The sequence below is a fragment of the Prescottella sp. GW823-FHT02E09 genome (assembly GCF_058797375.1).
Window position 1 is genome coordinate 51864 of the sequence record NZ_JBXAJP010000001.1, and the last position, 57671, is coordinate 109534.

At 69.0% G+C, this 57671-nt stretch carries 54 protein-coding genes and 2 pseudogenes (1 of these 56 only partly in view); 23 read left to right on the forward strand and 33 right to left on the reverse strand.

Features of this window, described 5'->3' with window-relative positions; genetic code table 11:
* Nucleotides 1-69: 69 nt before the first annotated feature.
* From tatB to sigE, 4 genes are all read right to left on the reverse strand, one after another.
* Entirely contained in the window at nt 70-468 is a 399-nt protein-coding gene (gene tatB / locus AC1RIF_RS00220; RefSeq protein ID WP_492599374.1) for a Sec-independent protein translocase protein TatB, read from the reverse strand.
* Nucleotides 469-550: 82 nt separating this feature from the next.
* Nucleotides 551-2068, reverse strand: coding sequence for a S1C family serine protease (locus tag AC1RIF_RS00225; protein ID WP_492599375.1), 1518 nt, complete (start codon nt 2066-2068; stop codon nt 551-553).
* Nucleotides 2069-2147: 79 nt separating this feature from the next.
* On the reverse strand, nt 2148-2507 hold the full coding sequence (locus tag AC1RIF_RS00230; RefSeq protein WP_492599376.1) for an RNA polymerase subunit sigma-70: 360 nt from the start codon (nt 2505-2507) through the stop codon (nt 2148-2150).
* 17 nt (nt 2508-2524) lie between these two features.
* Complete coding sequence (gene sigE, locus AC1RIF_RS00235) at nt 2525-3196, reverse strand: RNA polymerase sigma factor SigE (protein ID WP_492599377.1); 672 nt, start codon at nt 3194-3196, stop codon at nt 2525-2527.
* 282 nt (nt 3197-3478) lie between these two features.
* Between sigE and AC1RIF_RS00240 the strand changes: the two genes are divergently transcribed.
* Entirely contained in the window at nt 3479-4111 is a 633-nt protein-coding gene (locus AC1RIF_RS00240; RefSeq protein WP_492599378.1) for an O-methyltransferase, read from the forward strand.
* Between the two features lie 40 nt (nt 4112-4151).
* Here AC1RIF_RS00240 and glgC read toward each other — a convergent pair whose 3' ends face one another.
* Entirely contained in the window at nt 4152-5366 is a 1215-nt protein-coding gene (glgC, locus tag AC1RIF_RS00245) for a glucose-1-phosphate adenylyltransferase (RefSeq protein ID WP_114718447.1), read from the reverse strand.
* A gap of 98 nt (nt 5367-5464) precedes the next feature.
* Between glgC and glgA the strand changes: the two genes are divergently transcribed.
* The gene (gene glgA, locus AC1RIF_RS00250) at nt 5465-6637 is read left to right on the forward strand and encodes a glycogen synthase (RefSeq protein ID WP_492599379.1); all 1173 of its coding nucleotides are present in this window, start codon (nt 5465-5467) and stop codon (nt 6635-6637) included.
* Here glgA and AC1RIF_RS00255 read toward each other — a convergent pair.
* The 10 genes from AC1RIF_RS00255 to dapE form a co-directional block, all read right to left on the reverse strand.
* A complete protein-coding gene (locus tag AC1RIF_RS00255; protein WP_492600098.1) occupies nt 6610-7464 on the reverse strand; it encodes a putative RNA methyltransferase in 855 nt (284 codons plus the stop codon). The genes glgA and AC1RIF_RS00255 overlap by 28 nt on opposite strands.
* Before the next feature lie 110 nt (nt 7465-7574).
* The gene (locus tag AC1RIF_RS00260) at nt 7575-7742 is read right to left on the reverse strand and encodes a DUF3117 domain-containing protein (RefSeq protein ID WP_003931055.1); all 168 of its coding nucleotides are present in this window, start codon (nt 7740-7742) and stop codon (nt 7575-7577) included.
* A gap of 151 nt (nt 7743-7893) precedes the next feature.
* Nucleotides 7894-8493: a DNA-3-methyladenine glycosylase I gene (locus tag AC1RIF_RS00265; protein ID WP_492599380.1), complete on the reverse strand. Its 600-nt coding sequence runs from the start codon at nt 8491-8493 to the stop codon at nt 7894-7896.
* Nucleotides 8490-8834 carry a DivIVA domain-containing protein gene (locus tag AC1RIF_RS00270; RefSeq protein ID WP_492599381.1) on the reverse strand — a complete coding sequence of 115 codons (345 nt, stop codon included), beginning with the start codon at nt 8832-8834 and terminating at the stop codon, nt 8490-8492. The genes AC1RIF_RS00265 and AC1RIF_RS00270 overlap by 4 nt, the downstream gene beginning before the upstream one ends.
* Nucleotides 8835-8884: 50 nt before the next feature.
* On the reverse strand, nt 8885-9808 hold the full coding sequence (locus AC1RIF_RS00275) for a glucosyl-3-phosphoglycerate synthase (RefSeq protein WP_492599382.1): 924 nt from the start codon (nt 9806-9808) through the stop codon (nt 8885-8887).
* Nucleotides 9805-10713: a dihydropteroate synthase gene (gene folP / locus AC1RIF_RS00280; RefSeq protein WP_492599383.1), complete on the reverse strand. Its 909-nt coding sequence runs from the start codon at nt 10711-10713 to the stop codon at nt 9805-9807. Before folP ends, AC1RIF_RS00275 begins: the two co-directional genes overlap by 4 nt.
* A gap of 29 nt (nt 10714-10742) precedes the next feature.
* Entirely contained in the window at nt 10743-12518 is a 1776-nt protein-coding gene (locus AC1RIF_RS00285) for a long-chain-acyl-CoA synthetase (RefSeq protein ID WP_492599384.1), read from the reverse strand.
* A 102-nt stretch (nt 12519-12620) separates the two neighbouring features.
* On the reverse strand, nt 12621-13175 hold the full coding sequence (log, locus tag AC1RIF_RS00290; RefSeq protein ID WP_492599385.1) for a cytokinin riboside 5'-monophosphate phosphoribohydrolase: 555 nt from the start codon (nt 13173-13175) through the stop codon (nt 12621-12623).
* On the reverse strand, nt 13169-13975 hold the full coding sequence (locus AC1RIF_RS00295) for an LOG family protein (protein WP_492599386.1): 807 nt from the start codon (nt 13973-13975) through the stop codon (nt 13169-13171). Before AC1RIF_RS00295 ends, log begins: the two co-directional genes overlap by 7 nt.
* Nucleotides 13976-14010: 35 nt before the next feature.
* Nucleotides 14011-15108 carry a succinyl-diaminopimelate desuccinylase gene (gene dapE, locus AC1RIF_RS00300; RefSeq protein WP_492599387.1) on the reverse strand — a complete coding sequence of 366 codons (1098 nt, stop codon included), beginning with the start codon at nt 15106-15108 and terminating at the stop codon, nt 14011-14013.
* 119 nt (nt 15109-15227) lie between these two features.
* Here dapE and dapD point away from each other — a divergent pair, with 119 nt between their 5' ends.
* The 8 genes and pseudogenes from dapD to AC1RIF_RS00340 all read left to right on the forward strand — a co-directional run bounded on the left by dapD (nt 15228) and on the right by AC1RIF_RS00340 (nt 21535).
* Nucleotides 15228-16190 carry a 2,3,4,5-tetrahydropyridine-2,6-dicarboxylate N-succinyltransferase gene (gene dapD, locus AC1RIF_RS00305; protein ID WP_492599388.1) on the forward strand — a complete coding sequence of 321 codons (963 nt, stop codon included), beginning with the start codon at nt 15228-15230 and terminating at the stop codon, nt 16188-16190.
* Between the two features lie 71 nt (nt 16191-16261).
* The gene (locus tag AC1RIF_RS00310; protein WP_492600099.1) at nt 16262-17590 is read left to right on the forward strand and encodes an amino acid permease; all 1329 of its coding nucleotides are present in this window, start codon (nt 16262-16264) and stop codon (nt 17588-17590) included.
* A gap of 103 nt (nt 17591-17693) precedes the next feature.
* Nucleotides 17694-18503 carry an enoyl-CoA hydratase gene (locus AC1RIF_RS00315; protein ID WP_492599389.1) on the forward strand — a complete coding sequence of 270 codons (810 nt, stop codon included), beginning with the start codon at nt 17694-17696 and terminating at the stop codon, nt 18501-18503.
* 162 nt (nt 18504-18665) lie between these two features.
* Nucleotides 18666-19259 (forward strand): annotated as a pseudogene (locus AC1RIF_RS00320) (3-hydroxyacyl-CoA dehydrogenase NAD-binding domain-containing protein); the annotation flags it as partial.
* A gap of 207 nt (nt 19260-19466) precedes the next feature.
* Complete coding sequence (locus AC1RIF_RS00325; RefSeq protein ID WP_492599390.1) at nt 19467-19658, forward strand: oleate hydratase; 192 nt, start codon at nt 19467-19469, stop codon at nt 19656-19658.
* Nucleotides 19613-19798 (forward strand): annotated as a pseudogene (locus tag AC1RIF_RS00330) (oleate hydratase); the annotation flags it as partial. The gene AC1RIF_RS00325 and the pseudogene AC1RIF_RS00330, both read left to right, overlap by 46 nt.
* A 106-nt stretch (nt 19799-19904) precedes the next feature.
* Nucleotides 19905-20552, forward strand: coding sequence for a TetR/AcrR family transcriptional regulator (locus tag AC1RIF_RS00335; RefSeq protein WP_492599391.1), 648 nt, complete (start codon nt 19905-19907; stop codon nt 20550-20552).
* 11 nt (nt 20553-20563) lie between these two features.
* Complete coding sequence (locus tag AC1RIF_RS00340; RefSeq protein WP_492599392.1) at nt 20564-21535, forward strand: TauD/TfdA dioxygenase family protein; 972 nt, start codon at nt 20564-20566, stop codon at nt 21533-21535.
* A gap of 3 nt (nt 21536-21538) precedes the next feature.
* Here the strand turns inward: AC1RIF_RS00340 and curA are convergent, their stop codons facing one another.
* On the reverse strand, nt 21539-22573 hold the full coding sequence (curA, locus tag AC1RIF_RS00345; protein WP_492599393.1) for an NADPH-dependent curcumin/dihydrocurcumin reductase: 1035 nt from the start codon (nt 22571-22573) through the stop codon (nt 21539-21541).
* Nucleotides 22574-22609: 36 nt separating this feature from the next.
* On the reverse strand, nt 22610-24733 hold the full coding sequence (locus AC1RIF_RS00350; protein WP_492599394.1) for an ABC transporter permease: 2124 nt from the start codon (nt 24731-24733) through the stop codon (nt 22610-22612).
* Between the two features lie 177 nt (nt 24734-24910).
* On the opposite strand from AC1RIF_RS00350, the gene AC1RIF_RS00355 reads away from it, so the two are divergent.
* The gene (locus AC1RIF_RS00355) at nt 24911-25573 is read left to right on the forward strand and encodes a TetR/AcrR family transcriptional regulator (protein WP_492599395.1); all 663 of its coding nucleotides are present in this window, start codon (nt 24911-24913) and stop codon (nt 25571-25573) included.
* Between the two features lie 18 nt (nt 25574-25591).
* On the opposite strand, the gene AC1RIF_RS00360 is transcribed toward AC1RIF_RS00355, so the two are convergent.
* The 8 genes from AC1RIF_RS00360 to AC1RIF_RS00395 all read right to left on the reverse strand — a co-directional run bounded on the left by AC1RIF_RS00360 (nt 25592) and on the right by AC1RIF_RS00395 (nt 35104).
* Nucleotides 25592-26998 carry an acyl-CoA synthetase gene (locus AC1RIF_RS00360; protein ID WP_492599396.1) on the reverse strand — a complete coding sequence of 469 codons (1407 nt, stop codon included), beginning with the start codon at nt 26996-26998 and terminating at the stop codon, nt 25592-25594.
* Nucleotides 26999-27041: 43 nt separating this feature from the next.
* Nucleotides 27042-28010, reverse strand: a complete 969-nt coding sequence (locus AC1RIF_RS00365; RefSeq protein ID WP_492599397.1) for a proline dehydrogenase family protein — start codon at nt 28008-28010, stop codon at nt 27042-27044.
* Nucleotides 28007-29656 (reverse strand): L-glutamate gamma-semialdehyde dehydrogenase, encoded by a 1650-nt coding sequence (gene pruA, locus AC1RIF_RS00370; protein ID WP_492599398.1) that lies wholly within the window; start codon nt 29654-29656, stop codon nt 28007-28009. Before pruA ends, AC1RIF_RS00365 begins: the two co-directional genes overlap by 4 nt.
* A 197-nt stretch (nt 29657-29853) precedes the next feature.
* A complete protein-coding gene (gene dapC, locus AC1RIF_RS00375) occupies nt 29854-30954 on the reverse strand; it encodes a succinyldiaminopimelate transaminase (protein ID WP_492599399.1) in 1101 nt (366 codons plus the stop codon).
* Between the two features lie 14 nt (nt 30955-30968).
* Entirely contained in the window at nt 30969-31292 is a 324-nt protein-coding gene (fdxA, locus tag AC1RIF_RS00380) for a ferredoxin (protein WP_492599400.1), read from the reverse strand.
* A 134-nt stretch (nt 31293-31426) separates the two neighbouring features.
* Nucleotides 31427-32194: a hypothetical protein gene (locus AC1RIF_RS00385; protein WP_492599401.1), complete on the reverse strand. Its 768-nt coding sequence runs from the start codon at nt 32192-32194 to the stop codon at nt 31427-31429.
* A gap of 8 nt (nt 32195-32202) precedes the next feature.
* The gene (locus AC1RIF_RS00390) at nt 32203-34827 is read right to left on the reverse strand and encodes a bifunctional FO biosynthesis protein CofGH (RefSeq protein WP_492599402.1); all 2625 of its coding nucleotides are present in this window, start codon (nt 34825-34827) and stop codon (nt 32203-32205) included.
* A 40-nt stretch (nt 34828-34867) separates the two neighbouring features.
* Nucleotides 34868-35104: an Rv3202a family protein gene (locus AC1RIF_RS00395; RefSeq protein WP_492599403.1), complete on the reverse strand. Its 237-nt coding sequence runs from the start codon at nt 35102-35104 to the stop codon at nt 34868-34870.
* A 127-nt stretch (nt 35105-35231) separates the two neighbouring features.
* Between AC1RIF_RS00395 and AC1RIF_RS00400 the strand changes: the two genes are divergently transcribed.
* Both AC1RIF_RS00400 and AC1RIF_RS00405 read left to right on the forward strand, forming a co-directional pair.
* Nucleotides 35232-35711, forward strand: a complete 480-nt coding sequence (locus AC1RIF_RS00400) for a PH domain-containing protein (protein WP_492600100.1) — start codon at nt 35232-35234, stop codon at nt 35709-35711.
* Nucleotides 35708-37252 carry a PH domain-containing protein gene (locus tag AC1RIF_RS00405; RefSeq protein ID WP_492599404.1) on the forward strand — a complete coding sequence of 515 codons (1545 nt, stop codon included), beginning with the start codon at nt 35708-35710 and terminating at the stop codon, nt 37250-37252. The genes AC1RIF_RS00400 and AC1RIF_RS00405 overlap by 4 nt, the downstream gene beginning before the upstream one ends.
* On the opposite strand, the gene catC is transcribed toward AC1RIF_RS00405, so the two are convergent.
* The 3 genes from catC to catA are packed head-to-tail and all read right to left on the reverse strand — an operon-like array spanning nt 37249 to nt 39554.
* On the reverse strand, nt 37249-37530 hold the full coding sequence (catC, locus tag AC1RIF_RS00410) for a muconolactone Delta-isomerase (RefSeq protein ID WP_492599405.1): 282 nt from the start codon (nt 37528-37530) through the stop codon (nt 37249-37251). The two genes, AC1RIF_RS00405 and catC, sit on opposite strands and share 4 nt — an antisense overlap.
* 31 nt (nt 37531-37561) lie before the next feature.
* Nucleotides 37562-38683 carry a muconate/chloromuconate family cycloisomerase gene (locus tag AC1RIF_RS00415; RefSeq protein ID WP_492599406.1) on the reverse strand — a complete coding sequence of 374 codons (1122 nt, stop codon included), beginning with the start codon at nt 38681-38683 and terminating at the stop codon, nt 37562-37564.
* Between the two features lie 25 nt (nt 38684-38708).
* Entirely contained in the window at nt 38709-39554 is an 846-nt protein-coding gene (gene catA, locus AC1RIF_RS00420) for a catechol 1,2-dioxygenase (RefSeq protein WP_492599407.1), read from the reverse strand.
* A 214-nt stretch (nt 39555-39768) separates the two neighbouring features.
* Between catA and AC1RIF_RS00425 the strand changes: the two genes are divergently transcribed.
* The 10 genes from AC1RIF_RS00425 to AC1RIF_RS00470 all read left to right on the forward strand — a co-directional run bounded on the left by AC1RIF_RS00425 (nt 39769) and on the right by AC1RIF_RS00470 (nt 53109).
* The gene (locus tag AC1RIF_RS00425; protein WP_492599408.1) at nt 39769-40542 is read left to right on the forward strand and encodes an IclR family transcriptional regulator domain-containing protein; all 774 of its coding nucleotides are present in this window, start codon (nt 39769-39771) and stop codon (nt 40540-40542) included.
* 109 nt (nt 40543-40651) lie between these two features.
* Complete coding sequence (locus AC1RIF_RS00430) at nt 40652-41614, forward strand: AraC-like ligand-binding domain-containing protein (RefSeq protein WP_492599409.1); 963 nt, start codon at nt 40652-40654, stop codon at nt 41612-41614.
* Nucleotides 41615-41707: 93 nt separating this feature from the next.
* On the forward strand, nt 41708-43171 hold the full coding sequence (locus tag AC1RIF_RS00435; RefSeq protein ID WP_492599410.1) for a benzaldehyde dehydrogenase: 1464 nt from the start codon (nt 41708-41710) through the stop codon (nt 43169-43171).
* Nucleotides 43172-43351: 180 nt separating this feature from the next.
* Nucleotides 43352-44731, forward strand: coding sequence for a benzoate 1,2-dioxygenase large subunit (gene benA, locus AC1RIF_RS00440; RefSeq protein WP_492599411.1), 1380 nt, complete (start codon nt 43352-43354; stop codon nt 44729-44731).
* 14 nt (nt 44732-44745) lie between these two features.
* Nucleotides 44746-45249, forward strand: coding sequence for a benzoate 1,2-dioxygenase small subunit (benB, locus tag AC1RIF_RS00445; RefSeq protein WP_492599412.1), 504 nt, complete (start codon nt 44746-44748; stop codon nt 45247-45249).
* A gap of 33 nt (nt 45250-45282) precedes the next feature.
* Nucleotides 45283-46851, forward strand: a complete 1569-nt coding sequence (benC, locus tag AC1RIF_RS00450; protein WP_492599413.1) for a benzoate 1,2-dioxygenase electron transfer component BenC — start codon at nt 45283-45285, stop codon at nt 46849-46851.
* Nucleotides 46848-47642: a 1,6-dihydroxycyclohexa-2,4-diene-1-carboxylate dehydrogenase gene (locus tag AC1RIF_RS00455; protein ID WP_492599414.1), complete on the forward strand. Its 795-nt coding sequence runs from the start codon at nt 46848-46850 to the stop codon at nt 47640-47642. The genes benC and AC1RIF_RS00455 overlap by 4 nt, the downstream gene beginning before the upstream one ends.
* A 144-nt stretch (nt 47643-47786) precedes the next feature.
* The gene (locus AC1RIF_RS00460; RefSeq protein ID WP_492599415.1) at nt 47787-49148 is read left to right on the forward strand and encodes an MFS transporter; all 1362 of its coding nucleotides are present in this window, start codon (nt 47787-47789) and stop codon (nt 49146-49148) included.
* Nucleotides 49145-51847, forward strand: coding sequence for a helix-turn-helix transcriptional regulator (locus AC1RIF_RS00465; protein WP_492599416.1), 2703 nt, complete (start codon nt 49145-49147; stop codon nt 51845-51847). Before AC1RIF_RS00460 ends, AC1RIF_RS00465 begins: the two co-directional genes overlap by 4 nt.
* Nucleotides 51844-53109: a benzoate/H(+) symporter BenE family transporter gene (locus AC1RIF_RS00470; RefSeq protein WP_492599417.1), complete on the forward strand. Its 1266-nt coding sequence runs from the start codon at nt 51844-51846 to the stop codon at nt 53107-53109. Before AC1RIF_RS00465 ends, AC1RIF_RS00470 begins: the two co-directional genes overlap by 4 nt.
* A gap of 53 nt (nt 53110-53162) precedes the next feature.
* Here AC1RIF_RS00470 and AC1RIF_RS00475 read toward each other — a convergent pair whose 3' ends face one another.
* From AC1RIF_RS00475 to typA, 5 genes are all read right to left on the reverse strand, one after another.
* Entirely contained in the window at nt 53163-53579 is a 417-nt protein-coding gene (locus AC1RIF_RS00475) for a hypothetical protein (protein ID WP_492599418.1), read from the reverse strand.
* Between the two features lie 49 nt (nt 53580-53628).
* Complete coding sequence (locus AC1RIF_RS00480) at nt 53629-53787, reverse strand: hypothetical protein (protein ID WP_492599419.1); 159 nt, start codon at nt 53785-53787, stop codon at nt 53629-53631.
* Between the two features lie 295 nt (nt 53788-54082).
* Nucleotides 54083-54961, reverse strand: a complete 879-nt coding sequence (mshB, locus tag AC1RIF_RS00485) for an N-acetyl-1-D-myo-inositol-2-amino-2-deoxy-alpha-D-glucopyranoside deacetylase (RefSeq protein ID WP_492599420.1) — start codon at nt 54959-54961, stop codon at nt 54083-54085.
* An 18-nt stretch (nt 54962-54979) separates the two neighbouring features.
* Complete coding sequence (locus AC1RIF_RS00490; RefSeq protein ID WP_492599421.1) at nt 54980-56818, reverse strand: ABC transporter family substrate-binding protein; 1839 nt, start codon at nt 56816-56818, stop codon at nt 54980-54982.
* A gap of 92 nt (nt 56819-56910) precedes the next feature.
* Nucleotides 56911-57671: the 3' portion of a translational GTPase TypA gene (gene typA / locus AC1RIF_RS00495; protein WP_492599422.1), read on the reverse strand. It continues 1135 nt past the right edge of the window; 761 of the gene's 1896 nt are visible here — the last part of the coding sequence; its start codon lies beyond the right edge, outside the window — the gene reads right to left on this strand; it ends in the stop codon at nt 56911-56913.

The following is a 57671-nucleotide window of genomic DNA, read 5'->3' on the forward strand; positions in this document are numbered from 1 at the left end:
CACCCCCCCCCCCCCCCCCCCCCCCCCCCCCCCCCCCCGTTTTCGTGAGAAGTCGCGGTGTGTGCCGGGCTACGTGGCGTCGGGATCGACCGGGGGACGCTCCCCGGCGGCGAGCGGCTTGGAGGTCGGCCCCGTCACGGACGGTCCACTCGACGAACCGTTGCCGCCGGCCTTGTCGAAGTTGCCGGTGAGGATCGAGTCGTCACCGTCGAGCAGGTGCTTGGTGATGACCGCCCGCGGCGTCATCCCCCGCAGCTCGTTGAGATCCGACAGCGGCTTGCGGAGGTCGTCGAACTCCGGGCCCAGCTCGTCCTTGAGTTGCTGGCTGGCGCCGCTCGCGTAGTCCCGGACCTGACGCATCGTCTTGGTGACCCAGCTGACGGCGCCAGGAAGCCGCTCGGGTCCGAGGATCACGAGCGCTGCGATGAGGAGCACCATGAACTCGCCCCAGCCGATGTTGCCAAACACGGGTTCAGAGTACGTGCCCGAGGCCGGAATCGCTCGCACGATCCGCAAATATCACATGCTTGTCACGAACTGGACACCCGAGTCAGTCCGATGTGGGCGTCACCTGGAGGTCCACGAGCCGCCCGGAGCGGACCAGCTGCACCGGAACCTGCTGTCCCACCGTCTGGTCGTGCACGGCAACGACCAGCTCGTCGGCACTCGACACGGTCCGATCACCGACCTTGACGATCACGTCGCCCTCGACGATGCCGGCCTGCTCCGCCGGACTGCCGGACTGCACATTGGCCACCTGGGCACCGCTGGTCGCGTCGTTGATGACGGTGCGGGCGTTGACACCGATTTCCGGATGATGCATGACGCCGTTGCGGATCAGTTCCTGCGCGACCGCGGTGACGTCGTCGATCGGGATGGCGAAGCCCAGACCCACCGAGCCGCCGCTCTCGGATCGGATCGCCGAGTTGATGCCGATCACGCGGCCCTCCATGTCGACCAGAGGGCCGCCCGAGTTGCCGGGGTTGATCGCGGCGTCGGTCTGGACGGCATCGATCACGGCGTCGGTGTCGGTGCCTTCACCGCTGAGCCGCACCGGACGCTGCAGGGCGCTCACGATGCCGCGGGTCACGGTCTTGTTCAGGCCGAGCGGCGAGCCGACCGCCACGACGTCCTGCCCGACGCGCACGTCTTCCGACCGGCCGAGGTCGGCGACGGTGAGGTTCTCCGCCTCGGTCTTGAGGACCGCGAGGTCGGTCTTGATGTCGCGGCCGACGATCTGCGCCGGCACCTTGGTGCCGTCGGAGAACGTGACGCGGATGGTCGAGTTCCCCGGATCGGCCGCGGCCATCGAGATGACGTGATTGTTGGTGACGACGTAGCCGGCGCCGTCGACGACGACGCCCGAACCGGTTCCGGACTGCTCGCCCTGCGACACCTGGATCGACACCACCGACGGCAGGACCGCGTCGGCGACCGTGGCGATCTGCCCCTGTGGGGCGTCGTCGTCGCTGTCGGATTGTGACAGGGTCACCCGATCGCTCGTGAGTGCTCCGCGGTCGGAGGTGACCGCGGTGGCGATGAGGCCGCCCACCAGGCCGATCGCGAGGGCCGTGGCGGCGAGGGCCGCGAGCGCCTTCCGTTCGATGCGATCGCCCAGCAGGATGTCCCGGACGCCGAGCTTGGGGGCGGGAGGCAGCGGTTCGGGGCCGACGGTGGCCTCGGCGGGAGGGCCGAGCCGGACAGCGGCCTCGGGGTCGCGCCACGGGTCTCCGGTCGGGGCGTCCGAGGGGAGTTCGGCCACACCCTCGGGACCGCGTTGGATCGAATCCGGCTCGCCCGCGGGACGACCGAATGCCTCGGCCATGACCGCGTCGGGCGCACCGAGGCGGATCGTGGGCGCGCCGGAGGCGCGGTGTGCGGACTCCGGCACGAAGGAGCCGTTCACGTCCGCCGGGCGACCGAACGCGTGCTGTGCCGTGGGGTCGACGTGGGGGCGATACACCGGCCGGGGCGCCAGCCGCGGCCCGTCCTGACGGTCGGAACCCGCGCCGCCGGTGTCGGGGGTGTCGCCGTCCGCCGTCCCCGGCGTCCTCGAATCAGCGGTCACGCGCGCATGTCCCCCTCGTGTGCGTCAGTCACGCATGCCAGTATCACCGATCAGGACGGTGATGTGCCGGGAGGCACCGTCAGCGGCGCCGACGGAACGGCCAGCGACGGGAAAGATCGCTGCTCGGGTCGAACGAGATGATGCCCGGTGCGGAATCCCGCGGGGGCGTGTTCTCGGGGTCGGACACATGACAGCGCGGAATCTGGCTCAGCAGGCCCAGCAGGGAACTCGGCATGGCGACCTCACCGGCATGGCGCAGTGCAATCCGTGCCTGCTGCTGCGCGTCGACCTCCGCGGCGCACTCGGGGCACAGGGCCAGGTGCTGGGAGGCGCGCAGGTACGCGTTCATGCGGAGTTCGCCGTCCACGTACGAGGCGATCGCCTCGCTCGCCAGATGCTCGGTGGAGCCGAACTGACGAGGTCTGCGCGCCTGCGTCATCAAACCCTCCTGCACCACTACCCGACACCGATCTGCTCGGAGTCAACCTTTCCATTCGCGGCCAGATGGTCACGTAGTGCCTGCCGTCCGCGGTGGATCCTGCTGCGAACAGTACCCAGCTTCACACCGAGTGTCGCACCGATCTCCTCGTACGACAGCCCCTCGATGTCACACAGGACCACCGCGGCGCGGAACTCCGGTGCCAGCGAGTCCAGCGCCGACTGCAGGTCGGGGGCCAGACGCGCGTCGTGGTAGATCTGCTCGGGGTTCGGCGAATCCGACGGGACCCGGTCGTAGTCCTCGGGCAGCGCCTCCATCCGGATGCGGTTGCGACGACGCACCATGTCCAGGAAGAGGTTGGTGGTGATCCGGTGCAGCCAACCCTCGAACGTGCCGGGCTGGTAGTTCTGCAGCGACCGGAAGACACGGATGAACGTGTCCTGCGTCAGGTCCTCGGCGTCCTGGGCGTTGCCCGACAGCCGGTAGGCCAGCCGGTAGACGCGGTCGCCGTGCTCGCGGACCAATTCGTCCCACGACGGCATCGCGGCCCGGTCACCCGTAGCGTCGAACGCGGCCGTGCCGGTCGGTTCGGAGCATTCGACGTCGATGCCTTCAGCGGACACACCTGAAACTGTGCCCGCCGTGATGTCGTCGGCGGTGGGTGTGGGTGTGCGTTCGGCATTGATCATCAGGATGGGTGGATCCTCCTACTCAGGACCGCTGATCTCGAGACACGGGATTGTGGAGGTTCAACTCCCGGGAACCCGGAATTGTTCCCACCATCCGATGGTCGCGATCTTCACGCCGTGCGGTCTAGTCGTCCGACGTTGCACTCACCCTGTCGCACCCCGATATGTGCGCACTATGAACAAGCTGAGCGGGGCCTGAGAATCTGACCGAGGCGGGCGCCGAATTGTCCGGACGAGCGTGCCTCGAGGAATCGCGAACGCGGCGCGGCTAGCCTCTATTGCGTGCACACGAACGCCGAACGGATTCTCACCCATACCGAGGACTCGATCCTCGAGGACGAGATGCTGACCGCCGCACGGGACCGGGCCTCGGAACTCGGCGCCGCGCCGGTGCCCCCGCCGGTCGGTGCCGCACTCGCGCTCTTCACCAGGATGCTCGACGCGAAGACCGTTGTCGAGGTCGGCACCGGCGCGGGCGTCAGCGGTTTGTGGCTGCTCCGCGGCATGCGCGAGGACGGCGTCCTCACCACGATCGACAGCGAACCCGAGCACCAGCGTGCCGCGAAGCAGGCGTTCCGGGTGGCAGGCATCGCACCGTCCCGGACCCGGCTGATCAACGGCCGCGCCCTCGATGTCCTGCCGCGCCTCGCCGATTCGGCATACGACCTGGTGTTCGTCGACAACGCGCCCGCCGATCACCCGCACTTCGTGCGGGAGGGTGTGCGATTGCTGCGTCCGGGCGGGGTGATCGTGCTCCACAACGCGCTGCTGGGCGGCCGGGTGGCCGATCCCGGCCAGCGTGATGCCACGACGGTCGCGGTCCGGGAGGCCGCACGGACCATCGCCGAGGACGACCGCCTCACTCGCGTGCTGTTCCCGGTGGGCGACGGTCTTCTCTGCGCCGCCCGGCACTGACCCGGCCGGCAGGGGATGCCCGGGGACGGGGCTACCGGCCCTAGATCCAGACGCCCTTGCCGATCGTGACGACGCCGCCATTACTGACGGCGAACCGCTGGCGGTCCCGTTCGAGGTCGACGCCGATGATCTCGCCCTCCCCGACCACGACGTTCTTGTCGAGGATCGCGCGGCGCACCACGGCGCCCTTGCCGACGCGGACGCCGGGCATCAGGACGCTGCCCTCGACGGTGGCGCCGTCCTCGACCATCACGTTGGAACTGAGCACCGAGTTGCGGACGGTGGCCGCGGACAGGATCGATCCGGCGCCGACGACGGACTCCTGTGCCAGCCCGCCCTTGACGAACTTCGCCGGTGCCAGGTTCTCGGCGCCGCCGCGGATCGGCCAGCGCCGGTTGTAGAGGTTGAACACCGGGTGGACGGACACGAGATCCATGTGCGCGTCGTAGAACGCATCGATGGTGCCCACGTCCCGCCAGTAGCCGCGGTCACGGTCCGTCGCGCCGGGGACCACGTTGTTCTTGAAGTCGTAGACCGACGCGAGACCGGCGTCGACGAGTGCCGGAATGATGTCTCCGCCCATGTCGTGGTCGGAGTCGGAGTTCTCGGAGTCGGCGCGGATCGCGTCGACGAGCACCTTCGTGGTGAAGACGTAGTTACCCATCGAGGCGAACGTCACATTGGGGTCGTCGGGTGTTCCCGGCGGGTGGGCGGGCTTCTCGAGGAACTGGGTGATCCGGCCGGTCTCGTCACTGTCGATGCACCCGAATGCGAACGCTTCGCTGCGCGGCACCCGGATCCCGGCGACGGTCACCCCCGCTCCCGAGTCGATGTGGTGCTGCACCATCTGCTCGGGATCCATCCGGTACACGTGGTCGGCGCCGAAGACGACGATGTACTCGGGATCCTCGTCGTAGACGAGGTTGAGGGACTGGAAGATCGCATCGGCACTGCCCGTGTACCAGCGCGGACCCAACCGCTGCTGCGCAGGTACCGGGGTGATGTATTCGCCCGCGAATCCCGACAGCCGCCACGTCTGCGAGATGTGCCGGTCGAGCGAATGCGACTTGTACTGGGTGAGCACGCAGATCCGGAGATACCCCGCGTTCACCAGATTGCTGAGCACGAAGTCGATGAGGCGGTAGGCGCCACCGAAGGGAACTGCGGGCTTGGCGCGGTCAGCGGTGAGCGGGTACAAGCGCTTACCCTCGCCACCGGCGAGCACGATCCCGAGCACATGGGGCTGACTCCTCACACCGTCAACCTATCGGCCTGCCCCCACTGCCGCCAGCATTGCCCCGAACGGGCGGGGTCGTGCTGGCCGGAACGGGTTCCGGCGGTTACGTTTAGCCGGTGCGGGTCGCGATGATGACGAAGGAGTACCCCCCGGAGATCTACGGTGGCGCCGGTGTCCATGTCACCGAGCTGGTCGCCCACCTGCAGCGGCTGTGCGACGTCGACGTGCACTGCATGGGCGTGCCCCGCGACGGCGTGTTCGTCCACGGCCCCGATCCCCTCCTCGCCGGCGCCAATCCGGCCCTGAGCACCCTGTCGGCCGAACTGCGGATGGCGTACGCCGCGGGCGGGGCCGACGTCGCGCACTCCCACACCTGGTACACCGGCCTGGCCGGGCATCTGGCGGGCGAACTGTACGACGTCCCGCACATCATCACCGCGCACTCCCTCGAGCCGCGGCGGCCGTGGAAGGCCGAGCAGCTCGGTGGCGGCTACCGAGTGTCGTCGTGGTCCGAGCGCAACGCGATGGAGCACGCCGACGCGGTGATCGCGGTCAGCGCCGGCATGCGCGCCGACGTCCTCGACACGTATCCGGCGATCGATCCGGCCCGGGTGCACGTGGTGCACAACGGCATCGACGCCGGTGCGTGGTGTCCCGGTCCGGCGGTGCCGAACACCGTGTCGGTACCGGCGACGCACGGCATCGATCCCGCGCGGCCCATCGTGGTCTTCGTCGGCCGGATCACCCGCCAGAAGGGTCTCGGACATCTGGTCGCGGCGGCGCACGACTTCGACCCGGCGATCCAGCTGGTGCTGTGCGCCGGCGCTCCCGACACCGCGGAGTTGGCCGCCGAGACCGAAGCGGCCGTCGCGAAGCTGACCGCCCGGCGTGACGGCGTCGTCTGGATCCGGGACATGCTCCCCACCACCCAGGTGCGGGAACTACTCTCGGCCGCGACCGTGTTCGTGTGCCCGTCGGTGTACGAACCGTTGGGGATCGTGAATCTCGAGGCGATGGCGTGCGAAACCGCGGTGGTCGCCTCCGACGTCGGCGGGATTCCGGAGGTGGTGCAGGACGGTGTCACCGGCCGGCTGGTCCACTACAACTCGTACGAGCCGGAGGCGTTCGAGCACGCGCTGGCGGCGGCCGTGAACGAGGTGGCGACCGATCCGGACCGGGCCGCGGCGATGGGCCGGGCGGGCCGTCTGCGGGCGACGGCGGAGTTCTCGTGGGCCCGTATCGCGCAGCAGACCCTCGACGTCTACACCGAGGTCCTGGGCCGGCGGTAGGTCGAGACGACGACGGATGCCGTCACCGGGAACGGTTGGGGCAGCGCGGCGATGGCCTCGGCTCGGCGCTCGGCCGTGAGATGACGGGCCGACGGACCCATGCCCACGAGGTCTTCGAGGTCTCGGTGCGACAGCATCATCCGTGTCTCGACGGGTGTGCGGTGTGCCCGTTCGAAGCGTCCGGCGACGGTCTCCCCGAGTCGTTCGACCTTGCGGTCGTCGACGCGGACCATGCCGAGCAACTCCACGAGTTCGACGAGGTGCCGGTCCGTGGGGGTGAGCACGACGAGGGTGCCCTCGTCCGTGAGCACTCGATCGATCTCGGCGGCATTGCGCGGAGCGAAGATCGACAGGACGTGGGTGAGGGCGGCGTCCTGCACGGGCAGTTGACGCCACACATCGGCGACGACGGCGGCAGCGCGCGGATGCGCCCGGGCCAGCCGCCGCGCCGCAGGCTTGGAGACGTCGAGCCCGATGCCCTGTGCGGACGTGGACGCGTCCAGGACTCGGGCGAGATAGTGCCCGGTGCCGGCACCGATCTCGAGGATGCGCGGATCGACACCGTCGTCCGTGGTCTGCACCACGGCTTCGGCGACCGCGGACATGAGCGGATCGAAGTGGCCTGCGTCGAGGAAATCGCAGCGCGCGGCGATCATCTCGGGACTGTCCCCGGTGAACTTGGTCGCGGCACCGGTCAGCAACGTGACGTATCCCTGTCGTGCGATGTCGAAGCTGTGGCCTCGTGCGCACACCAGCGCACGATCGACCAGATCCAGTTCGTCACCGCACTGCGGGCACGCCAACAGCGCGCACACATCCGCCAGCACCTGTACCGCCGTGCCCTTTCCGGAGATCACCCGCTGGTCCGATCGCCCGTCAACGGGTCCGGCCGGGTCGTCTTGCCGACCCGGCCGGAACACCGAAGAGGATTGATCCGCTAGCTGGTGACACCCTTGAGTTCGTCCCCCAGCGCTGCTGCTTCCTCCGGGGTGAGTTCGACGACCAGACGTCCACCGCCCTCGAGTGGAACCCTCATGACGATTCCTCGTCCCTCTTTGGTTGCTTCGAGGGGACCGTCCCCGGTCCGGGGCTTCATGGCCGCCATCCTCTGCTCCCTCCAAATCTGCGCCGGACTGTTCTAGCGCCTGGGTTACCGTGGATGCCTCGTCAGCAATTGGCGAGGCTCTTGGTCCATTCTTCCCTATCGAGTGGGTTGCCGGGAAGCTGAGGCACAAAACCACCCGAATCAGACAGCGTCACACGTGGGGTTCGACCCAGCACGCGGCGATGTGGTCGTCGACCATCCCGGTGGCCTGCATGAGTGCATATGCCGTGGTAGGGCCCACGAAACGAAAGCCCCGACGTTTCAGCTCCTCGGCCATCGCGGTGGACTCGGGTGTGACCGCCGGAACCTCGTCGACTCGTTCGAATCTCCGCGCGCGCCGCGGCGGAGCGAACGACCAGAGCAGCGTGTCGAGATCGGTGTCGGCGAGGTCCAGGACCGCACGGGCATTACCGATCACGGCCTCGATCTTCGCTCGGTTGCGGACGATCCGAGCGTCGCCGAGCAACCGGGTGACGTCGGACTCGGTGTAGGCCGCGACGATCTCGGGGTCGAAGTCCGCGAAGACGTCCCGGAACGCCGGCCTCTTGCGCAGGATGGTGATCCAGGACAGCCCCGACTGGAACGCCTCGAGGCACAGTCGCTCGAACAACTCGTCGCGGCCGTGCAGCGGCTGCCCCCACTCGAAATCGTGGTAGTCGCTGTAGATCCGGGAGCCGTCGCTGTCGGTGGCCCAGGGGCACCGCACCCGCTCCTCCGACGGTGCACCGACCTCGATCCCGGCGGCGCTCACAGTTCCGGCTCCGCACTGCCGGGCCCGTCCGCGGCCTTCCCGTGATCGGCCGGTTCCGGGGCCGCCCGGTTCTCCAATTGCGCTCGCAGGGAATCGATCTCCCGCCCCAGACGGTCGAGCGCCCAATCCACCTCGCTCGCCTTGTACCCGCGCAGCGTCTGCTGGAATCGGAGCGCGCGCACGTCGGAGCCGGTGACTCCCTCGGCGGGGAGCACCGTCGCGGTGGTGCCGGCCGGAATCGGCGGCAACTCCTCGGAACGGCCGAACACCATGCTCGCAGCGAAGTACAGCAGGCCACCGACCAGCACCATGATCAACAGGTACAGAAGGACCGTCAGCATGCCCCGATACTGTCACGAACCGCCGACAGCAACGTCGTCGTGCGCGTCGATCAGGGACGGATGGTGTTCATCGGCGGCCGATCGGTGAGCGCGACATCGGTCCGCGCCGGGACGAACGAGTCGCCGTCCACCAGGAACTGGGTCAGGCCGGCTCCCGTGTCGTCGACACCGCAGCGCCGCAGCATCGTGCCGATGATCTGCCGGCTCATCACCCCGAGTTCGGACAGCGGCCGGTTCCGGTGCTTACGCACACCCAGATTGACCTGGCCGATCGCACCGAGCCCGAGTCGGTCGTAGGTGTCGAGCAGCAGCCCGATCTCGACGCCGTAGCCGGGCGCGAACGGCACCGACGACAGCAGCTCGCGCGTGCCCGCGTACTCGCCGCCGAGGGGCTGCAGGACGCAGGTCAGTTCGGGGCGCAGCGCCGCCAGCATCGGCCGGGCCACCAGTTCGGTGACGCGACCGCCGCCGTTGGCGTCCTCGGTGCCGCTGACCCGTAACGGACGTCGGTAGTAGCCCTTGACCAGATGTATGCCGTCGACGGTGAGCAGCGGCCCCAGCAGCTTGGGTACGAACGCCGGATCGGGCTCCACGAGGTCGGAGTCGACGAACGCGATGAGGTCACCGGTGCTCGCGGCGATGGAGCGCCACAGCACCTCGCCCTTGCCCGGCACCGGAGCGAGGCCCGGGACGGCGTCCTCCCGGCTGATGACCGTCGCCCCGGCGGCCGCGGCGCGCTCTGCCGTCGCGTCGCACGAGCCGGAGTCCAGCACGATCAGCTCGTCGACGAGCCCGCCCAGCAGTGGGTGGATGGTGTCGACGACACCGGCGACCGTCTTCTCCTCGTTGAGTGCCGGCAACACCACCGACACGGTGCGCCCGGCCTTGGCCCGCTCGAGTTCCGCGATGCTCCAGTCCGGGTGGTCCCAACTGTTGGCGTCCGTCCAGGTACGCGACGCTTCGGTGATGCTCATGCCAACCCCCGTACGGTGCGGACGGGTTGCCTGGTTCCCATGATCGCGGCGACCATGTCGACCACACGCCGGGTCGAGGCAACCTCGTGAACGCGGAACACCCGGGCTCCGCCGGCGGCCGCCAGAGCGGTCGCCGCCAGGGTTCCCTCCAACCTCTCGGCCAGTTCCACACCCAGAGTCTCCCCGATGAAATCCTTGTTGCTGAGCGCCATCAGCACGGGCCATCCGGTCTTAACGAGATCTTCCACGCGACGCAACAATTCGAGTCCGTGATAGGTGTTCTTCCCGAAATCGTGGGTGGGATCGATGAGGATCGAGTCCGCTTTCACGCCCAACCGCGACGCGTGCTCGGCCGCTCCGACCACCTCGGCGAGGACGTCGGCGACCACGTCGGTGTACCGGACGCGGTGCGGGCGCGTGCGCGGCACCGCTCCCCCGGTGTGGGAGCAGACGATCCCGGCACCGAGTTCGGCCGCGACCTCCACCAGTTCGGGGTCGGCCCCCGCCCACGTGTCGTTGATCAGATCGGCACCCTCACCGCACGCGAGTCGGGCGACCTCGCTGCGCCACGTGTCCACGCTGATGATCACATCCGGGTAGCGCGCCCGGATCGCCTCCACGAACGGCACGACGCGGCGCGTCTCCTCCGCGGCATCGACGAGTGTGCCGGGGCCGGCCTTGACGCCCCCGATGTCGACGAGATCGGCGCCCTCCACGACCGCGCGATCGACCGCCGCCATCGCCGCCTCGTCCGAGAACGTCGCACCACGGTCGTAGAACGAGTCCGGGGTGCGGTTGACGATCGCCATCACGAGGGCACGATCGGTCGCGACCGGCCTGCCACACAGGGTGGGCAGGACGTGTCCGGGAGCCGAGACGTCGTCGGCGACGGGGCGCGGTGCCATGCCCCCATATTCGCATGACCGAGGTCTCACTACGCCCGGGGAGCAGTCCCCTCGGCGACGTCCCGCGCGTATCCGTCGTAGACGGGCCGGTATCCGTCCGTGCGACCTGCGAGCACGTACAGCTCGTCGACGGTCGACGCGTAGCCCTCCTCGCGCAGTTCCACCTTGCGGCTCTTGAACGTCGATGTGGTCTCGAGCGAGTCGACGACCCGCACGAACAGCGGGATCGCGTACGCCGGCAGCCGGGCGTACAACTCCTCGGCGAGCCGGACGCCGTCGAGCGCGTGACCCGAGCGCACCGTCACCGCCGCCATGCCCGCCTTGCCGTCGGTGCCGGGCACCGCGACGCCGTACACCACCGACTGCTCGATCGCCGGGTGCGCGGACAGTGCCCCCTCCACCTCGGTGGTCGCGACGTTCTCACCCTTCCACCGGAAGGTGTCGCCGAGACGGTCCACGAACGCGACGTGCATGAAGCCCTGGCTGCGCACCAGATCGCCGGTGTCGAACCAGCAGTCGCCGTCCTTGAACCCGTTCCGGACCAGTTTCTTCTCGCTCGCCTCGGGATCGGTGTACCCGTCGAACGGTGCCCGGTCGGTCACCTTCGACAGCAGCAGACCCACCTCGCCGGTGCCGACGCGGCACAACCGCCCCGTCGGGCCGCGGCGGGCGCGCCCGGTCTCGGGGTCGAACTCCACCACCGCGTACGGCAGCGGACACACCCCGGCGGTGCGGTCGACGCCCAGCGCGTTCACGAACGCGATGTTGCACTCGCTGGCGCCGTAGAACTCGGCGACACGCTCGATGCCGAACCGCTCGGTGAACTCGGTCCAGATCTCCGGCCGCAGACCGTTGCCGACCATCAGGCGGATCCCGTTGTCGCGGTCGTCCGACCGGGGTGGCTGGTTGAGCAGGTAGCGGCAGATCTCGCCGATGTAGACGAACGCCGTGGCGCGGTTGGCCTTCGCGTCGTCCCAGAAGCGGGACGCGGAGAAGCTGCGTCCGATCGCGATCGCGGCTCCGGCGGAGAGCACCGACGACAGCGACACGGTGAGGGCGTTGTTGTGGTACAGCGGTAGGGCGCAGTACAGAGTGTCGCTGCGGCGCAGTCGAACTCCCATCGCGCCGAGGCCCGACATGCTCTTGAGCCACCGGAAGTGGCTCATCAGACTGGCCTTCGGCAGCCCCGTCGTACCCGAGGTGAAGATGTAGAAGGCCCGCTCCGTACCCCGGATCTCTTCGCACACAGCGGGGTTCGACGAGTCCGCGTCCTGCGCGAGCCGGTTCAGATCGCCCACGGACAACACGGTCTCGGCATGCACCTCGCCGCTCAGCGAGGTGATCGCCTCGCCACACTCCTCGCCCACCACCAGGGCCCGGCTGTCCAGCACGGACAGGCTGTGCGCCAGCACATCTGCGCGCTGATTGTGGTTGAGCATGCCCGCGACGGCGCCGAGTTTGACCACCGCGAGGGTCAGCAGCAACGCCTCGGGCCGGTTCTTCATCAGGATCCCGACCACGTCACCGCGCCGGACACCGTGCTGCACGAGTACGGCGGCGTAGCGGTTGACCCGGGCGTTGGCGTCCCCGTAGCCGATCGACGTCCCCTCGAATCGGATGAAGGGCCGGCCCGGTTGGCGTCGGGCCAGTTCCTGGAACACCCGGCCGATCGACTCACGAGCCTCAGGCTTGCGGGTCAGACCGAGCGCTCCACGAGCCAGGCTGGGCAGTTCGGTCGCCATCCCCGGCAGTTGTCGTGCGAGCTGCACGAGACCGATCGTCGAAGCGGTGGCGTCTGAACTCATCGGCATCCTTGTCGGGAGGGCAGGGAGAATCGAAAGGGAACGGATCCTACTTCACAGTAACCTTTACGACCCGTCCCCGGAACCCCTCGACCGGAACCGTTTTCAGCGCACGCAGGCGTCCAGCGCGGACTCGACGTCACCGGTGACGATCAGCCCGTCCAACGCACGCTGCGCGACGAACCCCTGACCGCGCAGCCCCTCGAGCCAGTGCAGCAGGCCACGGAAGTGGTCGACGGGATCGAGCATCACCACCGGCTTCTCGTGCATGCCGAGGTACCCGGCGGTCCAGGTCTCGAACAGTTCCTCGAGCGTCCCGATCCCACCCGGCAACGTGATGAACGCGTCGGCACGGTCCTCCATGATGCGCTTGCGCTCACGCATCGTGTCGGTGACGATCAGCTCGTCGGCGTCGACGTCCGCAACCTCCTTGTGCACCAGAGCCTTCGGGATGACGCCGACGGTCCACGCGCCCGCCTCACGGGCCGCGGTCGCGACGGCGCCCATCATCGAGACGTTGCCGCCGCCGGAGACCAGCTGCCATCCCCGGCGGCCGATCGCGGTGCCGACCTCGGATGCCAGCTGCAGGAACTGCTGGTCCACGGGCCCCGACGCGCAGTACACGCAGACTGCGAACTTCTTGTCGCCCACGCTCACCACTCGTCCTCGTCTCCCAGCAGAGCGGCCTCGTCCACACCCTGCTGCGACTCGGCGACGATCCGCACGGCCTCGTCGACGCTGTCGGTGACGTGGATGAGATCGACGTCGCCCGGCGAGATCTTGCCGGTGCGCTCGAGGGTGTCGCGCAACCAGTCGACGAGGCCACCCCAGAACTCGGTGCCGATCAGGACGATCGGGAACCGCGTGATCTTGCGGGTCTGGACGAGAGTGAGCGCCTCGAACAGCTCGTCGAGCGTGCCGAAACCGCCGGGGAGGCAGACGAACGCCTGCGAGTACTTCACGAACATCGTCTTGCGCGCGAAGAAGTAACGGAAGTTGATGCCGAGGTCGACCCACTCGTTGAGACCCTGCTCGAACGGCAACTCGATGCCGAGGCCGATCGAGTACCCGCCGGACTCGCTCGCGCCACGGTTGGCGCCCTCCATGACACCCGGGCCGCCGCCAGTGATGACGGCGTACCCGGCCTGCGCGAGCGCGGTGCCGAGCTCACGGGCCACCATGTACTCGCTGGTGTCCTCGCCGGTGCGGGCCGATCCGAACACGGTCACGGCACGGGGCACCTCGGCGAGCGCCCCGAAACCCTCGATGAACTCGCTCTGGATCCGCAGCACCCGCCACGGGTCGGTGTGCACCCAGTCGGTGGGCCCACGCTGATCGAGCAGGCGCCGGTCGGCGTTCGTCGACTCCGCCTTGCGATCGCGCCGCAACATGATCGGCCCACGGTGCTTCACCGATGAACTGCCGCGCTTAGCGGCTCCGGTCTTCCTGTCAGGTGCCATGCGGGCAAGGCTAACCGTTCGCCCGCGGCGCACGCCTACGCGGCGAGGTACCCGCGCAGCACCCGCGTGACGTCGGTGATCTGCTCCACCGGCACGTGCTCGTCCCGCTTGTGCGCCAGGTTGGGATCGCCGGGGCCGTAGTTGACCGCGGGGATCTCGAGTGCCGAGAAACGGGAGACGTCGGTCCAGCCGTACTTGGCGCGGAACTGCCCGCCGGCCGCGTCGATCAGCGCCGCGGCCGCGGGGTTCGCCAGGCCCGGCAGCGCGCCGGCCGAGCTGTCGGTGACCTCGAAACCGAGTTCGAGACCGCCCAGCGCCGCCGCGTCGAACACCTCGCGCACGTGCTCGATCGCCTGCGCGACGCTGCGGTCGGGTGCGAAGCGGAAGTTGACGTCCATCTCGGCCGCGTCGGGGACGACGTTGCCGGCAACCCCTCCCGAGATCCGCACCGCCGACAGCCCCTCCCGGTAGATGCAGCCGTCGATGTCGACGGACCGCGCTTCGTACGCCGACAGCCGGTCCAGCACCGGCGCGAACTTGTGGATCGCGTTGTCGCCGAGCCACGACCGCGCCGAATGCGCACGCACACCGGACGTCGTCAGGCGCACTCGGAGCGTGCCCTGGCAGCCCGCCTCGATGAAGCCCGCGGTGGGCTCGCCCAGGATCGCGACGTCCGCGGACAGCCACTCCGGAAGGTCGCGCTCGATGCGCCCGAGCCCGTTGTACTGCGCGGCGATCTCCTCGCAGTCGTAGAACACCAGCGTCAGGTCGTGTGCGAGGTCGGAGATCGTCGCGGCCAGGTGCAGGAAGACCGCGTCACCGGACTTCATGTCGACGGTTCCGCATCCGTGCAGCAGGTCGCCCCGCTCGTCGGTAGTGCGTCGGCTCGGCACGTTGTCGGCGATCGGCACGGTGTCCAGGTGGCCGGCGAGCATCACCCGACTCGGCAGACCGCGATCGGTCCGGGCGAGCACCGCGTTGCCGCTGCGGATCACCTCGAACCCGGACGTCTGTTCCCGCAACGCGGCCTCGACGGCGTCGGCGATGACGCCCTCGTCCTGCGACACGCTGGGAATGTCCACGAGCGCGGCGGTGAGATCGATGGGGTCGGCATGCAGATCGAGGGTGCTCACGGCTTCCAGGTTAGGTGCACTGTCCAGCGCGACACCCGACCGGTCGGAACGCGTGTTCGGGACCGTGATCGGCTCACCGCCCAGGACGTCGCCGCACGCCTCGCGTAACCTGTGCACCCGTGAGTGCACAGGGAGCATCTGCAGTAGGCGTCGCCAACGTGACCGAGTCGGGCACGGTTCTCGACACCTGGTACCCGGCCCCCGCGCTGGGCGAGTTCGACGGCGGCACCGTCGCCGGCACCGTCGCGCTCGAGGGCACCGACATTCCGTCGGACCTTGCGCTGCTCGCCGGCCACGACGAGGCCCGCGAGGTCAAGCAGGTCGTGGTCCGCACCACGATCACGGACCTGTCCGCGCCGCCCGTCGACGCGCACGACGCATACCTGCGCCTGCACCTGCTGTCGCACCGCCTGGTCACCCCGCACGGCGTCAACCTCGACGGCGTCTTCGGGCTGCTCGCGAACGTCGTGTGGACCAACTACGGCCCGTGCGCGGTCGACGGCTTCGAGCTGGTTCGCTCGCGGCTGCGGATCCGCGGCCCGGTCACTGTGTTCGGCGTCGACAAGTTCCCGCGCATGGTCGACTACGTCGTCCCGTCCGGTGTGCGCATCGCCGACGCCGACCGTGTCCGCCTCGGCGCCCACCTGGCGAGCGGTACCACCGTCATGCACGAGGGCTTCGTGAACTTCAACGCCGGCACGCTCGGCAGTTCGATGGTCGAGGGCCGTATCTCGGCCGGTGTCGTCGTCGGTGACGGCTCCGACGTCGGCGGCGGCGCGTCGATCATGGGCACGCTGTCCGGTGGCGGCAAGCAGGTCATCTCCGTAGGCGAGCGCTGCCTGCTCGGGGCCAACGCCGGCCTGGGCATCTCGCTCGGCAACGACTGCGTCGTCGAGGCGGGCCTCTACATCACCGCCGGCACCAAGGTCACCGGCCCGGACGGCACGGTCGTCAAGGCCGCCGACCTCAGTGGCCGGTCGAACATCCTGTTCCGCCGCAACTCCGTCTCCGGCGCCGTCGAGGTGGTGCCGTGGAAGGGCACGGGCGTGGAACTGAACGCTGCACTGCACGCCAACGACTGATTCCACGGCTTGTGAGCTCCACCGACACCTCCGCCCGATTAGGACACGGCCTCAAGGTCCGTCATCTCACGATGATGGGCCTGGGCTCGGCCATCGGCGCCGGTCTCTTCCTCGGGACCGGTGTCGGGATCGCGAAGGCGGGCCCCGCGGTCCTCATCTCCTACGTGATCGCCGGTTTCGTCGTGGTGTGCGTGATGCGCATGCTCGGCGAAATGGGCGCCGCGGTGCCCGCCAGCGGATCCTTCTCGCACTACGCCCGTATCGGCATCGGCGAATGGGCCGGCTTCGTGATGGGATGGCTCTACTGGTTCATGCTGATCATGGTGCTGGGCGCCGAGATCACGGGCGCCTCGGCGATCGTCAACGACTGGCTCCCCGGCGTGCCCCAATGGGTGATCGCGCTCGTCTTCGTGACGTTCTTCGCGGTCGTCAACCTCGCCAAGGTCAGCAACTTCGGCGAATTCGAGTTCTGGTTCGCGGCCCTCAAGGTCGCCGCGATCATCGGCTTCCTCGTCGTCGGTGTGCTGCTCGTCTTCGGTCTACTCCCGGACACCGATCCGGTCGGGTTCACGAACCTGCTCGGTGAGGGCGGCTTCATGCCCAACGGGTTCAGCGGTATCGCGGCGGGTCTGCTGGTCGTGGCTTTCGCGTTCGGCGGCATCGAGATCGTCACCATCGCCGCGGCCGAGTCCGAGGACCCCGAGCGTTCGATCGCCACGGCCGTCCGCACCGTCATGTGGCGGATCAGCGTCTTCTACATCGGCGCGATCGGCATCATGGTCCTGGTACTGCCGTGGAACGATCCCGAGCTGCAGGACGGTCCGTTCGTCTCGGTCCTGGAGAAGGCGAACCTCCCGTATGTCTCGGGCCTGATGGAACTCGTCGTGGTGATCGCGCTGCTGTCGGCGTTCAACGCGAACGTCTACGGCACCTCCCGGATGGCGTTCTCCCTCGCCCGCCGGAACGACGGCCCGAAGGCCCTGGCGAAGCTGTCGAAGACGGGGGTTCCCACCAACGCGGTGCTGCTGTCGGTGTTCTTCGGTTTCGTCAGCGTGCTGCTGAACTGGCTGCTGCCCGACGACCTGCTCGGCATCCTGCTCAACGCCGTCGGCGCCGCGCTGCTGGTGATCTGGGTGTTCATCGTCATCTCGCACCTGCGCCTGCGGCCGCGGCTCGAATGCGAGGGCAAGCTCACCGTGAAGATGTGGCTCTTCCCGTACCTGAGCTACCTCACGTTGGCGTTGCTCGCGGCCTTCGCCGTGCTGATGATGTTCGACGCCGATGCCCGCGACCAGTTGATCGCGACCGCGGGGCTGTTCCTCTTCATCCTGGTGCTGTCGCTGATCCGATCGCGCCGGCGGGCACGGGACGAGCAGACCCCGGTCGAGGCAGCCGACTAGCGCGGTCTCCCGCGCACTCGATCGGAGCCCCGAGAACGGGCACACCGAACCATCCTGCGGCGTAGGGTCGGCGCACAATCGACCCTGCGACCGTAGGAGAACCGTGAGCTTCATCCTCGTCGAACGGCCGCGCGAGAACGTGGCGCTGGTGACCCTCAACCGTCCGGAACGCATGAACGCGATGGCGTTCGACGTCATGGTCCCGTTCAAGGAGTCGCTCGAGGCCCTCAGCAACGACAACTCGGTGCGCGCCGTCGTGCTGACCGGCGCGGGCCACGGCTTCTGCTCGGGCGCCGACCAGACGTCCGCGGGCCGTCCGCCCCACATCGACGGGCTCACCCGACCGTCGATCGCGCTGCGGTCGATGGAGCTGCTCGACGACGTCGTGCTGACGCTGCGCCGCATGCACCAGCCGGTGATCGCCGCGATCAACGGTGCCGCCATCGGCGGCGGCTTCTGCCTGTCGATGGCGGCGGACATCCGGCTGGCCGCACCGGAGGCGTACTTCCGGGCCGCCGGGATCAACAACGGTCTCACCGCCAGCGAGCTGGGCCTGAGCTATCTGCTGCCGCGTGCGATCGGGTCGTCCCGTGCGTTCGAGATCATGCTGTCCGGCCGTGACGTCGACGCCGACGAGGCCGCACGGATCGGGCTGGTCTCGCGCGTCGTCGCGCAGGAGGATCTGCTCGACGACGCCTTCGACCTGGCGCAGCGGATCGCGCAGTTCTCGCGCCCCGGTATCGAACTGACCAAACGAACGCTGTGGTCGAGTCTGGACGCGTCGTCGATGGCGCAGCACATGAACCAGGAGGGGCTCGGTCAGCTGCTCATCCGGTTGATGACCGACAACTTCGAGGAGGCGACGCTCGCGCGGCGCGAGAAGCGCGATCCGGTCTTCCGCGACGGCCGGTAGGCGGGAAGGCTCGCCACCGATCTCACCCCTGACGATTTTCGCTCTGTTGGAGCTCGTCGGTCCCGGATCGGCGTCAGGGTCACTGCGCGTCGGACGTGATCCGAACGTCCGATCGGACGTGGGGAGGTCGGATGACCGAGATTCGCAAGGTGACCGTTCTGGGTCGAGGCGGTTCCGGAGATTCTGTCGCTCGAGCAGGACATCTATCGGACGATCGGTGCGGAAGCACCGGCACGGACGATCTTCGCCACCAACTCGTCGACCCTCCTGCCGAGTGATCTCGCGGAGTCCACCGGCCGCCCCGACCGATTCCTGGCGTTGCACTTCGCCAACCAGGTCTGGCGTTTCAACACCGCCGAGATCATGGGCACCGCCGACACCGACCCGGAGGTGTTCCGGACGGTGGTCGACTTCGCGACCGCGATCGGGATGGTTCCGATCGAACTGCACAAGGAGAAGGCGGGGTACGTCTTGAACTCGCTCCTCGTACCGCTTCTCAATTCGGCAGCAGCGTTGGCTGCGGGCGGCTATGCCGAGCCGGAGGACGTCGACAAGACCTGGAAGATCGCGACTGGCGCTCCCCTCGGCCCGTTCCAGATCTACGACATCATCGGGCTGACGACGCCGTACAACATCCTGGCGCACGGCGACGCGGACTCGCAGAAGCTCGCGGCATGGCTCAAGGAGAACTACATCGACAAGGGCAGGCTCGGCGTCGCGTCGGGCGAGGGTTTCTACCGCTACACCTCCGACTGACGGTCGGACTGCCGTTTCACACCATCGACTCGATGTCGGATCGGCGACGGTCCGCGCGCGAAGACAGGGGCGAAATGTACTACAGCAGTGGCAACTACGACGCTTTCGCACGACCACGCAACCCGGAGTGCGTCGACGACGACACGGCCTGGTTCGTGGGAGCCGGATTGGCGTCCCTGGGGGCGCGGCGTTCATGACTGGCGCACGATGTTCGCGTTCGAGGAATGGCACAGTGCGCTGGAGATCAAGCTGTACCTGCACCGCTTCATCGATCACATCCACGGCCTCCCGGATCTGAGCACGCTCGAGTTCACCAAGTACAACCAGTACGAGTCACAATTGGGTGTTCCGGGGACATTCCCGAACTGGCGGCGAACGCAGCGAAAGCCGTGCCCGTGATGGTGCCGTACGTGACGTCGTTCTTCATGCCCCGCAAGGCCGGTGGCCGCCCGCAGGTCGTCCCGGAGGGCGCCGTCAACTTCGCCTTCATCGGCCAGTTCCCCGAGACCACCCGCGACTGCATCTTCACCACCGAGTATTGCCGACTCCTGCGCGAACACCACATCCTGGCCGAGGAGTAGCGCCTCGAAGGGCGTCCGGCCGCCACCGTTGACAGATTAAGGTCACGAACTTAAAGTCGCTGCTGTGACTCAGACCACGTCCCGCCAGGCGATGATCGAGGCTGCCGAACAGATCGTCGCCGAACGGGGAATGCCCGCGCTGACACTCAAGGACGTCCAGCTCGCGGCGAACCAGTTCAACAAGTCGGCCGCGAAGTACCATTTCGGATCCCGCGAGGGCCTCATCGAGGCCGTCGTCGAGGCACGTATGTCGCCGGTCGACCGGCGGCGCCAGGAGATCCTCGACGAGTGGGCACGGCAGGGCCTGTCACCCACGCCGCGTCAGGTCGTCGAGGCACTCGTCCGCCCACTGGCCGCCGAGACCGTCGGGCGAGCGGGCAGTCACTACGCCCGATTCCTGGTGCAGGCCACGTTCGATCCCGGGCTCGCCGATATCATCCAGAAGCACATGAGCGCCAAGAGCTTCCGGCAGGTACACGAGCTGCTGGCCGACCTCACCGAAGTTCCCCGGGGGGTCGCGGACTGGCGTGCGTCCGACGCGATCACCCTCGTCATGGTCACCCTCGCAATGCGGGAGGGCCAGGATCGCACACTGCGGCAGACGGCTGCGATCGTCTCGGATCTCGTCGATATCTGTGTGGCCGTGCTGACTGCGCCGATGTCGCCGGAAACCACCGAAATCATCGAAGACCCCGCCACCATCGATTCCTGAGGAGTACCGCTATGACCGTCTCGTCCACACCACAGACGTTCCTGACCAGCATCGCACCTCGGCCGACGGACCCGCTGGCGGCATTCGGCCCGCTCGTGGCGCCCCGGACCGCTGCGGGCGTCGAGACCACGGAAGTCCGCCCCTACGAACTGTTCTCGCTCGATCCGCAGACCCCGACGATCGGTGCCGAGATCTCCGGGATCCGTCTGGGCGGAGACCTCTCCGACGACGTGCTCGCCGAACTCCGCCGCGCGCTGCTCGAGTGGAAGGTGCTGCTCTTCCGTGACCAGGACATCGACCGCGCCGATCACCGCGCATTCGCGGCCCGGTGGGGTGAACTGGAGCAGCACCCGTTCTTCAAGTACACCCAGCCCGGCCAGAGCGACGCCGACGTCGCGACGCTCGCGAAGGACGCGATGGCCATCGGCGTCGAGAACCTGTGGCACAACGATGTAACGTGGCACGAATTCCCCTCGTTCGCAGCGGTTCTGCGGGCGGTCGAGGTGCCCGCGGTGGGTGGTGACACGCTGTGGACCGACACCGCCGCGGCCTACGACCTCCTCCCCGCGGACATCCGGGCGCGGATCGATCATCTCGAGGCCGAACACGACTGGATCAACTCGTTCGGCCGCGGTATGCCACCGGAGGCCGTGGAGATGCTCCGGCCGAACTTCCCCGCGGTGACGCACCCGGTGGTCCGGGTCGTCCCGGAGACCGGCCGGCGTGTGCTGTTCGTCAACATCGGCTTCACACAGCGCATTCTGGGCGTCTCCGAGCAGGAGTCCAACGAACTGCTGACGATGCTGTACCGGCACGTCCAGCGTCCCGAGTTCCAGGTTCGGCTGCGGTGGCGTCCCAACACGATCGCATTCTGGGACAACCGGACCTGCCAACACTACGCGGCGAGCGACTACTACCCGGCCCGCCGAGTCATGGACCGCATCTCGATCGTCGGCGACAAGCCGGTCGGCATCCCGGCCTGATCGTCACTCGTCGTCCGGGCCCACCCGGACGACGAGCTTGCCGAAGTTCTTGCCGTGCAGCATCCCCAGGAACGCCGCCGGCGCGTTCTCCAGCCCGTCGACGACGTCCTCCCGATACTTCAGCCGACCCTCGCCGATCCAGCGGGCGGCGTCGCGTTCGAAGTCCGCGTACATCTCCCGGACGAACTCGGACTGGATGAAGCCGCGGACGGTGAGGCTCTTGACGAGGACCAGTCCCATGAATCCGGGCAGCCGGTCCGGGCCCTGAGGCGCGGCGTCGGCGTTGTACTGGGACACCAGCCCGCACACCGGGATTCGCGCGTACAGGTTGAGCAGCGGCAGGACCGCGGCGGTGACGGGACCGCCGACGTTCTCGAAGTAGACGTCGATGCCGCCCGGGACCGCGGACCGTAACTGCTCGGCGAAATCCGGTGCGCGGTGGTCGATCGCGGCGTCGAACCCCAGTTCGTCACGCACGTACGCGCACTTGTCCGCACCGCCGGCGATCCCGACGGCCCGCGCGCCGTGGATCTTCGCGATCTGACCGACCGTCGACCCGACCGGACCCGACGCCGCGGCCACCACGACGGTCTCCCCCGGTTGCGGCCTGCCGATCTTCAGCAGTCCCGAGTACGCGGTGAACCCGGGCATGCCGAGCACGCCGACGGCGGTCGACAGCGGCGCACGGTCCGGATCCAGCATCCGGACCGCGTCGCCGTCGACCACGGCGTGCGACTGCCAACCCGAGTACGCGAGCACGTACGCGCCGGGCGCGATCCGAGGGTGCCGGGACTCGACCACCTGCGACACCGTCGCACCGACCATGACGTCGCCGACCTCGACCGGTTCGGCGTAGGACTCGGCGGCGCTCATCCGTCCGCGCATGTACGGGTCCAGCGACAGATACACGGTGCGCAGCAAGGCCTGGCCGTCGGAGAGTTCGGGCAATTCGACCGTCTCGATGCGGAAGTTGTCGGCGGTGGGCTCGCCGTGCGGACGTGAGGCGAGGACGATGCGGGTACTCGTGACTGCGCTCATGACCGAACGGTACGCCCGCTCGCCCTCCGCCTCCGGTCAGATCGTCGCCACGGCCGCCTCCGGCGTCGTCTCGTCCGCGGCGTCCGTCCCCGGCAGCGGGCGGAACTTGTCGATGATCACGACGCACAGCAGGGAGAGCACTCCCCAGATCGCGAAGGTCACCAGGTGCGAGCCGACGGCGTCGCCGCCGAAGTACAGGATCGAGCGCACCGATTCGACGGCAGCAGGCATGGGCAGGACGTCGTGCAGGAATCGGAAGAGCGCGGGCTCCATGTAGATCGACAGCGCGCCACCAGAAGCCGGGACACCGAGAAACATCAGGATCGCGACGACCGGGAGCACGGCCAGCAGGCCCAACAAGCGGACGAAGACGGTCGTGACCAGCGCGGTGGCGACGATCGCGACGATGCCGGTACCGACCAGTGGCAGGAAGTGCCCGTCGACGGCGCCGACGATCGGGCCCGCGATCAGCCAGACGACGACGGACATGAACACCGCCCATCCGGCGATCACCGGCAGCAGCTTCCGCAGGCCCATCACCATCGGTGCGGCACTGGACGCGACGATGACGATCATGAAGCCGGCCATGATCCAGCCCATCGCGACATACAGGCTCACCGTGCCCATCGTGTCGCCGGCGTCGAGCGAGACGACGCTCGCGCTGGACATCGGCACCTGCTGGCCCGCGGCAACCTGACCGAACACCTGGGCGACCACCTGCTGCTGGCTGACGCCCGCGGCCTCGTTGGTGATCAGCGTGGCGGAGGGATCGCCCGCGGACGGCAGCACGTAGGCGGCCACGACGGTGCGGTCCTCCACCTGCGCGCGGGCCGCGTCGACCGAGTCGGATGCACGCAGGTCGAACAGTCCGGGCATGCTCCGGTCCAGGCCGGCCACTGCCTGCTCCGCCTGCTCGGTGTTCGCGGCGACCACCGCGACGGGCATGTCCTGCGGCGACGGCTGGTACATCGCGCCGAGCATGAACGAGATCATCAGCACGACCATGCCCAGCGGGAAGAACGCCAGCGTGGCGTAGCGAATTCGGTTGCTGGTGGGGCGCGGACCCGCGGTCAGCGACTGCATGGTCACCTCGGGTGTCCCGGCGTCCGGGTTGCGACGACGCTTCAGCGCGTCGATGCCGAGCGTCGCGGCCAGTGCGAGCAGCGTGCCGACGAGAAGAACCGCGACGTGGGTGCCGACACCGTTGCCCCCGAAGTACATCACCGAGCGCAGTGCCTCACCGGTGGCCGGCGTCGGGAGGAACCCGTGCATCGTCGTGTAGAACGACGGCATCGTGTAGACCGACATGCCCATGTTCGACGCGGGCACGCCCAGCACCATCAGGAACAGCATGCCCGCCAGGACGGCCATCGGGCCGAGGATCCGGGTGAGGAACAGCTGCACCGAGCCGACCGCGAACACCGCGAGCCAGGAGATGCCCAGGATCGCCGCGGTGTTCCCCTCGAGTGCCCCGAGGATCGGCCCGGCGACGAGCCACACCAGTCCGGCGATCAGCGCCGACCACCCGGCGAGGATCGGCACGAACCGACGGAAACGCAGCAGTTCCGGCGAGTTCGAGAGCATCAGGCTCAGCGGCATGTAGCCCGCCAGCATCAGCGCCGTCGTCATGAACATCGCGGTGAGCCCGGCCGTGTCCCGTTCCGGCAGCGGGGCCAGATCCTCGGTCTGCAGCGTCAGGCCCTGACCGACCACTTCCGGGGCCAGGAGTCCGGTGACGGTCCCGACCTGGGACGCACCGGCCGCGGTGGCGGTGTACACCGTCGCCGTGCCCGCGGCCGGATCCGACAGGACCACCGCTCCGGCGACCTCACGGTCGAGCACCGCTTGCCGGGCGTCGGAATCGGTCGCGACCACCCGGACGTCCACCGCGGACGGGTTCTCGGCGGCGAGGGCGTCGGCGAACTGCTCGGCCTGCGGCGCGGGGCCCGCGACGGCGATCGGCATGTCGTGCGGCGTCGGCGCGTGCATCGTCGCGAGATAGCCCGTGATCATCATTCCGACCATCAGGAACGGCAGCAGGACCATCGCGACGTAGCGACCGATCCGCTCCTTCCTGGCCCGGGCCGGATCGACCTCGACCTCGACCTCGGCCTCGTGCCCCGGGGGACCGTCGGTGGTCGCTGTGGATGTGGATGTCACAGTCGTGCTCCCGCTACTCGTTTGTCCGTGCATGAACGCGTCGATCCGAACCGACACCCAAAAATTACGCCGCCTGACTTAAATTGGACAATGATCTGGACGGTGACGTTCGTCCCACCAGCGCACCGCGGCCGGGACGCGGCGCACGATCAGGGCACGGCGAGAGGGGAAGACACAGTGGGACAGCACGGCGACCGGGTTCGCAATGCGCTACTGGACGCGGCCGAGGAGCTGTTCGCCACCGACGGGATCGACGCGGTCTCGAACCGACGCATCGCCGAGCACGCCGGCAACGCCAACCATTCGGCGGTGAGCTACCACTTCGGCGGGCGCGACGAACTGGTGCGGGCACTGCTCGATCGCCACACCGAGTACGCGCGGGCAAGGCGGGCCGAACTGGTCGCCGAACTGGGCGACGACGCCCCGATCACCGATCTGTTGGCCTGCATGATCCTGCCGTTCACCGATCTGCTGGCTGCCCGTCCCGCTCCGAGCTGGCGGGCGCGGTTCCTGCAGCAACTGCGCACGGTGCCGTCCGTGGCCACCTCGGTCGCCGAATCCGTCACCGCCGATCCGCTCACCGACCGACTGATCCACCGGATCCGGGAGCATTTCTCCGCGATTCCCGAACCGGTCTTCACCGGACGATCCTGGATGCTCGGACGGATGACGATCGACGCGTGCGCGGAGTACGAATCCCGGGTCCAGGCGGGATCGACCACGGCCGACTGGACGGGCCTCGGCTACTTCCTCATCGACTCGTGTGCGGGCATGCTCGGCGCCCCGGTCACCCACGCCGGTGACTTCCTCGCGGGGTCGACGGTGACGTACCTGCTGTAGCCCGGGCCGGGCGTCGACTCAGGCGAGCAGCTTCTTCTGCACCTTGCCCATCGCGTTGCGGGGCAGTCCGTCGACGATGCGCACCTCGCGGGGCCGCTTGTGCACCGACAGCTGACTCGCGACGTGCTCGATGAGCGTCTCCCCGTCGAGTCCCTCGCCCACGACGTACGCGACGATCCGCTGCCCCAGGTCGGCGTCCGGAAGTCCCACCACCGCGGCCTCCTTGACGCCCGGATACCCGAGAAGCGCGGTCTCCACCTCGCCGGCGCCGATGCGGTAGCCGCCGGACTTGATGAGGTCGGTGGATTCGCGGCCGACGATGCGGTGGAAGCCGCCCTCGTCGATCACCGCGACGTCACCGGTCTTGAACCATCCGTCCTCGGTCCACGATTCGGCGGTCGCGTCGGGGCGGTTCAGGTAGCCGTCGAACAGCATGGGCCCACGCACCTGCAGGCCGCCGATGCTCTCGCCGTCGTGCGGGACGTCGTCGCCGCGCTCGTCGCGCAGTCGGGTCTCGGCCCCGCGCACCGGCAGCCCCACCCAGCCGGGGCGGCGTTCGCCGTCGACGCGGGTGCTGATCGTCAGCATCGTCTCGCTCATGCCGTAGCGCTCGATCGGCGTGAGGCCCGTGAGCTCGCGCAGCCGCTCGAACACCGGCACCGGCAGCGGCGCGCTGCCGGAGACCAGCAACCGGGCACCGCTCAGGGCGCGGGCCGATTCCTCGTCCTCCACGACACGCGACCACACGGTGGGCACACCGAAGAACAGCGAGCCACCGGCCTCGGCCGCCTGCGCGTACGCCTCCGGGGTGGGCTTGACGGTGTGGATCAACCGGCTTCCCACCCGCAGCGGGCCGAGCAGCCCCAGGATCAGCCCGTGCACGTGGAACAGCGGCAGACCGTGCACCAGAATGTCTTTCGACGTCCAGTCCCACGCCTCGGCGAGCGCGTCGATGCCCGCGGCGATCGCCCCCCGGCTCAGCAGCACGCCCTTCGGCGGGCCGGTGGTTCCGGAGGTGTAGAGCACGAACGCGGTCGACGACGGATGCGGCTCGGGGTGCGAGTGCCAGTCCCGGGTGTGCAGCCGCACCGGCACCACCGGCAGATCGCTCCCCTCGGGGGCCGGCCCGAGCCAGGCCTGCGCCCCGGAGTCGGACAGGATGTGCGCCAGTTCGGCCGGACCGGAATCCGGCGGCACCGGGACGACGGTGACTCCCCCGAGCAGACACCCGACGACCGCGATCAGCGTCGACGCGGACGGTGTCGCCAGCACCGCGACCCGCTGGGCGCCGGAGATCCGCTTGGCGAGCGCCCCTGCAGCACCGAGGATGTCCGTTCGCGAGAGGACGGTGTCGCCGATCCACACGGCGTCGGGCATGTCGTCGCCGCGCGCGACGGCGAGGGGGTTCAACGAACTGAGCAGCACGACGCTCACTGTCTCACATCCGGGCGGGGCGTTTCACCGGCAGTCAGCCGCGGGTGAGGGTGGAGCGCAGGAAGAACGTGAGATTCGACGGCCGCTCGGCGAGCCGGCGCATGAAGTAGCCGTACCACTGCACCCCGTACGGGACGTAGACCCGCACGCGCAAGCCTGCGTCGACCAACCGCGCCTGCTCGAGGTCGCGGATGCCGAACAGCATCTGGTGCTCGAAATCGGCTGCTCCCCGGCCTGTCTCGCGGACCAGGTCGTCCACGGACGCGATGATCGCCGGATCGTGGGTCGCGACCATCGGGTAGCCGTCCCCACGCATCAGGATCGCCAGGCATCGCCCGTACGACGCGTCGACATCCGCGCGTGACCGGTACGCCACCGACTCCGGTTCACGGTAGGCGCCCTTGCACAGCCGGATCCGCGAACCCTCCCCCGACAGATCCCGGCAGTCGCTCTCGGTGCGGCGCAGATAGGCCTGCAGGACGGTCCCGAGCCACGGGAAGTCGGCCCGCAACTCGCGCACGATCGACAGCGTGGAGTCGGTGCGGGTGTGGTCCTCGGCGTCGACGGTGACCCACACCCCGTGCTCGTGGGCAGCCGCACAGATCGTCCGGGCGTGGTCGAGGGCGATCTTGTCGCCGTCGCCCGGCAGGCGCTGCCCGAGGGCGGACAGCTTCACCGACACCTCGAGCGGGCACACTCCGCTCGCCCCGGCCTGCGGCAGGCGCGCGAGTTCGGCCAGCAATTCGAGGTACGCGACGACGGTGTCCCGGGCCTGATCGACGTCGAGCGTGTCCTCGCCGAGGTAGTCGATGCTCACCGCCCGGCCCGCGGCCAGCAGGGTCGACACCGCGGCCATCGCGTCGGCGAGTGTCTCCCCCGCCACGAAGCGCCGCACGATCGACTTCGTCACCGGTGCGCGGGTCACGGCGCTCTTGACCCTCGCCGACCGGGCGGCGGCGAGGATGGCCGGGCGCAGCGGATTCGACGGGACCGACGGCGTCATCGACCGGTCCCGCGTTCCATGTGCGGGTAGCGGTACGCGGTCGGCGGAACGAACGTCTCCTTGATCGTGCGCGCCGAGACCCACCGCAGCAGGTTCAGCGGCGAGCCCGCCTTGTCGTCGGTGCCCGACGCCCGTGCCCCGCCGAAGGGCTGCTGCCCCACCACCGCCCCGGTCGGTTTGTCGTTGACGTAGAAATTGCCGGCCGTGTATCGCAATGCGACCGAGGCCTGTTCGATCGCGGCCCGGTCGTCGGCGACGACGGCGCCGGTCAGCGCGTAGGGCGATGCGGTGTCGACCGCCGTCAGCACGTCGGCGAATGCATCCGGCGCCGAGTCGTCGTACACGTGCACGGACAGGACCGGACCGAAGTACTCCTTGGACAGCGCCTCGTCGCGCGGATCGTCCACCAGCAGCACGGTGGGCCGGACGAAGTAGCCGACGCCGTCGTCGTACTTGCCACCCACCGCGATCTCGACGCCCGCGGCGCCCCGCGCGCGCTCGATCGCCGCGACGTTCTTGTCGTAGGCCCGCCGGTCGATGAGGGCGCCGCCGAAGTTCTCCAGGTCGCCGACGTCGCCGTAGGTGAGCGCGTCGACCTCGGCCAGGAACTGGTCCTTCATCCCCGACCACAGCGACCGCGGAACGTAGGCGCGCGACGCCGCCGAGCACTTCTGCCCCTGGTACTCGTATGCGCCGCGGATCAGCGCCGTCGACAACACCGCCGGATCGGCGGACGGGTGCGCCACCACGAAGTCCTTGCCGCCGGTCTCGCCGACCAGCCGGGGATAGCCGCGGTATCGGTCGATGTTCGCGCCCACCTCGCGCCACAGATGCTGGAAGGTGGCGGTGGATCCGGTGAAGTGGATGCCGGCCAGCCGCGGATCGCTCAGCGCCACATCCGACACCGCGAGGCCGTCACCGGTGAGCAGGTTGATCACCCCGGGCGGCAGCCCGGCCGCCTCGAGCAGGCGCATCGTCCAGTACGCGGCGAGAGTCTGCGTGGGCGACGGCTTCCAGATCACCGTGTTGCCCATCAGCACCGGCGCGGTCGGCAGATTGCCGGCGATCGCGGTGAAGTTGAACGGCGTGATCGCGTACACGAACCCCTCGAGCGGCCGGTACTCGAGCCGGTTCCACACCCCGGGCGACGACACCGGCTGATCGGCGAGGATCGCCCGGGCGAAGTGCACGTTGAACCGCCAGAAGTCGACCAGCTCGCACGGCGCGTCGATCTCGGCCTGCTGCACCGATTTGGACTGCCCCAGCATCGTCGCGGCCGCCAGCGTCTCGCGCCACGGACCGGACAGCAGGTCCGCAGCCCGCAGCAGCACCGCGGCCCGCTCGTCGAACGGCAGGTCCCGCCAGGCCGGCGCGGCCGCGCTCGCGGCGTCGATCGCCGCGTGGGCGTCGTCGTACGTGGCGTTGGTGATCGTCCCGAGGATCGAGGAATGCCGATGCGGCTGAACCACTTCGATCGGCTCACCACTGCCCGGCCGGTGCTTGCCACCGATCACGTGCGGAATCTCGATCGCGGCCGACGCGTGATCCGCCAGCGCCTTCCTCAGACGGTCGCGTTCGGGGCTACCCGGCGCGTAGGAGTGGACCGGCTCGTTGTGCGGCGCCGGTACCTGGGTGACGGCATCCATGCTGCCCTCCTGCCCTCGAGCTGGGTGACTGCAACCAAGCTCAGGCTACGCCCGACACTGCCTCCGGCGCCCCGCAACAAGTGCGCGCTGCGTCGGAATCTGCGCCCCATTTCCGCAGCAAGTGCGCAAAACGCGAGAACCCGGGCCCCCGCGCGCGACAAGTGCGTGAAACGTGAGGACCCGGGTACCCGGTGTGGTCAGGACAGACGCGCTGCCGCGGCGGCGATCCGTTCGTCGGACGCGGTGAGCGCGATCCGCACGTGCTTCTGCCCGCGCGGACCGTAGAAGTCGCCCGGCGCGACGAGGATGCCGCGCTCGGCGAACCAGTCGACGGTGTCGCGGCAGTCCTCGCCGCGCGTGGCCCACAGGTACAGACCGGCCTCCGAGTCGTCGACCGTGAAGCCCGCCCCTCGGACGGCAGCGAGCAGGACGTCGCGACGACGCCGGTACCGCTCGCGCTGCTCGGCTTCCTGCTCGTCGTCCGCGAGCGCCGCGGCCATTGCGGCCTGGATCGGCGTCGGCATCATCATGCCGGCATGCTTGCGGACCTCGAGCAGTTCGGCGATCAGTTCCGGGTCGCCCGCGAGGAAGCCGGCCCGGTAGCTGGCCAGGTTCGACGTCTTCGACAGCGACTGGATCGCGATCAGGCCTGTGTGGTCGCCGTCGCACACCCGCGGGTCGAGGATCGAGACCGCGTCCGCCTCCCAGGTGAGCCCCAGGTAGCACTCGTCGGACGCGACGATCGCGCCACGCTCGCGCGCGAACGCGACCACCTTGCGCAGGTGCTCGACCCCGAGCACCTTGCCGGTGGGATTCGACGGCGAGTTGACGAAGATGAGCGCCGGATTCTCCGGGCCCAGCTGTGCGGTCCCGTCCGCTCGGAGGACCCGGGCACCGGCGAGCAACGCGCCCACCTCGTACGTCGGGTACGCGACCTCGGGGATCACCACGAGGTCGCCGGCACCGAGGCCCAGCAGACGCGGCAGCCAGGCGATCGCTTCCTTGGTCCCGATCACCGGCAGGATCGCCGCCGGATCGACTCCGGTCATCCCGTAGCGGCGGGCCACCGATGCGGCCGTGGCCTCGCGCAGTGCTTCGGTACCGTGCGTGGTCGGATAGCCGGGCTCGGCCGCCACCGACGACAACGCGGCCTGGATGGCAGGGGCCACCGGATCGACCGGGGTTCCCACGGACAGGTTCACGATGCCGTCGGGATGCGACTGCGCCTTCTCCTTCGCGGACGCGAGGGAATCCCACGGGAAATCGGGCAGGGACTTGGCTACCGGGTTACGGGGCAACGCTCTTCCTCGACCTATTCCTCACCCATGGGCGGCAGCGCCTTGATCAGCGGCGGGTCGAAGTCGACCTTGCCGAGCTTCGCGGCACCGCCCGGCGAACCGAGGTCGTCGAAGAAGTCGACGTTTGCGGCCACGTATCCGATCCACTGGTCCGGCACGTCGTCCTCGTAGAAGATGGCCTCGACGGGGCACACCGGCTCACACGCACCGCAGTCCACGCACTCGTCCGGATGGATGTAGAGCATGCGACCACCCTCGTAGATGCAGTCGACCGGGCACTCCTCGATACATGCCTTGTCCATCACATCGACGCACGGTTCGGCAATCGTGTAGGTCACTGCTGCTCTCCCTGCCTTTCTGACCCGGGCGCCGAGGCGCCTCGACTACCCGGCTGGTCGGGTCCTCGACCCGACGAACATCCGGAGTGTCCAGTATGAATCTTCCCGACCGCAACAGCCAGGTAAGGGTCGCCTCAGCGAGCGACGCGGGCGGCAGGCCGACCCGCGTCGATCCGGTCCCGCACCTCGCCCGCAACCTCCACCAGCGCGCTGCGTTCTCCCAGGTATTCGGCGAGGGCACCCACCACCGGGAGCCGACCGAGGACCCGGTAGGCCCCACTGCCGCGCGGTCGCCGCTCGATCTCGGACAGCAGCCCGCGCACCGTGCGTGCCGTACGCCACATCGACCCGGCGACCGCGAAGGGCCGCCATCCCGCTGTGTGGTCGGGTTCGGAATCCTCGTGGCGGGAGGAACTCTCGAGGATCGGCCGGGAATCCACGTCCCGTCGGCACAGCACCGCCGCGAGCAGGTCCACCTGCCGTGCCCGGTCCTCGACGCCGTACTCGCGCGCCACCGCCACCGCCACCAGCGTCTGATTCGCGAAGCCGAGCAGGTCCTGGATCGGCAGCCGTCCGACGAGCGCACCGAACGCTCCCGGGAAGGCGACGACGACGGTGTTGAAGGCGCCGAGGCGCGTCACCCACCAGTCGGCCCGATCCGACGCACTCGACCGTTCCCAGGCTGCGGTGCCGGGCACCGCCAGCTCGTCCAGCACCCAGGCGGCGGCGTCGAGCAGCTTCTCGGCCAACGCCCGGTCGCTCACGCTCGACGGCTCGAACGTGCGGGCCTTGATGCCGAGCGGATCGAGGTGCAGCACGTCGAGCACCGGATTGATGCCCCACGCCGCCTGGTCCAGCAGGACCGCCACGGTCCGGTCGCTCGGGCGGCCGTCGTCGCTCATCTCGGCACTCAGATCAGCGGAAGGGCCGGCGCATGCTCGCGCAGCGCGTAGCTCGTGGTCCGCTCGCGGGCCGGACGCCCGATCCCCTCCGCGATGGCCCGCAGCTCCTCGACGGTCTTCTCCGATCCGTGCTGCGAACCGGCCATCCGGGAGATGGTCTCCTCCATCAGCGTGCCGCCGAGATCGTTGGCGCCGCCCTGCAGCATCGCCTGCGTGCCGGCGATGCCGAGCTTGACCCAGCTGGTCTGGATGTTGTCGATCCGGCCGTGCAGCATGATCCGCGCCAGCGCGTGCGCGGCCCGGTTGTCGCGCTGCGTCGGCCCGGGACGCGATGCGCCGGCCAGGTACAGCGGCGCACTCTGATGCACGAACGGCAGCAGCACGAACTCGGTGAATCCACCGGTCCGGTCCTGGATGCCGCGAATCACGTTGAGGTGCCCCACCCAGTGCTTGGGGCTGTCGACGTGGCCGTACATCATCGTCGAACTCGAACGCAGGCCCACCTCATGGGCGGTGGTGATGACGTCGATCCACGCCGACGTCGGCAGCTTGCCCTTGGTGAGTACCCAGCGGACCTCGTCGTCGAGGATCTCGGCGGCGGTGCCCGGGATGGTGTCGAGGCCGGCCTCGCGCAGCTCGGTGAGCCAGTCGCGGATGCTCTGGCCGCCGCGGGACGCGCCGTTGACGATCTCCATCGGACTGAACGCGTGCACGTGCATCGACGGAACCCGCCGCTTGACCGCGCGCACCAGATCCGCGTACCCGGTGACCGGCAGCTCGGGATCGATGCCGCCCTGCATGCACACCTCGGTTGCCCCGGCGACGTGCGCCTCCCACGCCCGGTCGGCCACCTCCTCCGCGGACAGCGTGAACGCGTCCGCGTCGCCCTTGCGCTGCGCGAACGCGCAGAACCGGCAGCCGGTGTAGCAGATGTTGGTGAAGTTGATGTTCCGGTTCACGACGTACGTGACGTTGTCGCCGACGGCCTCCCTGCGGAGCGCGTCCGCGAGCGCGACGACGGCCTCGAGCCCGTCGCCGTCCGTGGTCGCGAGCGCGAGGTACTCGTCGTCGGAGAGCGCGGCCGGATCCCGTTCGGCGCTGCGCAGCGCGGCCAGCACGTCGGTGTCCACCCGGGTCGGTGCGGCCCGGCCCAGTTCGAGGACCTGCTCGCGCACCGTCTCCCAGTCGCCGAACGCGCTGCCCAGGTCGGAGCGGGTCTCGGTGTTGCGACCGTCGGTGTCGATCTCGGTGTTCAGGTCCACTCGGCCCGACGACACCCACTCCTCGTCCGGTTCCTGCCACGGCAGGCCCGCAGGCTTCACGTCCGCACGGGCCATCCCCGTCTCCGGGTCGGCGAGCGCCCGCACGTGCGCGCCGATGCGCGGGTCGATCCACGGATGTCCGGCCAGCACGTACTGCGGCTGAGCGGCGGTCCGTTCGACGAGGGTGTACCCGGCCTGGGCGGTGACCTCGGCGAGCGTGTCCAGGTTCGGCCACGGCCGTTCGGGATTCACGTGATCCGGCGTCAGCGGCGAGACACCGCCCCAGTCGTCGACGCCGGCACCGATCAGCGCGAGGCACTCGGTCTGCGAGACCAGGTTGGGCGGCGACTGGATCCGCATCCCCGGGCCGAGCAGCAGGCGCGCGACCGCGATGGTCGCGAGGAACTCCTCGAGGTTCGCATCGGGGGCGTCACGCATCGCGGTGTCCGGCTTGGCCAGGAAGTTCTGCACGATCACCTCCTGCACGTGCCCGAAGGCCTTGTGCAGCTTGCGGATCGCCATGATCGAGTCGGCCCGCTCGGCGACCGTCTCGCCGATCCCGACGAGGATGCCGGTCGTGAACGGCACCGACAGCCGGCCCGCATCGGTGAGCGTGCGCAGGCGCACCTCGGGATCCTTGTCGGGGCTGCCGTAGTGGCACTCCCCCTTGTCGGTGAACAGCCGCTTCGAGGTGGTCTCGAGCATCATGCCCATCGACGGCGCGACCGGCTTGAGGCGCGAGATCTCCTCCCAGCTCATGACACCCGGATTGAGGTGCGGCAGCAGACCGGTCTCCTCGAGCACCCGGATCGCCATCGCGCGCACGTAGTCGAGGGTGGAGTCGTAGCCGCGCTCGTCGAGCCACTGCTTCGCCTCGGGCCAGCGCTCCTCCGGGCGGTCACCGAGCGTGAACAGCGCCTCTTTGCAACCCAATTCGGCACCCTGACGGGCGATCTCGAGAATCTCGTCGGGCTCCAGGTACATGCCGTGCCCGGCGGCACGCAGCTTGCCGGGCACCGTCACGAACGTGCAGTAGTGGCACTTGTCGCGGCACAGGCGGGTCAGCGGGACGAACACCTTGCGCGAGTACGACACCGTCTTCGGGCGACCTGCCGCGAGCAGGCCGGCGTCGCGCACCTTCGCCGCCGACGCGCACAGGTCCTCGAGGTCGGCACCACGCGCATGCAGCAGTGTGGTCGCCTCGTCGACGTTGAGCGTGGCCCCGTCCCGGGCGCGGCGCAGCACCCGCCGCATCGCGCTGGCGGACGGCGCTGCGGTCGCCACCGGAGGCCCCGGTACCGACGGAATCGGCAGGATCGTGGACCGGTCGATGTCATCGCCTGAGTGGGTCACCCGTCGATCATGCGTCACCCGCCCCGGCGCCTGCCACCGCGGGTCCCGGTCCGTCCGCTCACCCGCGGGGATAGTCCTCGTCGACGGGGACGCTGCGGCGCTGTTCCGCCGCGTCCGCCTCGTTCACTTCCAGTGGCGGCTCGGTCCGGTCCGAATCCTCACGTTCGTCGTCGCCCTCGGCCGGGGTCATCTGCTCCACCAGATCGGCTTCGGGCACGTCGGTGGGGCGGACGACGTCCTCGGCTGCCTCCGAACCCTCGGCATCCCGGGCGTTGTCGGTTCCGGATCGCTCCATGACGACCACCTTCCGTCTAGGCAGACTCTCGCGGCCACCTCCACCATAGGACGCGGAACGCCGACTCGGGCAGGATGAGGTCGTGAGCCTTCCCCCCGACCCCGCGCCGGTCGAACGCACGGTGACCATGGCCGAACCGAAGTGGCGTCCCAGCGCCCGCGCCCCGCGACTGTGGGCGACGGCGGCCACCCTGATCTGGCTGCCGGTGTTCGTCGCGCAGGTCGTGTGGGCGGTCGTCGCCGGGGACTGGACCACATGGCCGCACGTGCTGGCCTTCGCGCTGACCGCCGTGGTGGCGATGGTCGACATCGTGGTCGTGCCCCGGTGGCGCTACCGGGTGCACCGCTGGGAGATCAGCGACGACGCCGTCTACACGCGCACCGGTTGGTTCAACCAGGAGCGGCGGATCGCCCCCATCACCCGCATCCAGACCGTCGACACCGAACGCGGCCCGCTGGACCGCTTCTTCGGCCTCGCGACGGTCACCGTCACCACCGCTTCGTCGGCCGGTGCCGTGAAGATCACCGCGCTCGACCTCGACGTCGCCGACCACGCCGTCGAACACCTCACCGAGATCGCCGCCCGCAACGCCGGGGATGCGACGTGAGCGTGCCCGTCGAGCAGTCCGGTGACGAGGCCCTCGCCGCCGAGGAGGAACAGCCGTGGCTGCGCCTGGACAAGCGGATGCTGCTCGTCCACCCCGTCCACGAGGTCCTCAAACTGCTCCCGGTGATCGCGGTGTCGTGGATCGTCGGCAGCCAGAGCGGCAACCCCTACTGGGGTCTGATCGCCGTCGCTGTCCTCGTCGTCTACGGCGTGCTCCGCTGGTTCACCACCACCTACCGCATCGGTCCGGTGCACGTGCAGCTGCGGCACGGCGTCTTCGAGAAGAAGGTCCTGTCGGTGCCGCGCACCCGCATCCGCTCCGTCGATGTCGAGGCCGGGGTGCTGCACCGGCTGCTCGGGCTGGCCGTGCTCCGGATCGGCACCGGGCGACAGACGCAGCGCGGCGAGAGCAGGTTCGAACTCAATGCGCTGGACGCCACCCTCGTCCCGGACCTGCGCGCGGCGCTGCTAGCCGGACACCGGGAACACCGGCCCGAGGCGGGCACCGATGCCGCCGCGGACACCGCATCGCCCGAGAATCCGGGCGTCGAGATCGGACACTGGTCGCCGTCGTGGGTGCGGTACGCGCCGTTCTCGGTGACCGGGCTGATCGCGATCGGCGCGTTCGTCGGCATAGTCTTCCAGTACGGGCTGGCCGACCGGATCGCCCGGTCCCCCGCCCTCGCGGACGGGTTCGACTCCGCCGAACAGGCCGGCGCGTTGGGCCTCGCCGTACTCGGCCTGGTCGGACTGGTGATCCTGTTCGTCGCCGCGAGCGTCCTCGCGTGCGGGCGCTACCTGGTGGTGTACGGCCGCATGAGCGTCACCGACAACGGCCGGACACTGCACGTGAGTCACGGACTGCTGCGGACCCGGCAGACCACTCTGGACCTGGCCCGACTCCGCGGCACGACCCTGAAGGAACCGCTGCTGCTGCGGGTGGCGGGCGGGGCGTCCCTGGACGCGATCATGACGGGCGTCAGCGCCGAGCACCGCGAGTCGTCACTGCTGCTGCCGCAGAGCCCCCGGGCGGAGGCGACGCGGGTGATGGCGACCGTTCTCGGCGACAGCCGGCAGGCGGACGTCGCACTGATCCCGCACGGACCGGCAGCGCACCAGCGCCGGTACACCCGCGCGCTGTGGCCGGCCGCCCTCGCCGCGCTGGTCGCCGCCGGGTTGATCGTCGCGGGCCGGCAGGTGCCGTGGCCCGCGTGGGCGGGCGTCGTCGTGCTCGCCGGCGTCGGCGCGGGCCTGGCATGGGACCGCTACCGCGGTCTCGGGCACGCGGTGCTGCCGGGCTGGCTGATCACCCGCAGCGGCTCGCTGGACCGCCGCCGCGACAGCATCGCGGCCGCCGGCATCATCGGGTGGACGGTGCGGCAGACGTTCTTCCAGCGCCGCGCCGGCGTCGCCACGGTGATCGCGGCAACCCCGGCCGGCACCGGGAAGTACGTCGTCCACGACGTCCCGGTCGAGCAGGCGTGGGCACTGGTCGACGCCGTCACCCCCGGCGCGGGCGGGATCTGGCGGCGGCCGGCCTAGCGGATCGAGCTGCCGTGCTTCGTCATCGGCATGACCTCGACGGTCATGTACGGGAAGAGCGGCAGGTTCCACAGGATCTCGTGGAGTTCGTCCGCCGAGTCGACGTCGAAGATGCTGATGTTGCTGTACTGCCCGACGATGCGCCAGAGGTGCGCCCACTTGCCCTGCCGCTGCAGCTCCTGCGAGTACGCCTTCTCCCGCGCGATCGTCTCGTCGCGCACCGCGGGATCCAGATCGCGAGGAATGTCGACGTCCATCCGGACGTGGAAGAGTGCCACTGTCGTGTGCCTTTCGATATCGCGAATCAGGTCAGACGCGGGAGAACGCCTTGACCGCGTCCATGTTCAGTTCGACGCCGAGTCCGGGGCCGTCCGGCAGATGCACCTGCCCGTCGGCGTAGCGCAGCGGCTCCTGCAGCAGTTCCTCGGCGAACAGCAAGGGGCCGAACAACTCCGAACCGAAGTTGATCCCCGGCTCGGCGCACGCGAAGTGCACCGATGCCGCGGTGCCGATGGGGCCTTCGATCGACGTGGCGCCGTGGCAGGCGATTCCCGCGGCCTTCGCGATCGCGACCACCTCGCGGCTGCGCTTGAGCCCTCCGCACTTCGTGGTCTTGAGCGCGATGACGTCGGCTGCACCCTGCCGGACGATCTCGAGCGCGTCGTGCGGCGTCTGGACGGACTCGTCCGCCATCACCGGAATCGGCAGTAGACGGTTCAGTTCCGCGAGAACCTCGATCTGTTCCCCCGGGGTCGGCTGCTCGATGAGCTCGACCCCGCCCTCCGCGAGCTGCGGTAGATGCCGCAGCGCCGTGAACCGGTCCCACCGCGCGTTGATGTCCACGCGCACACCGGCCTTGCCTTCGAGCGCCTTCGTGATGTCGAGGACACGAGCGACGTCGACCTTCGGCTCCAGCGCACCCATCTTCAGCTTGAAGCTGAAGTGCAGGCCGGCGTCCATCTTCGCCTGCGCTTCGGCCACGATCTCCTCGGCGGGCGCGGCGCCGAGCGCCCACGTCACGTCGACACTGCGGCGGAAGGCCCCACCGAGGAGGGTGTGCACCGGAACGCCCAGCGAACGTCCCCATGCATCGTGCAGCGCGACGTCGACGGCCGCCTTCGCGAACCGTGCACCCGAGACCACCCGCTCGAGGTCCACCATGATGCCCGTGATGTCGTCGACGCCGCGACCGACCAGAACCGGGGCGAGATAGCGATCGACGACCGCCTGCATCGTCTCGACGGACTCGCCGCCCCACCACGGCCCGCCGGGCACCACGCCCTCGCCGTAGCCGACGACACCGCCGTCGGTCTTCACCGCCACCAGCAGGATCGGCTGCGCATCCATCGACGTCGTGGCGAACTTGTGGGGACGCACCAACGGCACGTCGAGGATCGTCGTCTCGACGGAGACGATCGTCAGGTCGGTCATCGAATCGCTTTCTCTACCAGAGTTCTTACTGAGCGGCGGGGTCGAGCACGAAGTCGTACGTGACCCGCTTGACGCCCTGAGCGTCGGGCTGGGGATCGAGGATCAGCTCCGGCTTGACAGCGGTCGCGACGTCGTCCTGCACCCACTCGCCGCCCTGGAAGTACAGCTGCGTGGTGATCGTGCGCTTGCCCGGCGCCTTGACCATCAGATGCAGGTGCGCCGGACGCCACGGGTGCCAGCCGGCCTTCTCGATGAACCAACCGGTCGGGCCGTCCGTCGGAATCTGGTACGGCGCGGGCAGAATCGTGCTGATCTCGAATCGGCCGTCGGTGTCGACCTCGATGGTCCCCCGCAGGTTGCCGTCCGGGATGTGCGGCGCGAAGTGCGAGTAGTAACCCTCCGCGTCGGCGTGCCACAGCTCGACCGTGGCGCCCGTGAGCCCGTTGCCGTCCAGGTCGCGGACCTGGCCCTCGAACACCAGCGTCTCGCCGATCTCGTCGTCACGCTTGGGCAGCGTGCACTTCGCCGGCAGACGGACGGTGTCGGCCACGTAGTACGGGCCCTCGATGCTGCCCTTCGTGCCACTCTGGCCGCGGTACGCGACCTCCTCGATGTTGTGCTCGACGAACACGTCCAGCCACAGGGGCCACTCGCCGTACGTGCCGACGTCGATCAGCCACTGCTTCAGGACGCGGTACTCGGCGTAGGTGACCCCGTGCCTGTCCACGACATCGGCGAGCGCCGCCAGGACGTCCGACGCGATCGCCGACAGGCGCTCGGGAGAGGTGTCGGCACTGACGCGCTCCTGGCTGAACTTCTCGGTTGCGGCCGTGCCGGAACCGATCGCGGTGGGGCTGTCGGTGGTGGTCATGAAGTCCTCCTCGGTGCGGTGTCTCGTCGGGACGCATGTGCGCCGACGGAATTCGAGATGCCGGGCGGGGGGCTGCTCCCGCCGGCGATGCACGCGGCGTACGCTGTGCGTACTTGCATGCCGCTGTGCGTACGCTGATACTGTTCGCCAGGTCACAGGATTTGTCAACAGGCGTGGTGGATCCGATTTACGAGCCGCAGGTGGTGGGACGAATTTGAGCGAGAACGATCGCGACTACATCCAGAGCATCGAACGTGGATTCGCAGTTCTTCTCGCGTTCAACGAATCTCGCCCGACACCCACGCTGGCCGAACTTGCCGCCGAGACCGAGCTGTCCCGTCCGGCGGTCCGCCGGATCCTGCTCACCCTCCAGAAACTCGGATACGTCACCGGGCACAACGGGCGGTGGTCCCTCACCCCGCGGGTCCTGAGCATCGGGCGGCACTACTCGGCTTCGCACGCACTCATCGACGCGGCGATGCCACGCTTGATGGAGATCGCCGAAACCACCCACGAGTCCGCCTCGATCGGCGTGCTCGACGGCACCGATGTCGTGTACGCCGCCCGAGTTCCGGTGCGGCGCATCATGAGCATCAACGTCTCCGTCGGAACTCGGGTGCCAGCGTACGCGACGTCGATGGGGCGGGCACTGCTCGCGTGGGCGCCGGCCGACACCGTCGACCGGGTGATCCAGCACTCGAGCTTCGAGAAGCTGACCCCGCACACGGTGGGCTCCGCGGACGAACTCCGCGCAGCACTCGAGACAGTCCGACGGGACGGCTTCGCACTCACGGCAGAGGAGCTCGAACAGGGCCTGATCTCGCTGTCCGCGCCGGTCAGGGACGCGAGCGGCGCCGTCGTCGGGGTTACCGCATGCTCGACCTCGATGGGCCGGTCGACCCCCGACCGGTTCCGTGACGAGGTCGCCGAGTTCCTCGTCCGCGAGGCGGACGCCCTCAGCGCCGACCTGGGCTACCACGCCGACTGAACCCGGGCCGACCCTGGGCCGAGACTAGGTACTTGCCCGGTGCACACCTGGGTCCCCGATGTGAGAGTCGAGTTCAGGTTCGACCGTCGATGAGGTGAGGTGTTCGGCCATGAGCCCCGAGATGAGCACAGGCGACGAGGCTCCGGCGCGGCCCCGACCGTCGACCGAGGCCTGGAACGCGTCACTGTCGAGCGAGTTCGGCGGGCTGGCCGCGGCACCCGCCCGCGACGCCCAACCGACCGGCGAGCTGAGGTCCGCGCGCCTGGGCGACGTGGACGCGTTCACGATCCGCGGAAATCCGCAGACGCTGCGCCGCACGTCCCGGGCGGCGCAGCGGCATTCCTCCGACTCGCTCAAGATATGCGCGATGACCAGCGGGCGCGCCGTGCTCCACCAGGAGGACCGTGAACTGGTCGCCGATCCCGGGCAACTCGTCTTCTACGACGTCGCCAAGCCGTACGAACTGCGGTTCGACGGACCGTGGGCGTGTGCGGTGATGACGTTCTCCCGGCCCGCGCTGGGTCTGTCCCCCACCGATCTCACGCGAACCATGGAGCATGTCTACGACATCCGACGAGGCGCCGGCGCACTTCTGGTCGGATTCATCACCTCGGCCGCAGCCGAGTCCGGACGCGTCGACGACTGCACCGCACCGCTTCTCGGCGATGCAGGCATGAATCTCGCCTCGGCGGTCCTGACGGCCGACGCATCCGCGACGGACACCTCGTCCTACGCAATCCGGCAGCAGGCGCTGCGGCACATTCGTCGAAACATCTGCGACCCGGACCTCAGCCTCGCCTCGGTCGCCGCCGCAGTGCACGTCTCCCCGCGGACACTGCAGCGTCAGTTCGAGGACTACGGACGGACCGTCAGCGAACTCATCCGCCACGAACGCCTGGAAGGGGCCCACCGGGATCTCACGGATTCCCGATTCGCCGACCGCACCATCGCCGCACTTGCGGCGCGCTGGTGCTTCGTCGACGCCCCGACGTTCAGCCGGGCCTTCCGCGCCGCGTACGGAGCCTCCCCGTCGGAGGTCCGTGCAACCGGACGCAGACGATCCGTCGCCTGAGGTCAATCACCCTGGCGCGCAATGCCAACTCGACGACTGTCTCCCGGGTCACAGTGTCATCGACAAGAAGAATCGACGAGCAAGGGGCATCCCATGTCTGATCTCCTCGGAAACGAGTCCTGGCACGGCAAGATCTTCGACGGGGGCTGGATCGACCCGACCGGCGGTTCCGTGATCGTGACGGAGCCGGCCACCGGCGCCGAGCTCGGTACCGTCGGCGTCGCATCGGCAGCCGACATCGACCGCGCCGCGCGGACCGCGGCGCGCTCGCAGCCGAACTGGGCCGCCCGCACCGGCCAGGCACGCGCCGAGGTGATGCGTCGCGCGGCGCTCACGCTGGAGACGCATCGCGCCGAAGTGGAACGCTGGCTGATCCGCGAGGGCGGCTCCGTCCCCGGCAAGGCCGCGTTCGAGGTCGGGCTCGTGCTCTCCGAACTGTGGGAAGCCTCGGCACTGCCCACTCAGCCCTGGGGTCACCTGCTGCCGTCGAGCGAGGAGGGGCGCCAGAGTGTCGCTCGGCGCGTGCCGCTCGGGGTCGTCGGCGTGATCAGCCCGTGGAACTTCCCGTTCCTGCTGGCCATGCGGGCCGTCGCTCCGGCGCTCGCACTGGGCAATTCGGTGGTACTCAAGTCGGACGTCCACACCGCCGTGAGCGGCGGCGTGGTGATCGCCGAGCTGTTCGCCCGGGCCGGACTGCCCGAAGGTCTACTGCACGTCGTCACCGGTGAAGCCGAGGCCGGTCAGGCGCTCACCGAGCACCCCGACATCGCGATGATCTCCTTCACCGGGTCCACCGCGGTGGGCCGTCAGGTAGGCGCCACCGCGGGCCGCGCACTCAAGCGCGTCTCGCTCGAACTCGGTGGCAACAACGCGCTGATCGTCCTCGACGACGCCGACCTCGATGCCGCGAGCTCCGCGGGCGCGTGGGGATCCTTCCTCCATCAGGGCCAGGTGTGTATGACCGCCGGCCGGCACATCGTGCTCGAGAACGTCGCCGACGAGTACCTCGACCGACTGACCCGGCGGGCGTCGGCTCTGCCGGTGGGCGATCCGAACACCGCCGAGGTCGCGCTCGGCCCACTGATCAACGCGCGCCAGCTGGCCGGTGTCGACCGCATCGTCCGTGACACCGAGGCCGCCGGCGCCGAGATCCGCACGGGCGGAACCTTCGACGGCCTGTTCTACCGGCCGACCGTCCTCGCGGCCGTGACCACGACGATGCCCGCGTTCCGCGAGGAGATCTTCGGCCCGGTCGCCCCGGTCACCGTGGTCAAGGACGAGGCCGAGGCGATCGCGGTCGCCAACGACAGCGAGTACGGGCTCGTGGCCGCGATCCAGACCGGCTCGGTCGACCGCGGCCACGCGGTCGCCGATCAGCTGCGAACGGGCATGGTGCACATCAACGACCAGACCTTGAACAACGATGCCTACGCCCCCTTCGGCGGGTTCGGAGCATCCGGCAACAAGGCCAGCTTCGGCACGCAGAGCAGCTGGGACGAGTTCACCCAGTGGCAGTGGCGCACCAGCCGCCCCGCCGCGCAGCTCTTCCCCTTCTGACCACCGAGCACGTCCCGACAACTCTGATACGCAACAACTTCGGCGACCACCCTGGGGTCCTGGTCGGAACTAGGCATTTGCCTGATGTGACTGCCGACACGTCGTGTCAGTCTGAACTACACAGCCGCACCGGAGCCGAGTCGCCGGCCAGTGCGAGCAGAGCGAGAACTGGAGAATCCCATGACCGAAACCCTCGACAGCATGTGCGCAAAACTGTCCGACGCGCTGGTGGAGGACGCCGAGACCGGTCGCCACCAGGTTCGGCGGAGCATCTTCACCGACGAGGAGATCTTCGACCTCGAGATGAAGCACATCTTCGAGGGCAACTGGATCTACCTCGCGCACGAGAGCCAGATCCCGAACGTGGGCGACTACTTCACCACGTACATCGGACGCCAGCCCGTCGTCATCAGCCGCAGCAAGGACGGCGAACTGAACTGTCTGATCAATGCGTGCAGCCACCGTGGCGCGATGCTGTGCCGCCGCAAGACGGACAACCGCACCACTTTCACGTGCCCCTTCCACGGCTGGACGTTCAACAACAAGGGCAAGCTGCTCAAGGTCAAGGACCCGCGTGACGCCGGCTACCCGGAGCAGTTCAACACCGACGGCAGCCACGACCTCACTCGTGTCGCCCGGTTCGAGAGCTACCGTGGGTTCCTGTTCGGCAGCCTGAACCCGGACGTCAAGCCGCTCGAGGAGCACCTCGGCGACACCACCAAGATCATCGACATGATCGTCGACCAGTCACCCGAGGGGCTCGAGGTCCTGCGCGGTTCGTCGACATACACGTTCGACGGCAACTGGAAGTTGCAGGCCGAGAACGGTGCTGACGGCTACCACGTCTCCGCCACGCACTGGAACTACGCGGCCACGACGGCCCGCCGCGGCTCCGGAGAGTCCGCCAACGAGACCAAGGCGATGGATGCCGGCACGTGGGGCAAGCAGGGCGGCGGGTACTACTCGTACGACCACGGTCACCTGCTGCTGTGGATGTGGTGGGGTAACCCGGAGGACCGCCCGCTGTTCGAGCGCAAGGCCGAGCTCGCCGAACAGTTCGGCGAGAAGAAGGCCGAGTTCATGGTCGGCGCGTCGCGCAACCTGTGCCTGTACCCGAATGTCTATCTGATGGACCAGTTCTCGAGCCAGATCCGGCACCTGCGGCCGATCTCGGTGGACAAGACCGAGGTCACGATCTACTGCATCGCGCCGAAGGGTGAGAGCGCGGTCGCACGCGCCAACCGGATCCGCCAGTACGAGGACTTCTTCAACGCCACCGGCATGGCGACACCGGACGATCTCGAGGAGTTCCGCTCCTGCCAGAAGACGTATCTCGCCACCGCAGCGCCGTGGAACGATCTCAGCCGCGGAGTCACCCACCAGCTGAACGGTCCGGACGAGGTCGCCACCGACCTGGGCATGACGAACGTGCTCTCGAGTGGAGTCAAGACCGAGGACGAGGGTCTCTACCCGATCCAGCACGGGTACTGGCTCGACACCATGCGCGCGGCCGTGGAGGCCGAAGCCGCCCTGTCCGCTGACGCCGCCACCGAGCGCTGAAGAGAGTTCCGATCATGACTGCTGCAATGGATTTGACCCAGAACGACATCGAGCAGTTCCTCTACCGTGAGGCGCGCCTGCTCGACGACCGCGAGTTCGAGAAGTGGCTCGAGTGCTACCACCCCGAGGCCGAGTACTGGATGCCCGCGTGGGACGACGCCGGCGAACTCACCGAGGACCCGCAGTCCGAGATCTCGCTCATCTACTACCCCAACCGAGGTGGCCTCGAGGATCGTGTGTTCCGGATCCGCACCGACCGCTCGTCGGCGACGTCGTTGCCGGAGCCGCGGACCGGACACAACGTGACGAACGTCGAGGTACTCGAGCGACGGGCCGGCGAAATCGACCTGCGTCACAACTGGTTCTCGCTGTACTTCCGCTACAACACCACCGACACCTACTTCGGGACGACCTTCGTCACCCTCGACGTCTCCGGTTCGCAGCCGGTGATCAAGAAGAAGAAGATCGTGCTCAAGAACGACTACATCCACCACATCGTGGACGTCTACGTCGTCTGATTCACCCCCAATTCACGAAAGGAGGTCGATGTCATGAGCTTTCAGGTGGCATTGAGCTTCGAGGACGGGGTGACCCGCTTCGTCAAGTGCGGCCCGAACGAGACAGTCGCCGACGCGTCCTACAAGGCCCGTATCAACATTCCGCTGGACTGCCGCGACGGTGCGTGCGGCACCTGCAAGGCGCTCTGCGAGTCCGGCAGCTACGACGGCGGCGACTACATCGAGGAGGCGCTCACCGACGACGAGGCAGCGCAGGGCTACTGCCTGCCGTGCCAGATGACGCCGGAAAGCGATCTGGTGCTGCAGATCTCGACGACCTCGGATGTCGCCAAGACCTCGGCGGCGACGTTCACGTCTACGATCACCGAGATCCGCCGGTTCTCCCCCAGCACCGTCGGGTTCACCGTCGAGATCCCCAACCGGGACGAGCTGGTGTTCCTACCGGGCCAGTACGTGAACATCCGGGTGCCCGGCACGGACCAGACCCGGTCGTACTCGTTCAGCACCGGCCCGCACGACGACGTGCTGTCGTTCCTCGTGAAGATCACCGAGGGTGGCCTGATGTCCGAGTACCTGCGCGATCGGGCACAGGTCGGCGACACTCTCGAGTTCACCGGCCCGCTGGGGAGTTTCTTCCTGCGCGAGCGCAAGCGCCCCGCCCTGCTGCTCGCGGGCGGCACCGGACTGGCACCGCTGCTCGCAATGCTGGCCAAGTTGGCCGCCCAGGACGGCGGTGACACCGCGCTCCCCGTCCACCTCATCTACGGCGTCACCTTCGACCACGATCTGGTCGAGTTGGACAAGCTCGACGCATACACCCGCTCGCTGTCGAACTTCACCTTCGACACGGTGGTCTCCGATCCGAACTCGACGGCGGTGAACAAGGGCTACGTGACCGGACTGTTCGAGCCGAAGCACCTCAACGACGGCGACGTCGACATCTACCTGTGCGGCCCGCCGCCGATGGTCGAGGCGGTCCGCGCCCACCTCGACGCCGAAGGCATCACCCCGGCGAACTTCTACTTCGAGAAGTTCAACACCTCGGCCGCGACCGGCGATTCGGCTGCCGAGGCACCCGCAGCGACCGAGCCCGACACCACCGGAGCCGAAGCGGCCGCGTACGAGATCGGCGAGGAGCACGCTCCCGTCGCCGAGTCGGACGCGCAGTTCGACGCCCGGATGGCCCTCGAGCTCGGCGCGATGGAGCTGACGATCGGCCGACTCACCCCCGAGCAGCTGGTCGAGTTCCGGATCCTCGCAGAGGCGACGGGCGCGTCGATCGATGCGGACCACTTCACCGACGCGGCGGCGTTCACCGACGCCAATGCGGTCTTCCACGAGTATCTGTTCCGTTGCTGCGCCAATCCGGTGCTGCTCGAGGCGTACAACCGCCTCGAGGTGACGCAGCTGATGAAGCGGGTCCTGCGGACCGCCCAGTGGGTCGACGAGCAGGTCCCACACGACCACCTCGAGATCGTGCAGGCCTTCGAGCGCGGCGATCGGGCGGCGGCCCGGGCGCTGATCGTCAGCCACTCCGAGCACGCCAAGGCCACCATGTGCCGAGCGATCGCGGAATCGGCCCGTCCTGCGGGCGTCGCATGAGCGCGCGCGTGTGTCCCGACCGTTTCGACGGCAAGGTTGTCGTCGTCACCGGCGCGGCGCAGGGCATCGGTTGCGCGGTTGCCGCGCGTGTCGCGGCCGAGGGCGGCGCCGTCGTCCTCGTCGACCGGTCCGAGCTCGTCCACGACGTGGCACACGAGGTTCGCCGAAACGGCGCTTCGGCGCACTCCGTGACTGCAGACCTCGAGACCTTCGCGGGAGCGCAGGCCGCGGTCGACGAGGCCGGCGACCGGCACGGCCGAATCGACGTGGTGATCAACAACGTCGGCGGAACCATCTGGGCCAAGCCGTACCAGCACTACACGCCGGAGCAGGTCCAGGCCGAGGTGCAGCGCTCGCTGTTCCCGACGCTGTGGACGTGCCGGGCGGTGCTGCCGCGCCTCATCGAGCAGTCGGCCGGCACCATCGTCAACGTGTCCTCGGTGGCGACACGAGGCATCAATCGCGTGCCCTACGCGGCCGCGAAGGGTGGGGTCAATGCCATCACCGCGGCCCTCGCACTCGAGGTGGCGCAGTACGGGATCCGGGTGGTCGCCACCGCGCCCGGCGGCACCGATGCACCTGCCCGGCGCGTCGCCCGCGGACCGGGGGCGCAGACCGAGCAGGAAAGACACTGGTATCAGCAGATCGTCGACCAGACCGTCGACTCCTCGCTGCTCAAGCGCTACGGCACGCTCGACGAGCAGGCCGCTGCGATCGTCTTCCTCGCCTCCGACGAGGCGTCGTACATCACCGGGTCCGTCCTCCCTGTCGCCGGAGGCGACCAGGGCTGACGCCCCGAATACGGCCTCGCCGACACTCACCCCGAGTTGTCGGCGGGGCCCTATTCGGCCCGAATTCGACTGTGACACAGGCCATTTGAACGCCATTTTGTGATCGACTCCACGTCGGTCACCAAACTGTATCGGAGCCCCGTCATGCCCGACACCTCGAATCAGACCTGGGCCAGTCCCGCCCACCGTCGCACCGTCAACTGGGTGGTCGCCATCTCCGCGATCGCGATCGTCTTCGACGGGTACGACCTCGTCGTCTACGGCACCGTGCTCCCCACGCTCATGGCGGATCCCACACAGATCGGCGCGATCTCGGCGCAACAGGCAGGCGCGCTCGGGTCCTATGCCCTGGTCGGGGTCATGGTCGGCGCACTGGTCTCGGGCGCGATCGGCGACTACGTCGGCCGTCGAAAGATGATGCTGATCAACATTGCCTGGTTCTCGATCGGTATGGCCGCGGCGGCCACGGCGTCCTCGATCACCGCGTTCGGCCTGCTGCGGTTCCTCACCGGCATCGGCGTCGGCGGACTCGTCGCCACCGCGGGCGCGGTGGTGGCCGAGTTCGCTCCCGCGGGCAAGCGCAATCTGTACAACGCGATCGTCTACAGCGGTGTCCCCGCGGGCGGCGTCATGGCGTCGATCCTGGCGATCGCCCTGCGCGACTCGATCGGTTGGCGCGGACTCTTCTGGATCGGCGCGCTCCCCATCGTCTTCCTGCTCCCGCTGGCACTGGTCAAGCTTCCCGAGTCCCCGCAATGGCACCTCGCCCGCGGACGCGCGGACCGTGCCCACGCGGTCGCCGCCCGCTTCGGGCTGCCCACACCGACCGCCCCGGACGCTGCCGTGGTCGAACCGAAGGTCGGCTACTCCGCACTCGCCACCCGCCGCTACGCGCTCGGCACGACTCTGCTGGGGCTGATGAGCTTCGCCGGCCTGCTACTGACCTACGGGCTCAACACCTGGCTGCCGAAGATCATGGAGGATGCGGGCTACGACGCCAAGGGATCGTTGTGGTTCCTGCTGGTCCTCAACGGCGGCGCGATCCTCGGCGGGCTCGTCGCGTCCCGTGTCGCCGACATCACCGGCCCGCAACGGGTCGTGGCAACCACGTTCGGGCTCGCCGCGCTCGCGCTGGTGCTGTTGACTCTCGGTCTGCCGTTCGCCGTGCTGCTGGTCAGCGTCGCCGTCGCGGGTGTCGGCACCATCGGCACCCAGGTGCTCGTCTACGGATTCGTCTCCAACTACTACCCGACCTCGGCGCGTGCCGCCGGCGTCGCCTGGTGCGCCGGGTTCGGCCGCCTCGGCGGCATCCTCGGTCCGATCATCGGTGGCCTGCTCATCGGCGCCGGTCTGAGCAACGCGGTGTCGTTCTACATCTTCGCTGGTGTCGCACTCGCCGGAATGGCCGTGACCTTCCTCGTGCCGGTCACCACGCGCGAGCGTCACGAAGCGACTCCCGCCGGCCCCCGCAGCACCCCGCTGAACGCGGCTACGGTGGACGGATGACGGGTCCGTGCGCACCACTGGCAGGACGCGTCCGCGAACTGGGCCGGCTCTCGGCCCTGCTCGCGGACGCGTCGGCAGGGCTCTCGTCGTGGACGATCGTCGAGGGAGGCCCGGGGATCGGGAAATCCGCTCTGGTGGAGCACTTCCTGCGCGGCCGTCCGGACCTCACGGTCTCGTGGGCCGTGGGAGCCCGCTGGGAGAACCGGGTCCCGTACGCGATTTGCGAACAGTTGTTGCGCTCCCCGGTTCGGGACGACGACCCGATCGCAGCAGCGCAGCAACTGTTGGAACTTCGCGACGGCACGACGGTCCTCGTGGTCGATGATGCCCACTGGGCCGACATCGAATCGCTCCAGGCCCTGGCTTCGGCCGTTCGACGCGCCGCCCCGGAACCGTTGACGGTGATCCTGATCATGCTCGACGCACCACCGAAGGACATGACGGACGCAGTAGCGCAGTTCCTTTCGGAGCATCGTGGTCATCGGGTCCATGTGGGTCCGCTGTCCACCGCCGAAGCAGCGGACCTCGCCCGCCGCCGCATCGGGATCGACGTCCCCGCACGAACCGCGCGTCAGCTGCACGACCACACGCAGGGCAACCCGCGGCTGATCGAGCAACTACTCGACGAGGTACCGGTCGCGTACTGGCTCGAGTGGCGGCCCGATCTGCCGGTCCCCCGCGCCCACGCTGCCGCGATCGGCAGAACCCTCGCACCGCTGGATCCCTCGACCCGCACCCTCGTCGAGTCGGCCGCAATTCTCGGGCAGGACAGTTCGTTCCACGAAGTGGCAGGCCTGGCGGATGTCGGCGACGCGTTGGCAGCCCTCGACCAGGCCAGCGAAGCGGGACTGCTGTCCGTCCACAGCGCACGGGGAACGACTGTCGTTCACTTCCCGGACCCGATGACAATTGCCGCGGTGCGCTCGGACCTGTCCCCCACCAGACGGCGCGATCTCCACACCCGAGCCGCGGCGCTGGTCCAGGACGAGGGGCGGAGCCTGTACCACCTCGTCGACGGGACACCACTGGCCGACGAAACCCTCGCCGACCGCCTCGAGGACTACGCCACGACCCAGGCGTCGGTCGGGGCTTGGTGCGACGTCGCGGACGCACTCATCACGGCGAGCCGAATGAGCCCGGACAAGTCGGTGCGGGAGGATCGCCTGGTGCGCGGAGTCGACGCACTGGCCGGCGCGGGCGACCTCCCCCAGGCACTCGCGTTCGTTCCGGAGATCGAATCGATGCGTGGCACCGCTCGACGGGACGCCGTACTGGGATACCTCGCGATCCTGCGCGGCCGGCCCGCAGAGGCGGAACGTCTACTCGGCAAGGCCTGGCAAGAAGTGGATCCGGAGCAGGACCCGGACACGGCTGCGCTCATCTCACAACGGATGGTGCTCCATTCCCTCTGCCGCCTGCGCGGCACGGAACTCGTCGCCTGGGTCGACCGAGCAGTGGCGTTGGTAGGCCCCGACGAACCAGCGGCAGTCGAATCCGAGGCGATCAGGGGCCTCGGCCTGGCAGCCATGGGGCGCACCGACGAGGCCCGCGCATCGTACGAGGCGCTGTCGAGTCGCGCTGCACGCGGCGCCCAGGCCCAACGTTTCCGCATGGGAAAGGGGTGGCTCGAGGCCGCGCTGGACAACCCGGTGACTGCGCGGCGCGAACTCGAGAGCGCCGTACCGACGGTGTATCGCAGCGGCTCGGCACGGATTTCGCTGTGGGCCCAGGCCTGGCTCGCCCGCACGCATTTCCTGCTCGGATCCTGGGACGACGCCCTCGACACCGTGAACCGAGCGGCCGACCAACTCGACGGGTCGGGCCTCGAAGTCGTTCGCCCGCTGGTTCATTGGACCGGAGCAGTCATCCATGCCCTGCGCGGCGACTGGCCCCGCGCCGAGGAACACCTGCGGCACACTTCCGCGGCCGCACACAACTACGAGATCATGCTGGCGCCGGCGTGCCTGGCCCAGGCCCAGTGCGCGGAGGTCGTCGCCGACTACGAGGGCGCCCTCCGGGCGCTCGAACCGCTCGTCGGCATGCAACCACGGGGTGGCATCGACGAACCCGCGCCGTGGCCGTGGCCGGACGTCTACGCGAACGCCCTCGTGATGACCGGACGTATCGACGAGGCCGACGAGTTCCTCCGGCCCCATGAGCATCTCGCGGCAGAACGTCGACATCATTCATCGGCCGCCCGCCTGGGGTGCGTGCGTGGTCGTATCCTCGGGGCCCGCGGAGATGTCGACGGCGCCGTCGAGGCATTCGAGGCTTCACTGCACCTGCTGGCACCGCTCCCTCTCCCCTACGACCGCGCGAAGGTGACGTTCGCCTACGGACAGACACTTCGCCGGGCAGGGAAGCGACGCGAGGCCGACGCGGTGATGCGGTCCGCGCGCCGCCTCTACGACGAGCTGGGCGCGGAAACCTACGTCCAACGATGCGACCGTGAACTCAAGGCGGGCGGTCTCCATGCCAAACGGGCCGGAGCGAGCCACACCGATCTCACCCCGCAGGAGATCGCGGTCACCGATCTCGTTGTCGGGGGCCTGAGCAACAAGGAGGTTGCCGGCGAGTTGTTCTTGTCCGTCAAGACCGTGCAGTACCACCTGACCAGGATCTACGCCAAGCTCGGGGTGCGCTCGCGCGGCGAGCTCGCAGCGTTCTTCCGTGACCAGAACTCGGGAACACCCACGTGACCGCAATCGATTCCGAAAAAGAGTCGACAGGATCGAAGCTCGTCGAGCGTCCACCCCGACCGCGGGCCGCACTGAGCCGCTTCCGCACCGATATCGGCGGCGAGTATGCCGTGAACGGGCTTGTCGGACTGATCTTCTCGTGTACCGGGCCGGTAGCCGTCATCTTGGCGGCCGGCGCCGCCGGGCAGTTGACGCAGGCCGAACTCGCGTCGTGGATCTTCGGCGTCTTCTTCCTCAACGGCATCCTCACGATCCTCGCGAGCTGGACGTACCGGCAACCGTTGGCGTTCTTCTGGACCATCCCGGGCACCGTCGTGGTCGGTGGTTCGCTCGGCGACCTCACGTGGCCCGAGGTGGTGGGCGCCTTCATCGCGACCGGCGTTCTGATACTGGTGCTCGGACTGTCCGGGTGGGTGCGCCCGGTGATGGACGCGATCCCCGCGCCGATCGTGCTCGCGATGGTCGCCGGAGTGTTCCTGCACTTCGGGGTCGAGCTCGTCCTGGCCCTCGGCGCCGACCTCGGCATCGCCGGACCGATGGTGGCCGTGTTCGTCTTGGCGAGCGCCAGCCGCCGGATCGGGCGCATCATGCCGGCGACGCTGGGCGCCCTTCTCGTGGGCGCCGTCGCAATCGGGCTGTCCGGTCGATTCGACCCGGCACCGTCGTCGGCGGGGGTGCTGGCCCACCCCGTCTTCACGACACCGGTCTGGTCGTGGCAGGCGATGGTCGAGCTCGTGATTCCGCTGGCGATCACCGTGCTCGTGGTGCAGAACGGCCAGGGCGTCGCGGTGCTGCGGGCGGCCGGTCACAACCCTCCGATCAACGCCGCCACCATCGCCTGCGGGATCTGGTCGCTGGGAGCAGCCTGTGTGGGTGCCGTCTCGACGTGTCTCACCGGCCCGACCAACGCACTGCTGACGGCGTCCGGTTCGCGCACACGCCAGTACACCGCCGGGATCGTGTGCGGGCTGCTCGCAATCGTGTTCGGGCTGTTCGCGCCCGTCTTCGTCCGGCTCATGTCGGCCGCGCCCGCGTCCTTCGTCGCGGCACTGGGCGGGCTGGCGCTGCTGCGCGCACTGCAGAGCTCGTTCACCGGGGCCTTCGGGGGTAGGTACTCGATGGGGGCGCTCGTCGCACTGTTGGTGACGGTGGCCGACGTGAAGTTCCTCGAGATCGGCGCGGCCTTCTGGGGACTGATCGCGGGTGTTGCCGTGTCGCTGCTACTCGAACGGGAGGACTGGAGAACCGCGAAGGGGCGATGACCGCACCGCGGCGGCGGCCCTCACGCCGTGGCAACCGCACGCGAGTACGAGGACTACGGCTGAGGCTGAGCCGGGGCCACGATCGAGTCCAGCTGGACCCGGAACAGGTAGATCCCGGCCGGCAGCAGCGCCGCGACGAACAGCAGCAGCGTGCGCCAGTCCTCGAACACCAGCACGTCGCCACCCGGTCCGCCGATCACGCACAGACCGAAGCCGAACAGCCAGCCGAAGATCGGCAGCGCAGCGAGGAGGGGTCGCTCGGTGAACTTGCGCGCACCGAGCACCAGCAGCAGATTGACCACGGCCGCTACGAGGATGCTCACCGGGAACGGCGTAGCCCCGAGGTAGGCGGGCAGGAACAGCACCGACAGCACCGCGCACAGGAACCCGTCGAACGTGAGCAACGCCAGCGTCGTCCGGGCTTCTGCGGTGGACACGGGCGGCTCGACGGGGAGGCTCTCGACGGTCATGTCACCGATCGTGGTCTATCGGCGACGACGCCGCGCCGTCGGGGTCCGCTCACGGTACCGGCGGGTAGCCGAGCATCGTGAGCAGTTCGCTCTGCTGATGCACGAACGCGTGCAGCGACCCGATGTAGAGATCGTGGAAGTACGGCGCCATCGGCCGCAGACTCTCCACGAACGCCGTGATCGCATTCTGGAGTTCCCAGTTGTACATCCGCCGCACCCTCCCGTTCGACAGCTGTCTGCGCCGACGAACGGGCCCCCACGAACGTGGCGTAGCTCACAGCATACTGGGGTTCGGGCCGCGACGAGCCCGGGTAGCTTCGCCCGGCCGATGTATCCGCACTCGCCGGCTGTGTACTGGCCGCCCAGGATCGTCATCGGCGCCGCGGTTCCGGCGATCGTGTCTGCGTGGAAGCACCGGCAGCTGAAGGCGCAACACGGTTCGAAACGGCTCCTCCTGGATGCGCGCCGGTACCGTCCGGACGTCCCGCGCTATCAGAGCGCCGTCAGGATCCGAGTCCGGCGCACAGGTCCGTCTCCCGCCCACGCTCGTCGACGGGACCGGACTGCCCGCGCACCAGCACGAAATGCTCCTCGGACAGGACCGGCTGCGCGACGTCGTTCGACAACGCGAACGCGGTGCCCGACGGCGCCACGGTCACCTGGGTACGGTGCGCGCGGAGCCCGGCGAGCTTCGCTGCCATCACCGGCGCGACGTCGACCACCGCGGTGACCGTCGAGTCCGGGACGCGTGGCAGTTCGCCCGGCTCGGGCAACCGCCAGCCCGCGGGCACGGTTTCGATCGCGGCGATCCCCGATTCGAGCGCGGACTCCTCGGTCACCGTCCAGTAGAACTTCGCGACGTCCCACGGCGCACCCGCCTCGGGGAAGGCTCCGGTGCCGGCGGCCTCGACTGCGGCCGTCGTGAGGTGATGTGCCCGAACGTGATCCGGGTGCCCGTACCCGCCGACCGGGTCGTACGTGACGACGACCTGGGGACGCAGCTCGCGGATCACCGCGACCAGCGCCGCCACCGCCTCGTCCGAGTCAGCGTTGACGAACGCACGCGGGTTCGCGGCCGACGGTGTCCCGGCCATGCCCGAATCGCGCCACCGGCCGGCGCCGCCGAGGAATCGCGGCTCGGAGGCGCCCAGCGCCGCGAGTGCCCGGGTCAGTTCCAGGATCCGGAAGCCCCCCAACTGATCGGCGCGGTCGGCCACCAGACCGGCCCACCGGTCGCCGATGACCTCGCCCTCCTCACCGAGGGTGCACGTCAACACCGTCACCTCGGCCCCGTCCGCCGCGTAGCGCGCGATGGTGCCGCCCGTGGTGAGGGTCTCGTCGTCCGGATGCGCGTGGACGAACAGAATGCGCCGACCGTTCACAGCCACTCGTTTCTCTCGCTACTTCGTCCGGGTCCACGCTCCGGCATCGGCGAAGATGCCGACCTGGACCGGACCGCCCATCACGACGCCCTCCACACCGGGGCCCACCGCGACCACCGTGTTGTCCTGGAGCACCGGCAGCACCGCCGCCAGATCCCACAACTTGGGCTCGGCGTCCGCCATCACCCGGGCCACGTCACCCTGGCCGCGCAGCGCCTCGTCGATCGCCGGTTGCAGCGCCGGTTCGCACAGTCCCGACAGATTGCTCGGCGACCGCAACTCGCGTGCCGATGCCGAACCCGGCTCCGGTGTCGCGGAGGCGGCCTCGGCGGCCGTCAGCGGCAGGCAGCCGAACCTGGAGGCGAGAGACGTGGCCGGATCCGAGCCGGCGCGTTCCCAGCCGACGACCGCGTCGACGCGGCCCGTCGCCAGCGACTCCCCGTACAACTCCTCGGCGGGCAGCGACACGACGGAGGCGGCGATACCCGCGCCGCGCCACTGATCGGCCACGGTGCTCGCCACCGCGACGGCGGTGTCGTCGTTCTCGGGCGCCCCCACCACCAACGTCAACTGTTCGCCGTCGTGCACCAGCCGCCCCTCCGTCAGGGTCTCCGGCTCGGCGCCCTCGACGGTGTCGGGCACGTTCTGGTAGCCGGCCGCGGCCAGCAGACCGAACGCCTCCTCGCGCGTCGGCGCCGGCGGTGCGGTGGGCGCGTAGCCCGGGTCGGACGGAGCCAGGATCTGGGCGCGCGCCGGCACCGCCGCCGACTCACTACCGGCACCGACCGTCGCGAGCAGATTCTGGTCGACCAGCCCCAGGAGTCCCCGTCTCACCTGCCTGTCGGCCAGGGCGGGAACCCGTCCGTTGAGCGTCACCGCCAGCACTCGGGGCTGAAGCTCGGTGCCGGTCTGCACGTCCGGGATCACCGACAGCTGTGCCAGCGTCGCGGCACCGCCGTGGACGCGGGCCACCTGCGCGTCGCCGGACCGCATCGAGTCGGCGAGCTGCGCGGGCGAGCCGCCACGGCGCATGAGGATCTGATCCGGCTTGGCGGGGGTGTCCCAGAACCGGTCGTTGCGCTCGAGCAGGATCTCGTCCCGACCGCGATCGACCGACTTGATGTGGAACCGGCCACCCGACACGGGGATGTTGTCCGACAGGCCGCGCGCGAATCCGCCCGGCGAATCCTTCACCAGATGCGAGGGCAACAGATCGGTGAACAACTCTCGCCACGCCGGGTACGGCGCGGACATCGTCACCGTCACCGTCTTCCCGCCACCGGACGACGCGATGTCCTCGATCAATCCGTAGCCCGCGGGGTCGACGACACCGGGCTGACTGATCATCTGCTGCCACAGGTAGCGGAAGTCCTCGGCGGCGATCGGCGCGCCGTCGGACCACTGGGCCTCGTTGCGCAACTGGTAGGTGATCGTGGTCGGCGCCGCACCGGGAGCCTCGGGCGCTGCACCGGGAGTCTCCGGGGACACGGGAGCTTCGGGCGTCGCGGTGGCGGACACCAGTACCGACGGGTCCGGAACCCAATCGGTGACGCCCGGCCGCGCCGGGTCGACCACGGGGCGGAACGGACTCGGCAACACCAGGGCGCTCACCGCGGAGTTCGCGGGCGACTGGTCGGCCAGCAGATGCGGGTTGAAGCCGATCCCGACGTCGTCGATCGCGACGACGACGGTGTTCTTGGTCGGGACGGCCGTCGTCGGCTTGGGGCTGTCGGTGCTCTCCACCGGCGGCGGTGGGTTCGCGGTACACGCGGTCAGTGCCAGCATCGACACCGCCGCGGCGGCACCCAGCACCCGCCGACCGAATGCACGGGACACCCCGCGCCTGACCTGAGCCACTATCGGTTCTCCCCTCCGCGAGCGGCTCCCCCGCCCGTGCGCGTTGTGCGAGGGTTCAGACTCGCACAACGCGCACGGAACGCGTCACACACTTACAGTGCGGCCTTGTCACGCGACTTCGCACGCGACCGCTCGCGGGCGCGGTCGGTCTGCGACAGGTGCAGCTTGCGCACGCGGATCACCTCGGGGGTGACCTCGACGCACTCGTCGCCGGCGCAGAACTCCATCGCGGCCTCGAGCGTCAGCTCGATCGGCTTGGCCAGGGTCTCCGTGGCGTCGGCGGTCGCCGAACGCATGTTGGTGAGCTTCTTCTCCTTGGTGACATTGATGTCGAGGTCCTCGGCACGCGGGTTGATGCCCACGACCATGCCCTCGTACGTGTCCGAGCCCGGCTCCACGAAGAACGTGCCACGGTCGGCCAGCTGGATCATCGCGAACGGGGTGACCGAGCCGGTGCGGTCGGAGACCAGCGAGCCGGTGTGGCGGGCGCGGATCTCGCCGGCCCACGGGCCGTAGCCGTGCGAGACGGCGTTGGCGATGCCGGTGCCGCGGGTCTCGGTGAGGAAGTCGGTGCGGAAACCGATCAGGCCACGCGACGGGACGATGAACTCCATGCGCACCCAGCCGGTGCCGTGGTTCGTCATCTGGACCATCTTGCCCTTGCGGTTGGCCAGCAGCTGCGTGATCGCGCCGAGGTGCTCCTCGGGGGTGTCGATCGTCAGCTCCTCGAAGGGCTCGTGCAGCTTGCCGTCGACCTGCTTGGTGACCACCTGCGGCTTGCCGACCGTGAGCTCGAAGCCCTCACGACGCATCTGCTCGACGAGGATGGCCAGCGCCAGCTCGCCACGGCCCT

Coding starts and splice junctions, on each gene's coding strand:
- AC1RIF_RS00295 (WP_492599386.1), bottom strand. CDS start 13,975: ATGGCACCTGACAGGAAGACCGGAGCCGCTAAGCGCGGCAGTTCATCG.
- AC1RIF_RS00455 (WP_492599414.1), top strand. CDS start 46,848: ATGAGCGCGCGCGTGTGTCCCGACCGTTTCGACGGCAAGGTTGTCGTC.
- pruA (WP_492599398.1), bottom strand. CDS start 29,656: ATGGATGCCGTCACCCAGGTACCGGCGCCGCACAACGAGCCGGTCCAC.
- AC1RIF_RS00475 (WP_492599418.1), bottom strand. CDS start 53,579: ATGACCGTCGAGAGCCTCCCCGTCGAGCCGCCCGTGTCCACCGCAGAA.
- AC1RIF_RS00415 (WP_492599406.1), bottom strand. CDS start 38,683: ATGACCGACCTGACGATCGTCTCCGTCGAGACGACGATCCTCGACGTG.
- benC (WP_492599413.1), top strand. CDS start 45,283: ATGAGCTTTCAGGTGGCATTGAGCTTCGAGGACGGGGTGACCCGCTTC.
- AC1RIF_RS00230 (WP_492599376.1), bottom strand. CDS start 2,507: ATGACGCAGGCGCGCAGACCTCGTCAGTTCGGCTCCACCGAGCATCTG.
- AC1RIF_RS00285 (WP_492599384.1), bottom strand. CDS start 12,518: ATGAGTTCAGACGCCACCGCTTCGACGATCGGTCTCGTGCAGCTCGCA.
- AC1RIF_RS00465 (WP_492599416.1), top strand. CDS start 49,145: ATGACGGGTCCGTGCGCACCACTGGCAGGACGCGTCCGCGAACTGGGC.
- AC1RIF_RS00480 (WP_492599419.1), bottom strand. CDS start 53,787: ATGTACAACTGGGAACTCCAGAATGCGATCACGGCGTTCGTGGAGAGT.
- AC1RIF_RS00385 (WP_492599401.1), bottom strand. CDS start 32,194: ATGAGCGACGACGGCCGCCCGAGCGACCGGACCGTGGCGGTCCTGCTG.
- sigE (WP_492599377.1), bottom strand. CDS start 3,196: ATGATCAATGCCGAACGCACACCCACACCCACCGCCGACGACATCACG.
- AC1RIF_RS00340 (WP_492599392.1), top strand. CDS start 20,564: ATGACCGTCTCGTCCACACCACAGACGTTCCTGACCAGCATCGCACCT.
- folP (WP_492599383.1), bottom strand. CDS start 10,713: ATGGCACCGCGCCCCGTCGCCGACGACGTCTCGGCTCCCGGACACGTC.
- AC1RIF_RS00260 (WP_003931055.1), bottom strand. CDS start 7,742: ATGGCGGCCATGAAGCCCCGGACCGGGGACGGTCCCCTCGAAGCAACC.
- AC1RIF_RS00310 (WP_492600099.1), top strand. CDS start 16,262: ATGATGGGCCTGGGCTCGGCCATCGGCGCCGGTCTCTTCCTCGGGACC.
- AC1RIF_RS00460 (WP_492599415.1), top strand. CDS start 47,787: ATGCCCGACACCTCGAATCAGACCTGGGCCAGTCCCGCCCACCGTCGC.
- AC1RIF_RS00275 (WP_492599382.1), bottom strand. CDS start 9,808: ATGAGCATCACCGAAGCGTCGCGTACCTGGACGGACGCCAACAGTTGG.
- AC1RIF_RS00365 (WP_492599397.1), bottom strand. CDS start 28,010: ATGACGCCGTCGGTCCCGTCGAATCCGCTGCGCCCGGCCATCCTCGCC.
- AC1RIF_RS00430 (WP_492599409.1), top strand. CDS start 40,652: ATGAGCCCCGAGATGAGCACAGGCGACGAGGCTCCGGCGCGGCCCCGA.
- AC1RIF_RS00325 (WP_492599390.1), top strand. CDS start 19,467: ATGTTCGCGTTCGAGGAATGGCACAGTGCGCTGGAGATCAAGCTGTAC.
- curA (WP_492599393.1), bottom strand. CDS start 22,573: ATGAGCGCAGTCACGAGTACCCGCATCGTCCTCGCCTCACGTCCGCAC.
- benB (WP_492599412.1), top strand. CDS start 44,746: ATGACTGCTGCAATGGATTTGACCCAGAACGACATCGAGCAGTTCCTC.
- AC1RIF_RS00400 (WP_492600100.1), top strand. CDS start 35,232: ATGGCCGAACCGAAGTGGCGTCCCAGCGCCCGCGCCCCGCGACTGTGG.
- AC1RIF_RS00395 (WP_492599403.1), bottom strand. CDS start 35,104: ATGGAGCGATCCGGAACCGACAACGCCCGGGATGCCGAGGGTTCGGAG.
- AC1RIF_RS00435 (WP_492599410.1), top strand. CDS start 41,708: ATGTCTGATCTCCTCGGAAACGAGTCCTGGCACGGCAAGATCTTCGAC.
- AC1RIF_RS00270 (WP_492599381.1), bottom strand. CDS start 8,834: ATGCTGACGGTCCTTCTGTACCTGTTGATCATGGTGCTGGTCGGTGGC.
- benA (WP_492599411.1), top strand. CDS start 43,352: ATGACCGAAACCCTCGACAGCATGTGCGCAAAACTGTCCGACGCGCTG.
- catA (WP_492599407.1), bottom strand. CDS start 39,554: ATGACCACCACCGACAGCCCCACCGCGATCGGTTCCGGCACGGCCGCA.